The sequence below is a fragment of the Conexibacter sp. DBS9H8 genome, assembly GCF_023330685.1.
Classification (GTDB): Bacteria; Actinomycetota; Thermoleophilia; order Solirubrobacterales; family Solirubrobacteraceae; genus Palsa-465.
The window spans coordinates 282,342-338,202 of record NZ_CP097128.1 but is presented as its reverse complement, the minus strand read 5'-3'; the positions used below and the strand labels follow the sequence as shown (position 1 = coordinate 338,202).

Below are 55,861 nucleotides of genomic sequence, written 5' to 3'. Positions count from 1 at the left end.
GCGAGAGCGCTCGCCTGAGAAGATCGCCGGCGATGCCTGCGCCCTACACCTCCGAGCTCGCGGCGACCCTCGCGCCCGACCTCCTCGCCCGCTTTGACCGTTACGTGCGGATCGACACCCAATCGGCTGACGACGCGTCCGGGACGCCGAGCACCGCCGGCCAGCTCGAGCTCGGCCGCCAGCTCGCCGAGGAGCTGCGCGCCCTCGGGGTCACCGACGTCGACCAGGACGCCCACGGGTACGTGACCGCGACCGTCCCAGGCACCGTCCCCGGCGCGCCGGTGATCGGGGTGATCGCCCACCTCGACACGACCCCGGAGGCGCCCGGCCGCGGGGTCGAGCCGATCGTCCACCGCGACTACGACGGCGGCGTCATCGAACTGCCCCGCGGCGGCACCCGGCTCGATCCGGCGACGGTGCCCGAGCTGGCGAGCAAGCGCGGGCACGACATCATCACCGCCTCCGGGGATACCCTGCTCGGCGCTGACGACAAGGCGGGGGTGGCGGCGATCATGGCCGCCGTCGCCCACCTCGCCGCCGACAGCACCCGGCCGCGGGCGATGCTGCGAGTCGCCTTCACCCCGGACGAGGAGATCGGCAGCCTCGCCGCCGCCCTCGACCTCAACCGGTTCGGGGCACGCTGCGCCTACACCCTCGACGGCTCCGAGATCGGAGAGCTCGCCTATGAGTCCTTCTGCGCCAAGGAGGTGCGCCTGCACATCACCGGGGTCGACGTCCATCCCGGGTCGGCCAAGGGGATCATGGTCTCCGCGCTCGTCCTGATGGCCGCGATCGTCGCGGCTCTCCCGCGCGACCGGCTCACCCCGGCGACGACGGAGGGGCGCGACGGGTTCATCCACCCGCTCTCCCTCACGGGCACCCCCTCGGCCGCCGACTGCCGTCTCATCCTCCGCGACTTTGACCCCGACCAGCTCGACGCTCACGTCGCGCTCCTGCGGGCCACCGCCACCGAGGTCCTCGCCACCGCACCGCGGGCGCAGCTGACCATCACCGTCAAGGACCAGTACGCGAACATGCGGGCGGCGATCGAGGCCGATCCCGACGTGCTCCGGGCCGCCGAGGAGGCCTACCGCGCCGAGGGGATCGAACCGGTGCACACGCCGATCCGGGGCGGCACCGACGGGGCGAGCCTCTCCCTCCGCGGGCTGCCGACCCCGAACCTGTTCACCGGCGGCCACGAATACCACTCGGTGCGCGAGTGGGCCTCCCTGCAGGACATGGCCGCCGCCAGCGCCGTCGTCGTCCACCTCGCCGAGGCGTGGGGGCGGCGATGAGCGCCACCGAGGGGTCTCTCGCCAGCCTCGACGGCACGATCGCCCCGGCGGCGGAGACGCTCATCCCCGTCACCGACGAGGGGCTCATCCGCGGCGACGGCATCTTCGAGGTGATCCGCCTCTACGACGGCCGGCCCTTCCGGCTCGAGGCTCACCTCGACCGGCTCGAGCGCAGTGGGGCGGGGATCCGCCTCCCGGTCGACCGGGCCACGATCACCAGCGAGGTCACGGAGCTGCTCGCGGCCGCCGGGAGCGGACCCGCCCATCAGGCGGTCCGAATCATGCTCACCCGCGGGGGCCGGCGGATCATCCTGACGGAGGCGATGCATCACATTCCTCCGGTGACCCGGCTCGCGACCGTCACCTACGCCCCGACCCGGGTGCTCGACAACATCAAATCGCTCTCCTACGCGGCGAACATGCTGATGGGCCGCCTCGCCCGCGAGCAGGGGGCTGATGAGGCGCTCGCGGTCACCCCGCACGGGCGCGTGCTCGAGGCGCCGACGAGCTCGATCTTCTGGGTGACCGACGGGGCCGTCCACACCCCGCCGTTGAGCGAGCACATCCTCGCGTCGATCACCCGCGCGTTCGTGATCGAGGTGATCGCCGCGACCGGCATCGCCGGCGGTCAGGTGACCGAGGCACCGGTCGGGCTCGCGGAGCTGCTCGGTGCCGATGAGACGTTCCTCACCTCCACCCTGCGCGAGGTCCAGCCGGTGAGCGCGATCGACACGACGACGTTCCCTGCCCCGGGACCGGTGACCGCCGAGGTTGCCGCCGCGGTGCGTGCGGAGATCGACCGCTGGCGCTCGGCGGCGGACCCGGCCGCCTGACCGCTTCCGTGCGCGTCCTCACCGTCATCGGTAACCGCCCCCAGTTCATCAAGGCCGCGGCGGTCTCCCCGCTGCTGCGGGCCGCCCACCAGGAACGGCTCGTCCACACCGGTCAGCACCACGACGAACGGCTGTCGGCGGTGTTCTTCGACGAGCTCGGACTCCCGGCCCCCGACGTCAGCCTCCAGATCACCGGCGGCTCCAACAGCTCCCAGACCGCCCGTCAGCTCGCCGCCCTGGAACCGGTGATCGCCGCCGATTCGCCCGACTGCGTGCTCGTCTACGGAGACACGAACTCCACCCTCGCGGGCACGCTCGCCGCCGTCCAGGCCGGCGTCCCGGTCGCTCACGTCGAGGCGGGCATGCGCTGCTTCGACCGGCGGATGCCCGAGGAGATTAACCGGGTCACCGTCGACCATCTCTGCGCCCTCGCGCTCTGCTCGACCCCGTCGGCCGTGGTCAACCTCGAGGCCGAGGGGATCGGACCCGACCATCGCCCGCCGGTCCCCGTCGAGCTCGTCGGTGACGTGATGGTCGACGTCGCCCTGATGGCCCAGCCGCTCGCGCGGGAGCGCACCGAGCTGGTCGCCGCCCACGGGCTCACCCCCGGCGCCTACGTGCTCGCCACCGCCCACCGCGCTCACAACGTCGACACGCCCGAGCGGCTGACCGCGCTGCTGGGGTTGCTCGGCGCCGTCGCCGCCGAGATGCCGGTGCTGTGGGCCCTGCACCCGCGGACCCGGGCGCGCCTCGAGGGCTTCGGGCTGTCGGCTGCGGCGGTACCCGGGCTCACCGTCTGTGACCCGCTCGGCTACTTCGAGATGACGACGTTGCTGACGAACGCCCGCGCGGTCCTCACCGACTCCGGTGGGCTCCAGAAGGAGGCCTACCTCGCCGGCGTCCCGTGTCTCACCCTCCGGTCGAGCACCGAGTGGGTCGAGACCGTCCAGGCGGGGTGGAACACCCTCGTCGACCTCGACGCGGTGGCGGCGGTGGCGGCGTTGGGCACGCCCCCGCCGAGCGAGCGCCCGGCTCTCTACGGGGACGGCCACGCCGGGGCGGCGGTTCTCGCCGCGCTCGAGCGGCACTTCGGGGCCGGCTGAGGGGCGGCCGTCTGCATCGCGCCCACTTCAGGGGCGCGAGGGCGCGCTCGGAGGGCCGGAGGGGCGCCGGGCGGCCTCGTGCCCGCAAGGTCGGGGGGGGTTGAGTGCCCTGAGGGCACGAAAGTCCCCCCGTGCTGGGGGCGGGACCAACGAGGGGGGACAAATGTGTTCCCACGACGCCTTTCTCCCCCGTCGTGGGGGAGAAAGGCGTCGGGGCGGGCGCGGCGGCGGCTCAGACTCCGGCGCGGGCGCGGATCTCCGCCGCAGTGATCCAGCCGGGTCGCCGGCCGGCTCGGCTCGCCTCGTCGATCAGCGCGAGCAGCCGCGTGTTGAGCGGGGCGGGGTGGCCGATGAGGCGCGCCTGGAGGACGATCTCCCCGGTGAGGTAGTCGCTCTCCAGGGAGCGGCCGCGCATCAGCGACTGCCACGTCGAGCCGCCCGCCCGTGGCCGCCCGGCGATCTCCCCGATCCCCTGCCACATGAACCGCTGGGGCTGCAGCTCGGGCTCACGGGGGAGGAAGTCGATGCCGGCGGCACCCAGGACGGACTCCCCCTCCGCGCGGGCGAGGGCGATCAGCTCGCTGAGGCCGTCCGCCCCGACGCCGCACAGCGCCTGGGGAACGTTGGCGAGGTTGTCGATCAGCTTGGCGTACTTGGCGGCCATGATCTGCGGGTTCGGGAGGGAGGCAAAACCGCTGGCGGCGAGCGCATCGGTGACCGCGGAGACCGTCGCGTCCACACCCGTCGGGAAGCGACCGACGTCGATCTTGCCGGTGAGCGGCCCGAGCCCGAAGGCCTGAACGGTGCCGGGCGCGAGGTGGGCGGCCGGAATGAGCACGACCGCCCCGTACACGTCGGCGCAGCGGCGCAGGGCGACCCGTTCGTTCTCGACTCCGTTCTGGAGCAGGACGAGCGGCCCGCCGCCCGGGCGCGCCTCCGCGAGCGCCCCCAGCGCGGCGACGGTGTCCTGGCTCTTGACCGCCAGCAGCACGACGTCAGCGGCGTCGAGTCCGAGCTCGGCTGGGGTTGCGGCGGCGGTGAGCCGGTGCGTGCTGCTCCCCTCGGGCGTCTCGAGCGTCAGCCCCGAGCTGAGCATCGCCTCGAGGTGCGCGCCGCGGGCGATCAGGGCGACGTCATGGCCGCTCTGCTGGAGGCGCACGCCGACGACCCCGCCGACCGCTCCGGCTCCGAAGATGACGAACCGCACCCGCGACAGGGTACCGGCGGCCGCTGCTCAGCTCAGCGCAGAACGACGGTGCGCACGCCGTTGAGGACGACCCGGTTCTCGGTGTGATGGCGCACCGCCCGGGCGAGGGCGCGCGCCTCCACCTCACGGCCGCGGGCGGCGAACTCCTCCGCGCTCATCGCGTGGTCGACCCGTTCGATCTCCTGCTCGATGATCGGACCCTCGTCGAGTTCGGCGGTGACGTAGTGGGCGGTCGCGCCGATCAGCTTGACCCCGCGGGCGTGAGCCTGGTGGTAGGGGCGCGCCCCCTTGAAGCTCGGCAGCATCGAGTGGTGGATGTTGATGACCTGCCCGCTGAGGCGCGCACACAGGTGCGGGGAGAGGATCTGCATGTACCGGGCGAGGACGACGAGCTCGACCGACTCGGCGTCGATCAGGCCCAGCAGGGCCGCCTCCGCCTCCGTCCGGGTCTCCGGGGTGATCGGCAGGTGGTGGAAGGGGATCGTGTGCGAGTCGGCGATCCAGCGCAGGTCCTCGTGGTTGGAGACGACGGCGACGACCTCAAGGTTGAGTTCGCCGACGCTGTTGCGATAGAGGAGGTCGTTGAGGCAGTGCCCCTCCCGGGAGACCATGATCAGCACGCGGCGGCGCTGGGCGGCGTCGAGCAGACGCCAGGTCATCTCATAGCGGGCGGCGATCGTGCCGAACGCCGCGGCGAGGTGCGCAAGGGCGAGCGGGCCGCCCGCGGCGGCACCGAAGCGGACGCGCATGAAGAACGTGCCGGTGTCAGGGTCGTTGAACTGCTGGGCCTCGACGATCGTGCCGCCGTGTTCGAGGATGAACCCGGAGACGGCGTGGACGATCCCGACCGTGTCCGGACAGGAGAGGGTGAGCACGCCGTGGGTGCCGGTGCTGATCGTGTCCATCGCCGGTCCAAGCATGCCAGGGTCGCCCCGCCCTAGGAGTTTGGTGTTTTTCGGGCTTGGGACAGGGGGAGAGCTGAAGCTCTCCTGAAGGTTGTCTCCGACGAAGACGGCCGCTGCGCGGCCTCCTGCTGTGCCTGAGAACTGGGTCGTTGGGCGGCCTTGGGTCTGTCCGAGCCTCAAGTCAAACTTGAGGGTATGAGTCTTGGTGTTTCTCCTCGCCAGCCGGACCTGTTCGCGACGACCACCAGCTTCTGTGAGAGCCGGATCGCGGCGGACTCGATCTACGGGCTGTTGCACCGTGAGTGCTTTGAGCTGTTCCCGGATGAGATGTTCGCGGACCTGTTCACCAAGGTTGGGCGCAGGTCGGTGCCGCCGATGATCGTCGCGGTCGTGATGGTCCTCCAGCGACTGGAGGGCTGTTCAGATCGTGAAGCGGTTGACCGGTTCGCTTATGACTTGCGGTGGAAGTACGCGGCGGGCGGCCTGGATTTCGACTATCCGGGGTTCGTGCACACGGTGCTGGTCGATATGCGCGCCAGGCTCGCAGCGTCTGAGAAGCCGGATCGGGTGTTCGAGGTCACGCTCGCTGCGGCGAAGCAGGCGGGGTTGGTCGGGCGCCGGCGGGTGTTGGACTCAACCGCTCTGTTTGATGCGGTCGCGACGATGGACACCGTCACTTTGATCCGCTCCGCGATCCGCGGAGTGCTCGCAGCCGCCGATCCGTCGTTGGAGGCCGGGTTGCGGGCGGTGCTGACGCGTGATGATGAGTACCGGTCTGCCGGCAAGCCGGTGTGTGATTGGGACGATCGCTCGGCACGCGAGGAACTCGTCGACGCGCTCGCCCGGGACGCGCGGGCGTTGCTGGCTGTGTTGGACGGACTGGAGCTTGAGCCGGTCTTGGAGAAGGCTGGTGAGTTGCTCGCGACGGTCGTTGGCCAGGACCTCGAGACCGATCAGGACGGCCGGTTCCGGATCGCCCGCAAGGTAGCGAAAGACCGGGTGATCTCAACGGTCGATCCGGACGCCCGGCATGGGCACAAGACCGCCGCGCGCGGGTTTGACGGTTACAAAGGCCATGTCGCGATCGACCCCGACTCAGAAGTAATCGTCGCTACGCACGTGAGCGCCGGGAACGTTGGAGACGCTTCGGCGGTCGCTGACCTACTCGCCCAAGACCTCCCCGCCGAGACCGCCGAGACCGCCGAGACTGCCGAGACCGCCGAGACCGCCGAGACCGCCGAGACCGCCGAGACCGCCGAGACCGCCGAGACCGCCGAGACCGCCGAGACCGCCGAGACCGCCGAGACCGCCGAGACCGCCGAGACCGCCGAGACCGCCGAGACCGCCGAGACCGCCGAGATGGTCGAGCCGTTGACTGTCTATGGCGACAGTGCTTATGGGACCGGCGCGGTGCTGGACACGCTGGAGCAGGCCGGCGTCCAGACGTTCTGCAAGACCCAGCCGCCCAGAGCGCCTGGCGGCCGGTTCCCGAAGACCGTGTTCCAGGTCGATCTGGACGCCGGCACGGTCACCTGCCCGGCCGATCACACCGTCGTCCTGCGGAAGCTCAAGAGCGGGCAAGTCGCCCGGTTCGGGAAGTTCTGTGCCGGCTGTCCGCTCGCCGCCCAGTGCACTGCCAGCCGGAAAGGACGCAGCATCCACCTCGGCCACCACGAACACCAACTCGCCGCCGCTCGCGCCCAGCAAACCGATCCGGCGTGGCGGGCTGATTACAGGCAGACCCGCCCGAAGGTCGAACGCAAGATCGCGCATCTGATGCGCCGCAAGCACGGCGGTCGTCGCGCCCGGGTGCGTGGCAGCACCAAGGTCGCCGCGGACTTCTCACTCCTCGCCGCCGCTGTGAACCTCGCCCGCCTCAGCGTGCTCGGACTTGACCGCCAACCCGGCGGATGGATACTCAGCACAACCTGAAACACGATCCGCAGACGCCCAGGACTGCCCAACCGGCCCAGGACGGCGCCTACGGCCAGTTAAAGCCGGCGTCCCGTCTCCGACGCGCAGCAAAAGGCCGCGCAGCGGCCGGCCTTCGTCAGAGACAACATCAGGGAGAGCTCCGCTCTCCCTCCTTCAAAAGCCCAGTTCGACACCAGCCTTCTAGACTGGCCCGCGAATGCCGACCGACACGCCCGTACGCATCGGAGTCGCCGGACTGGGCTACTGGGGCCCGAACCTCGCTCGCAACTTCGCCGGCCTTCCCGATGCGGAGCTCGTCTGGCTCTGTGACGGCTCCGAGGCGGCGCGCGCCCGCGCCGCCCTCGCCCACCCCGGTGTCGCGGTCACCGCGAACCTCGAGGATCTGCTCGCCGACGACAGCCTCGACGCGATCGCGCTCGCCACCCCGGTACCCAGTCACGCCGAGCTCGCCATCGCGGTCCTGGAGGCGGGTAAACACTGCTTTGTCGAGAAGCCGATCGCCCAGTCGGTCGCCGACGCCGAGCGGGTACTCGCGGCCGCGCAGCGGTCGGGCCGGACCGTGATGGTCGGACACCTGCTCGAATATCACCCGGGGGTGACCCGGCTCAAGGAGCTCGCCGACGCCGGTGAGCTCGGTGACCTCTACTACATCTACGGTAACCGGCTCAACCTCGGCAAGCTGCGAGCGGACGAGAACGCGCTGTGGTCTCTCGGCGCCCATGACGTCTCGGTCGTGCTGTCCCTCGTCGGCGAGGAGCCGGCCGAGGTCGTCGCCCACGGCGAATCCTATGTCCGGCCCGGGGTCGAGGACGTCGTCTTCTGCTTCCTGCGCTTCCCGTCGGGACTCTCGGCGCACCTGCACCTCTCCTGGCTCGACCCGCACAAGGAACGGCGCTTCACCGTTGTCGGCTCGCGGCGGATGGCGACCTTCGACGACATGGCTCTGGAGGGCAAGCTCACCCTCTATGACAAGGGCTTTGACGAGAACGCCCAGGGCTACGGCGAATACATCACGCGCTCGGGCGACATCTTCGCCCCGCGGCTGCCGGCCGCTGAGCCGCTGCGCCTCGAGTGCCGGCACTTCATCGAGTCGATTCGCAACGGCACGGTCCCCCGCTCTGACGGCCGGTCCGGCCTGCGGGTCGTGCGCGTGCTCGAGGCGCTGCAGGCCTCCCTCGACCGCTCCCGGCGTGGCCAGGCCTGAGATCGCCGCCGGGGCGGTCGTCGATCCGACGGCGGTCCTCGGCGCCGGCGTCCAAGTCGGGCCGGGTGCGGTGATCGGAGCCGGGGTGGTCCTTGCCGACGGCGTCGAGATCGGCGCCCGTGTTGTCCTCGACACCGGGGTGGCGGTCGGGGCGGGGGCGATCGTCGATCCCGGCGCGGTGATCCTCGCGGGCGTGTCGCTCGGGACGGCGGTACGTGTCGAGCCGACGGCGGTCCTCGGCAAGCGCCCGCGGCTGCGCGGGGGCTCCTCAGCGGCGGGTCTCCAACTCGGGGAGCTGATCGTCGAGGCGGAGGCGACGATCTGTGCCGGCGCGGTCGTCTACGCGGGTGCTCACATCGGCGTCGGGGCGATCATCGGCGACCAGGCCCAGGTGCGGGAGCAGGCCCGGGTTGGTTCCGCCGCAGTGATCGGCCGCGGGTCATGTGTCGACTTCGGCGCCCAGGTCGGGGCGCGGGTGTCGATCCAGACGGGGGTGTACGTGACGAGCGGCGCGGTCCTCGAGGAGGACGTCTTCCTCGGTCCTGGAGTGCTGATGACCAACGATGACAGCATGGGCCGGCACCCGCGCGGGATCGGTCTCGTCGCCCCGGTCGTGCGCCGGGCCGCCCGGGTCGGTGGCGGCGTCGTCCTCGTGCCCGGGGTCGAGGTCGGCGCGGAAGCGTTCATCGGTGCTGGGGCGGTGATCACCCGGGACGTGCCGGCGCGCGCACGGGTGGTGGGGATCCCCGGCCGGGTCGTCGGTGAGGTTGCTGACGGCGAGCTGATCGAGCACTGGCGACGCTGAGCGGACTCCGCGTTCACGCACGGACGACCCTCCAGCCACTCGGCGCCAGAGGGCTCTGGCGCGGACCCGGTGTCGGGTGGTTCCGTGAGGCGGGGTGAGCCCTGTCAGCCCGCGAGGGCGGCGGTGCTGCCCGCGTGGGTGGCGGCGCCCGCCTTGGTCCAGATCACCTCGTCCCGCCCGGGGCCGACGCCGATCAGGGCGATCGGCACCTTGACGAACTCCTCAATGAAGCGCAGGTAGTCGCGGGCGGCTTGGGGCAGTTCGTCCTCGGAGCGACAGGCGGAGATGTCCTCCTCCCAGCCGGGCAGCTCCTGGTAGATGCCGGAGGCGTGGTGCAGAACGGTCTGGTGGTAGGGGAAGTGGTCGAACTCGGCGTCCTCGGGGCCGCGGTAGGCGGTGGCGACGAGGAGACGCTCCTGCCCGGAGAGGACGTCGAGCTTGGTCAGGGCGAGCGCGGTCAGCGAGTTGATCCGGGCCGCGTAGCGGAGGGCGACCAGGTCGAGCCAGCCGACCCTCCGTTCCCGTCCGGTCGTCGTCCCGTACTCGTGGCCCCGCTCGCGCAGGTCGGCGGCCATCGGCCCGTCGAGCTCGGTCGGGAACGGGCCGGCCCCGACACGGGTCGAGTACGCCTTGGTGATGCCCCAGATCTCATCGATGTCCTTGGGGCCGACCCCGGCGCCGATGCAGGCCGAGCCGGCGATCGGGTTCGAGGAGGTGACGAAGGGATAGGTGCCGTGGTCGATGTCGAGCAGGGTGCCCTGGGCTCCCTCGAAGAGCACCATCTCACCGCGGTCGAGGTGGTCACAGACGAGCTTGGAGGTGTCGGTGATGTACTGCTTGATCCGGTGGCCGTAGGTGAGGTACTCCTCGGTCATCGTCTGCAGGTCCAGCTGGGGATCCTTGGCGAAGTCCCGCAGCCCGAGCCGCTTGGGCTCGAGGGCGGCGACGATCTTCTTCTTGAGGATCTTCTCGTCGAGGAGGTCCTGGACCCGGATCCCGAGGCGCGCGGCCTTGTCCGCGTAACAGGGGCCGATCCCGCGGCGGGTCGTCCCGATCTCGAGCTTGCCGAGGCGCATCTCCCCGGCGTGGTCGAGGAGCATGTGGTAGGGCATGATCAGATGGGCGTTGGCGGAGATCCGCAGCGCGCCCGTGTCGACGCCGCGCCGGCGCAGTTCGTCGAGCTCGTCGGTGAGCACCTTCGGGTCGATCACCACGCCGTTGCCGATCACGCACAGCTTGTTCGGGTGAAGGATCCCCGAGGGCATCAGGTGGAGCTTCCAGGTCTCCCCGTTGCGAACGATCGTGTGGCCGGCGTTGTTGCCGCCCTGGAAGCGGACGACGACGTCCGCCCCCTCGGCGAGGAGGTCGGTGATCTTGCCCTTACCCTCGTCACCCCACTGGGCGCCGATGATGACCAGTCCTGGCATGCCCCTCAGTGTATGCGGCGCGTCCGCGTGAGCGCGGGACGGGGTCGGCTCAGCGGAGAAACCCCGGACGGGCGACCGGTTCGGCGTCCTGCCGGTCGGGCAGGCCGACGTCGAGGCGGTGATCCTCGCCCATCAGCGGCAGCTCGTCACACATCTCCGTCAGTCGCGACACGGTCCGCTCGGTGATCTGCTCACAGAGGGTCTCCCGGTCGAGGATGTTCGTCGTGATCACGATCGACTTGCGTTCCTCATAGCGGGCGTTGACGATCGAGTAGAGCTCCTCGAGCACCCACGGCGTCGTCTGCTCGGCGCCGATGTCATCGATGTGGAGGAGGTCGACGGCGGTGAGGCGTTCGAGGAGATCGTTGTGGTCGCCGGTGTCGAAGGTCTTGCGGATCTGGGAGAGCAGCCCGGGCAGCGAGTAGCGAGCCGCCGACCGCCCGGCCGTCAGCGCCGCCTGGGTGACGAGCATCGCCAGCGTCGTCTTGCCGGTCCCGACCGGGCCCATGAACCAGAGCCCGCGTCCCTGGGTGAGGTTGTCCTCGATTCGGTCACAGAAGCGGCGGGTGGCCGTGACGATCGCCGAGTCGATCTCCGTCACCGGGTAGCGGTCAAAGCCGATGTCCCGGTAGCGAGCGGGGATCACCGCCGACAGCGAGCGGGCCTTGACCCGGGCGATCACCTGGGGTCGGCAGCGGCAGTCATACACGGTGCGGGTGGCCTCATCGACGATCAGACCCGACCCGTCACAGGCGTCGAAGGGGCAGCGGGCCATCAGCCCTCGAACCGGGGTCCGGCGTAGTTCATGAACCGCGGATAGTCCCCCTGGAAGGTGAGGGTGAGCTCACCGACGGATCCGTTGCGGTGCTTGGCGATGATGATGTCGGCCTCTCCTGCCCGGGTGGAGGTCTCGCGGTTGTAGTACTCGTCCCGGTAGATGAACATGACGAGGTCTGCGTCCTGCTCGATCTGACCGGATTCCCGCAGGTCCGAGAGGATCGGCTTCTTGTCTCCCGCACGCTGCTCGACCCCGCGGGAGAGCTGGGAGAGGGCGATGACCGGCACCTTCAGCTCGCGGGCGAGCGACTTCAGTCCGCGGGAGATCTGGCCGACCTGCTCGACTCGGCTCTCGATCCGTCCTTCGTGGCGCATCAGCTGCAGGTAGTCGATCACGATCAGCCCGAGGCCGCCCTTGTCCTGGAGCTGCTGGTGCAGCCGCCGGCACTTGGAGCGGATCTCGAGCATCCCGGTGTCGGATGAGTCGTCGACGAACAGGTCGGTGGCCCCGAGGCGCTGGCAGGCCTCAAGGATCTTCGGCCAGCGGCTGTCGGGCACCTTGCCGCGGCGGAGGTCGTCCCCCTTGGTCGAGGACTGCGAGGCGACGAAGCGCTGGGCGAGCTCGGACTCGGACATCTCGAGTGAGAACAGCGCGACCGGGTAGCCGGCGAGGGCGGCGTTCTCGGCAATGTTGCAGACGAGTGCGGACTTGCCCATCGACGGTCGCGCGGCGAGGATGATCAGATTGCCGGGCTGGAACCCGCCGGTGCGCTCGTCGAGGTCGCGGAAGCCGGATGGGGTGCCGGTGAGCGCGCTCTTCTGGGTCGTCCGTTCGTGCAGCCGCTCGGTCTCCTCGTCGAGGATCGCCTCGACCCGGCGGATCGACCGCTGACGCTCGTCCCCGACGATGTCGAGGATCCGCCGTTCGGTCTGGGCGATCAGCTCCGCGGCGGAGGCCTCGCGGTTCTGGACGGCGGCGATCGACTGGTGGCTCGCCTCGAGCAACGCACGCATCTGGGCCTGCTCGCGGACGATCCGGCCGTACTCGGCGGCGTGGCCGCTTGCGGGCACCCAGGCGGCGAGCTCCTCGACCATCTGGGTGCCGCCGAGCTCGGACAGCTGGCCGTTCTGCTCGAGCAGCTCCGACACCGTGAGATGGTCGATCTTGCCGTCCCGGTTGTACAGGCTCAGCATCGCGCCGTAGACGGCCCGGTGCTCGGGGAGGTAGAAGTGCTCAGGTTTGAGCTGGAGATCGACGAGCGCGAACATGTGGCGGTCATCGAGCAGGATCGCCCCGAGCACCGACTTCTCGGCGGTGAGATTGTGGGGCGGGAGACTGCTCGGGATCGTCGCGCTCATGCCAGGCACGTCAACATAGCTCGCTCCCAGGCGGACCCGCCGGGGCTTGCCGCAAGCTCCGGGGTTTGCCTCTCGGCCGGCGGGGAGGCGGTGGCGCCGCGCGGGTGGGGAGCCTCGACCGGCAGCGCGTGTCCGGCCGATCGAGGACCGTTGCTGTCCGCATTGAATGGGAGAGTGTGGATGTGATCGAGACGTCGGCTCGCCTGCTTGCACTGCTCGCCCTCCTGCAGCTGCGGCGAGAGTGGACCGGCGCCGAGCTCGCCGCCCGTCTCGAGGTCGGACCGCGGACGATCCGGCGCGACATCGACAAGCTGCGCCGGCTCGGCTATCCGGTGGAGGCCGCCCCGGGAGTGGCCGGCGGTTACCGGCTCGGAGCCGGAGCGGACCTGCCGCCGCTCCTGCTCGACGATCAGGAGGCGATCGCCGTTGCCGTCGGACTGCGGACTGCCGCGGCCGGCCAGGTGGCCGGCATCGAGGAGACGTCGGTCCGCGCGCTCGCCAAACTCGAACAGCTGATGCCCGACCGCCTCCGCCGACGGGTCAGCGCGCTCAGCCAGTCGACCTCGGCCTTCAGCCTCGACGGTCCGCGGATCGATCCGGACGTGCTCGTCGGGCTCGCGGCCGCCTGCCGGGACGGGATGCGGGTGCGCTTCGGCTATCTCAGCCGGTCTGAGCGGGCGACCGTCCGGCTCGTCGACCCGGCCGCCGTCGTCTTCAGCGGTCACCGCTGGTATCTGCTCGCCTTTGACCTCGACCGCGACGACTGGCGAACCTTCCGCCTGGACCGGATCACCTCCCAGCTCCGCCACGACGGCCGGGCCGTGCGCCGCACCCCTCCGGGTGGGGATGCGGCCGCCTTTGTCCAACGTCAGCTGCGCCGCCACCGGGAGGGGGAGGAGGCGCCCGCGGGCCGGATCCGCCTCCATGCGCCCGTGGCGGAGATCCGTCCCCGGCTCCCCGCAGGGGCGGTCACCGTCGAGGCCGACGGAGAGGACACCTGCATCGTCACCACCGTCGGCCCCTGGAGCGGTCGCTTCCTTGTCTGGGCCGCACTGCTGGACGTCGAGCTCGAGCTGCTCGGACCGCCCGGGCTGCTCGCCGCCGCCGCGCGGGTCCACGCCGGGCTGGCGCCGCGTCACGGTCCGGCTGGCCCCCCGGCTGACGGTGGCCCCCTGCGCTGGTGATGAGGGGGCCGGCCTGCAGGGGTCGGTCGGGCTGACCCCCGCCCCACGCCGGACCGCTCTGGCCCCGCGCGCTCGTGTCGCGGCGCCAGAGTGGATCGGTGAGGCGGCCCGCGCCTGGCCCGACCGCCTCAACCGGCTCGAGCGCGCCGTCGAGGCCGGTCCGTCGTCATGACGGTGCTCGGTCGTTGGCGAGCGGGTCCGCGGAGCCGCTCGACCGCCGGAGGACGGTGACGTGGCCCGGACGGACCACGTCACCCCGACCGGCGGCCGTCGCTAGGCGGCGACGACCATCGTCTTGACAGACGCCTGGACGTTCTCGGCAACCTCAACGGTCACCTGGTAGGTGCCGACGCTCTTGATCGGGTCAGAGAGCTGCACGCGGCGACGGTCGACCCGCAGGCCCCGCGCCTCACGGATCGCGTCCGCAATGTCCTGGGTCGTGACCGAGCCGAAGAGCCGACCGTCGTCGCCGGCCTGTTGGGGGATCGTCAGCACCGTCTTGGAGAGCGTGTTGGCGATCTCCCGGGCCTTCTCGATCGCCTCACGGGCGGCACGCTCAGCCGCCTCGCGGCGTAGGGCCGCCTGTGCGATCGCCGCCTTCGTCGCGGTCTCGGCCAGCTTCCGCGGTGCGAGGTAGTTGCGCATGTAGCCGTCGGAGACCTCGACGACGGCTCCCTTCTCACCGAGGTCCTTGATGTCCTGGAGCAGGATTGCCTGGGGCATCTCGAGGCTACCGGTCGCGGTCGCGGTCGCGGTCGCGGTCGCGATCGCCCCGGCCGCCACGGTGGTCAGAGCCGCCCTCAGCGACGTAGGGCAGAAGAGCGAGCTCGCGAGCCCGCTTGACCGCCCGGGCGACCTGGCTCTGGTGGCGCCGGCAGGCGCCGGTCATCCGCCGGGAGCGGATCTTGCCGCGGTCGGAGATGAAGCGGCGCAGGGCCGAGACGTCCTTGTAGTCGACCTGGTCGACCTTGTCGCGGCAGTAGGGGCACGGCTTGCGCCGGGTGGAGGTCAGTCCGCCCTTCCTGTCGCGCCGGCGAACCGGCCTTCTACGTTGCTTTGCCACTTGGCCTCACCTGTTGGGGGTCAATCTCAGTTGTCTTCGCGGCCTAGAACGGAATGTCGTCCTCGGCTGCCGAGCCGGAGCCGACGGAGGCAGAGACGAAGTCAGCGGTGTCGACGGGAATGTCGCTCTCCACCGCGCGGACGCTGGAGGAGAAGCCGTTCCCGTTGCCGCCGGAGGCGTCGTCACGCCCGCCGAGGAACTGCACGGTCTCAGCGATGATATCCACTGTCTGGCGCTTGTTCCCCTCTTTGTCGGTCCACTCGCGCCATTGCAGGCGTCCGTCGACGGCGACGGGCCGTCCCTTGGTGAGGTATCGGGCGCAGTTCTCGCCCTGAGCGCCGAACACGCTGACGTCGAAGTAGTTGGGCACGTCGACCCACTGACCGTCGCCGGTCTTGCGCCGCCCGTTGACCGCCAGCCGCAGCCCGCAGACCGGCGTGTTGCCGGCCGCGCGCAGTTCGGGGTCGCGGGTGAGGTTGCCGGTGAGGATCACCCGATTGATGTTGGAGCCTGCCATCTGTCCTGTCCTTTCGATCGCCTGTCAGCGACTATAAGTGCGCATCAGGCGGCCTCAGGGGGTCGGCTGGGAAACTGACGCACGATCGTGAAAAAGTCGTTTCAGGTCCGTCACGATCGACACGATCTGGCGCGTCGATCCGGTCCTCGGACAAGCCGGCGGGCCCTGCGACCGGGTGACGGCGACCGCGGGCGGGCGACCGCGGGCGGGACGACGAGAAGCCGGTACGCGAGGGCCACAACGCGGGAGACGCCGATCTGCCGAGGACACGGGGGCGCCGCCGCTCTGAGCGACCGGCGCGAGCGGGCTACTCGTTGTCGTCGGAGACGCCGGCGGCGCCGACGATGACCGGCGGAGCGGCGTCGGGTGCCGGGGGGGTGCCGCGCAGCACCTTGATGATCCGAAACCGCAGGACGTCGTCAGAGATGCTGAGGTTGTGCTGGAGGTCTTCGAGCAGGGCAGTCGGACCGGTGAACTGGAGGAGGTGGTACTCGGCCTCGGACTGGTGGTCGATCGGGAACGCGGTGGGCCGCTGTCCCCACTCCTGGTTGCGTTCGACGCTGCCGCCGGCCGTCGTGATCGCAGCCTCGACATCAGCGAGCACCTTGGCCCGGGCGGCTTGATCGCTCTTGGCCGAGAGCAGCAGGACGAGGTCGTAGAGAGTTGGTTCTGAAGGCATGTGAAGAGGGCCGGTCACGCACGGGAAGGCGGGAGGCCGGGCGGGGAGCGAATATAGCAACGGTGCTCCGGTGCTCCGGTGCGCCCGTGACTCGGCGCGGAGCGGATCAGGGCCGGCTGGCCCCGGCGCGCTTGCGCTCGATGTCGGCGAGCTGCTCGTCGATCCACTGCCCGGGATGGCGGGAGCGGATGTTCGCCTGCAGGCCGGCGAGGCGGTTGGCCCGCTCGGCCTGGGGCATCGTCAGGGCGGCGTGGATGCTGTCGGCGAGCTCCTGGATGTCGAAGGGGTTGACCGACAGCGCATGCTCGCCGAGCTCCTCGTGGGCTCCCGTGTTCTCGGACAGGATCGAGACGCCGTTGCGTTCGTTGACCATCGGGCCCTCCTTGGCGACGAGGTTCATCCCGTCGAACATGGCGTTGACCATCAGGACGTCGTAATGCTTGTAGGCGGCGACGGCCTCCTCGAGGTCGTCCCGGAGCTTGAGCTGGATCGGCATCCAGTCCGGCGAGCCGTGGCGGTGGTTGACGATCGCGACGACCGCCTCGATCCGCTCGAGGTACTCCGCGTACTCGGGGACGTCGGTGCGCGACGGCATCAGCTGGGCGATGAAGGTGATCTTCTCGCGGAACTCCGGGTGCTGCTCGAGGAAGACGTCGAAGGCGGAGAAGCCGCGCAGGATGTTCTTGGAGAGGTCGGCACGGTCGACGCGCAGAATGAGATGTTCGCGACGACGGCGCAGCAGTTCGGCCTCGAACTCGGCGACCCGGGGGCGGGCGGCGACGGCGACGATCGCGTCGGGGTCGATCGGGAGGGGGTAGTGGCGCACCCACACCTCCCGGTCGTCGACGCGGACGACCCCGCCGTCGTGGTCGACGTCGAGTCCGAGCAGGTCCTCGCAGCATTGGAGGAAGTTGCGGCGGTAGGACCAGGTGTGGAAGCCGATGATGTCGTTGGAGAGGATGCCGCGGTAGATCTCCTCGCGGATGAAGGAGGGGAGCACGCGCCAGGAGTCCGACTGGCTCCAGGGGATGTGGACGAAGTGGTGGAGGAAGACGTCGGGGCGGGCGCGGCGGATGAGCCCCGGGAGGGTGTAGAGGTGGTAGTCGTGCACCATCACGATCGGGTGATCGGTGTCCTGCACCTCCGCGAGGGCGGCGCGGGCGAGGTCCTCGTTGACGACGTTGTAGCCGAACTCGAAGGCCTCGGTCTCGTGGCGGCGGATGTCCGGCGCGTTAGAGAGGTCCCACAGATAGTGCTGGATGAACCACAGCATCGGGTTGGCGATGATGTTGTAGAAGTGGTCGTAGGCGTCGGGATCGGAGGCGACGAGCTTGACGAGGTACTGGTGTCCCTCCGCCGTCGTGACGGGGAACGGCCGCCCGCCGTGGCGATCGGCCATCGCAAGGTCCCCGTCGGTCATCGCGGAGGCGATCCAGGCGATCTCGCGGTGGGTTGCGAGCCCGATCAGCGCGGTGACGAGCCCGCCGGTGCCGCGGCGAAAGGTGCCGTCGTCGGCGAAGGTGACCGGGCCACGGTTGGAGACGAGGACGAGCGGGGCGGGCACCTCAGGCACCTTATTTGATTCCGTCCGGTACGTGTTCGAACATGCGTTCGTGAGTGAGATGAACGTTTTCTCCAGTTCCTTTCCCTTGGACCCAGATGGCCCGCCGGGGTGGGCGGCCGCGGCATTGGAGGTCGGCCGGAGCGCCGGGGGGCGTGAGCTCGTGGTGCGGGCCTTCGAGATCATGCCCGGAGCTCATCTCTGCCCCTACCACTACGAATACGTCGAGGAGTGGTTGCTCGTGCTCACCGGCGAGGTGAGTGTGCGTCGCCCCGCCGGCATCGTCGCGCTCGTTGCGGGTGCAGTGATGTGCTTTCCCGCCGGGCCGTCCGGCGCCCACCAGGTGTCCAACACGCACGGTGAGGTCCCTGCGCGGGTCCTTATGTTCTCGCGGGACGGGGATCCGGTGGTCTGCGTCTATCCCGACAGTGACAAGCTCGCAGTGTTCAATCGCGCCGTGAAGGAGGACGAGCTGATGGTGCGGCGCTCGGACCCCGGCAGCCACCTCGATTACTTCGACGGGGAGGTGATGGGGTGAGGGTCGATCGCGGCCATGTGTCTGGGTGAGAGTGGCGGGCGGGACGGCAGGCGGCGGGGGCTCAGTCCTCAAGCACCAGCTCGAAGGTGGTCGAGCCCGGTTCGGAGGCCACCGTGAGGTGGCCATGCATCCGCTCGGCGAGCTCGCTGGCGATCGCGAGCCCGAGCCCGGATCCGTGCACCGCATCGCCGGTGTAGAAGGGCTCGAAGATGCGGTTGAGCTGCTCGGTCGGGATGCCGGCCCCGTCGTCGTGAACGGCGACGTGGACCCGCCCCTCCGAGCGCCCGGTGGAGACGAGGATCCGCGTTCCCGCGGCGGTGTGGCCGAGGGCGTTGTCGATGAGGATCCGAAGGATCTGGGCAACCCGCACGGGGTCGCAGACGATCTCCATGTGACGGCGGAGATGCAGCTCGAGACGGGCGTCACGGGCGGCGAGCGCCGGTTCGAACTCGGCCGCGACGCTGCGGGTGAGTTCGCCGAGATCGACCTCCTCGGGTCGCAGCTCCAGCGCCCCCGCCTCGAGCCGGCTGAGGTCGAGCAGATCGACGGACAGCTTGCGCAGGCGTTCGAGCTGCTCGCTCACATGGCCGAGGAAGCGCCGTCGCGTCGCCGGGTCGAGGTCATCGTCCTCCAGCAGCTCGACAAAGCCGCCGAGGGAGAAGATCGGTGTCCGCAGCTCGTGAGAGGCGGTTGCGATGAACTGCTTGCGGGCCGTATCGAGCTGGGCGATGCGTTCGGACCCCTCTTCGAGCCGGCGGATGCGGGGAAGCAGGCGCCGGGCGGTCAGCCAGCCCCCGCAGACGCCTCCGAGCCCGAGGCCGAGCGCAAGCCACAGCCCGGCGGTGAGGCTCACCCCGCCTCCGCGTCATCCCGGAAGCGGTAGCCGACGCCGCGCACCGTGAACAGGTAGGCGGGCGCCTTCGGGTCGCGCTCGAGCTTCTCGCGAAGATGCCGGATGTGTACGTCGATCGTGCGGGGATCGCGGTAGGCGGAGTCCCCCCAGATCTTTGCCAGGAGCATGTCCCGGGTGAATACGCGGCCGGGAGATTGGGCGAGGATCGCGAGGATCTCGAACTCGACGAAGGTGAGCGGCACGTCGGTCCCGGCGAGTCGCGCGGTCCGCTTGAGCAGATCGACGCGCAGCTCGCCGATCGACAGTCGCTCGGGACTCGCGCCGCTGTCGGCGGCGCGGACCATCTCGGCCCGGCGCAGGACGGCCCGCACCCGGCTGGAGAACTCCCGCAGGCTGAAGGGCTTGGTGATGTAGTCGTCGGCGCCGAGTTCGAGGCCGACGACCTTGTCGATCTCCTCGGCTCGTGCGGTCAGCATGATGATCGGCACCGCGCTGCGTGAGCGCAGGCGCCGGCACACCTCGAGCCCATCGACCCGGGGCAGCATCACGTCGAGGACGACGAGGTCGAAGTTCTCGGCCCCGAACCGCTCGAGCGCCTCCTGCCCGTCGGCAGCGGCGACGACCTCATACCCGTCGCGCTGGAGCGGGAAGGCGAGCAGGGTCTGGATCGACTGCTCATCATCCACGAGCAGGATGCGGGCCGGACGCTCTCCGTGCACCATCGACAGGGTAGAGCGAGGGCCCTTCGCGGTGCCGTCTGACCCGCCGCGACGGGCCGGGGGCGGCACCCTCTCACGGTCCACTAGCCTCCGTCGGCGATGGTGGAGACGCGCATCTACCGGGCGGGCTGGCTGATCGTCCTCGTCGCCGTGGTCATCTTCGGCTTCTCCCTCCGTGACCGGCCCCCCGGGCTCCCGACCGCCGTCAGCCCGGGAACGGATTTCACCTCGGTGGCCGGGGAGGCGACGGCGCTGGCGGACCGGTTCGGTGTCGTCGCCCCGGGCACACTCGCGGACTCGGATATGGCCGCCGCGGTCGCTGCCCAGCTCCGCTCCGCGGGAGGGTTCTCGGTCACGGACCGGTCGGTCACGGCGGCCACCGCCGCGGGAACGCAGGCGGTGGCCACCGTCGAGGCGGAGCGCCCCGGTCTCGGCCAGGGCACAGTCGTCGTGATCGCCAACCGGGACGGAGTCGTTCCCGGGCCGGCCGGTTTCGGCCGGCCCGGCCCCGCAGCGGTCGCCGCGACCGCTCCGAGCGCGATGCTCGTCGCTCTCGCCCGAGCCCTGTCGGGGTCGACGCTCAACCGCTCCGTGCTGCTCGTTTCCACGAGCGGAGCGGTCGGCGCCGCCGGCGCGACCCGCCTCGCCGAGCGGCTCGGCGGGGCGAACGTTGACGCGGCGCTCGTCCTCGGGGATCTCAGTGCCGCCCGGATCCGTGGACCGGTGCTCGCACCGTGGACGGGAGGGGAGCGGCTCGCTCCCCCGTTGTTGGGCTCGACCGTCACGACCTACCTCCGTCCGGTCGTCGGGGCGATGGCCACGGATCCGAGCTTCGGGTCAGAGGTCGTCCAGCTTGCGCTTCCCTTCGTCACCGGCAGCCAGGCCCCGTTCCGTGCGGTGGGGATTCCCGCCGTGGGGATCTCTCTCACCGGAGATCGACTCGGACGGGCCGGTGAGCGGGTAGACCTGCGCCGTCTCAGCAGCCTCGGCGCTGCGCTCGACGAGATCGTCAATGCGCTTGACGCCGGGCCGGCGGTGCCCGCCGCCTCGGCCTATCTCACCGTCAGCTCCAAGCTCATCCCGCTGTGGGCGATCCGGATACTCGTCCTCGGCCTGATCGCTCCGGTCGCGCTCACCCTCGTCGACGCGGTCGCGCGCGTCCGTCGCCGCGGCCACTCGGTGCTGAGCTGGGCCGTGTGGGTGCTGAGCGGCATGCTTCCGTTCCTGATCGGGCTCGCCGTCCTCGAGTTCGCTCGGGTCACCCACCTCCTCACGGCACCGCCGGGTGCGGTCGGGGTCGGTGCGCCGGTCACGGCCGCCGGAGCCGCGGTGACCGGTGTCGCCCTGCTTGCAGCGATCCTCGCGTTTCCGTTGCTGCGGCCCGCCGGCGTCCAGCTCGCCTCCGGGATCGGCTGGCGCCGGACCCCGACGACACCGGTGATCGAGGGCGCCGCCGTCGGGCTGTCGATCGTCCTCTGCGGCCTCAGCCTGCTCGTGTGGGCGGTCAATCCGTTTGCCGCGTTCCTGCTCGTCCCGGCCCTCCACCTGTCGCTCTGGCTCGGGGTGCCGGCGACGGTCCGCTCGCCTCTTCGGGCGGCGGCGATCGTCGCCGGTGGGCTGCTGGTCCCGGCCCTCGCCCTGCTCTACTACCTCGTCGACCTCGGGCTCACGCCCTGGCGCCTCGCCTGGGATCTCACCCTCGCGGTGGTCGGAGGCGCGATCGCCCCGGGCACTGCCGCCGCTCTCTGTGTCGCCCTCGGCATCCTCGCGAGCGCCGTCGTCCTGCTGCTCCGGGCCGTTCGCGCCGCCGACCCCGCGCCGGAACCATCGGTGAGTGTGCGTGGCCCCGTCAGCTACGCGGGCCCCGGTTCGCTCGGCGGCACCCGGTCGGCACTGCGCCGGTGACCGCTCGTTCCCACCGCGGCTGGCGGCTGCTCTCCCTTGCGCTGATCCTCGCCGGCGGCGCCCTCGGCGCCGACGTCCTTGCCACCGCCCTCTGGCAGGAGCCCGTGACGGCGGTCATCGCCACGATCCGGCGAGCCGGGTTGAACGAGCGCTTCAGCGGCACGCTCTCCCTCAGCCGGGTCAGCATGGCGACGCTCGCGACGATCCACTCGATGGACAGCCGGATCGCCTTCCTTGCCGCCCGGGAGGCCCGCACCGCCCCGGACGGGGCTGTCATCGGGCGGCTGGTGATTCCCCGCATCGGCGCGGCGGACGATCTCATCCAGGGGGCGGACGCCGCCAGCCTCGAGCTCGGCCCCGGGCACTACGGGCAGACCCCGCTTCCGGGTGAGGGCGGGACGGTCGCGATCGCCGGTCACCGCACCACCTACCTCGCCCCGTTTCGCGACATCAACGAGCTCTCCCCGGGAGACCCGGTCGTCCTCTACATGGGCTACGGAACCTTCACCTACACGGTCACCCACAGCGCGGTCGTCGCGCCGAACGCATGGTGGATCACCCGGCCGGTCGGACATGAGCAGCTCGTCCTCTCCAGCTGCAACCCGCTCTTCTCCGCCGCCCAGCGGCTCGTCGTGTTCGCCCGGCTCGTCGCGATCGCCCCGGCCGGGCCGGCTCGTCTCCCCAGTCCGGATCCCGTCCAGTCGATCGGCCGAGGAGTTCAGCTCCCCCCCGTTGACGCCGATAGACACATCTGACGGGGCCGCGTGGATGTCCATCTGGCTGGAGGGGATGATGACTGTGATGATCAAGGAGGACGAACGCGACATGCATGCCGTGGTCGCCGCGATGCTGGCCAGAGGATTTGCACAGCTGCTCGCGCCCGAGGCGCTCGATGACGGCCCGGTGAGGCTGCCCGGGTCAATCTCGGCTCAGAACACGTGCTCGAAGCCGACGCTGCCGGGATCCTCTCCCGCCCAGCGCAGGCCGGGGCTGCCCCGGCCCGGCTGGACCTGACCGATCCAGGAAACCCCGCCGGCCGTGGGTTCCCGCCCGAGGACGGCCTCGATGCGAGAGACCGCGTCGGCGCCGGCACAGAACAGCAGCTCGTAGTCCTCGCCGCCCCCGGCGGCCCACCGGCGCGGATCGACACCGGCTGCCGCCGCGACCGCGTCGATACCGGCGGGACGGGGAATCGTCTCGGGGTCGAGCTCGAGGATGACGCCGCCTGCGTCGGCAAGCTGCCGGGCGTCGGCAGCGAGCCCGTCGGAGAGGTCCATCATCGCGCTCACGCCCGCGCGAGCGAGTGCCTCGCCGGCGCCCAGCCGCGGCAGCGGCCGGGCGTAGCGGCCCTCCAGCCGCGACCGGGTCGCGGGATCGAGGTCGGCCGGGGTGGCCCCGTCGAGCAGCGCGAGCCCGGCGGCGGAACCTCCGAGCGTTCCGGTCACCCCGACGCGGTCTCCGGGGCGCGCTCCACTTCGGCTGACGATCAGGCCGGGATCGTCAGCCCAGCCGACGACGGTGACGGCGACCGTCACGATCGCCGAAGTGCTGAGATCACCGCCGGCGATCACCGCCCCGCAGCCCCGGGCGAGCGCGGCCGCGCCGGCGAACAGGTCCCGGATCCACGCGTCTTGGAGGTCCGCGGTGAGCCCGACCGCGAGATAGACCTCACCGGCGGGGACGCCCATCGCGGCGAGGTCCGACAACGCCCCCGCGACCGCCCGGTGACCGATCGCCTCCGCCGTCAGCTGGCCGCGGCGAAAGTGGACGCCATCGACCATCATGTCGACGGAGGTGACCGCATAGCCGCGCGCCCGCACGACGGCGGCGTCATCTCCGATCCCGCGCAGCAGTCGCGCCCCGGTCCTCCCCGGGCCGTCCGGGTCGGCGGCGGACCCCGGAGCCGCGTCTGGCCGGGGCCGAGCCGGTAAGCCGGCCCCGGCGCCGGGCGCAAGATGACGCGCCAATTCGCGGATCAGTGCGCGCTCACGCACCGAAACGGGGCTCAGCGGTGGCGGTAGACGATTCGGGCGCGGTCGAGGTCGTAGGGCGACAGCTCGACGCGGACCCGATCGCCGGGGAGGATGCGGATCCGGAAGCGGCGCATCTTGCCGGCGACGTGCCCAAGCACGATCCGATCCATGTTGTCGAGCTTGACGCGGAACATCGCGTTGGGGAGCGCCTCGACGACCTCTCCCTCCAGCTCTACTTTTTCTTCCTTCGGCATCGGCGGCCATTCTAGGACGCCGCGGCCCCTAGCCGATCCCCGAGCCCCCGGTGGTCGGATTCGTGGCGGTCTGGCCGGGGGGTGTCCCGCCCCCTCCGGGCCCCGTGCCGGCACCGGGCGCCGGGGTGGTGGGCGCCGTCACGGGCGCCGTCTGGACCGGGGTCGTCGTCGCCCCGACGGTTGTCGCCTGGGCGTTCGTCCCCGTCCCCGTCCCCGTCCCTGTCCCCGTGGCGGTTCCCGTTGTCGTGCCGGTCCCCGTCGTCGCGCCGGTCCCGCTCGCCGTCGCCGGCGTGAACGGCGTCGTGATCACCGGGGCGGCGCTCACGCTGTGGGCACCCTTGAACGGCTTGCCGACGAACGGCTGGGCCGGAACGGGGAAGGCGCTGCAGTTGCCCGCCGTCGCCTTCTCCATGAAGTCCTTCCAGATCGGGGCCGCGAGGGTGCCGCCGTAGCCGGGGCCGAGCCCGTTGACGTCCTCCATGTACTGCCCCTCATCGGTGTAGCCGACCCAGACGGCGGTCGACAGCTGCGGGGTGTAGCCGACGAACCACGCGTCGGTGTAGTTGTTCGTCGTCCCCGTCTTGCCGGCCGCGGGACAGCCGTAGTAGGCGCCATAGCCGGTACCGGACGGGGTGAGGACCGTCTCGAGCGCCTGGGTGCCGGCGTACGCCTCCGCGGGAGAGAACACCCGGGTCGGTGAGGTGTCCTGAAGGTTCTCGAACCGGCCCGAGGGGAGACGGACGCCGGTGATGATCGTCGCGCGGTAGTGCGAGCCGCCGTTGGCGATCGTCGCGTAGGCGTCGGCCATCTGCAGCGGGGTGACCCCCGGGTTGAGTCCGCCGATGATCGCCGGGTAGTAGGGCTTCTGGGGCGTGGTGATCCCCATCGCGTAGGCCATCGAGAGGACCTTCGGCAGCCCGAGGTCAACCCCGAGCTGGGCATAGACGGTGTTGTCGGACACCGTCGTCGCCTGCGTGACGTCGATCGTGCCCGCGTAGGTGCGCTCCGCCGTCGCCACCGACCAGGTCGGGTCCGCGGGCAGCCAGCCGGGATTGAGCTTCTTGGAGACGTAGTAGGTGGTGTTCGGGTTGCCCTGATAGTCGTGGATGAGCGCCATCAGCGAGAACGCCTTGAACGCCGACCCGGTCTGGCGCAGTGCCTGGGTCGCGAAGTTGAGCATCGTGTGCGGGGCCTTGAGACCGTAGGTCGTGTTCTGGGCCATCGCGACGATGTCCCCCGTGCTCGGGTCGACGCTGACGACGACCGCGTCGGGGTCGCCGGGCTGGCCCTCGTTGGCGGCGAGCGCCGCCTGGGCGTACTGCTGATCCTGAAGGTTGAGCGACGTGTACACCCGCAGACCGCCCTCGTCGACGGTCTTGACCCCGAGCCGGTTGATCAGCTGCTGGCGGATGTAGGCAAACACGTAGGGCTGGCGGACCGTGTCGTAGGCGTTGTTGGCGTGCACCTGCAGGGAGGAGACGTTTGCGACGTTCGCCTGAGCGGGCGTGATGTAGTGCGAGCGCACCATCGCCGCGAGCACCTCGCTGCGGCGCTCACGCGCAAAGGTCGGGTTGAGGAACGGGTTGTAGGACGTCGGCGCCTGGGGCAGCCCGGCGAGGAGGGCGATCTGGGCGAGGTCGAGGCGGGTCACCGGCTTGTCGAAGAACATCTGCGAGGCGGCGGCGACCCCGTAGGCGGACTGGCCGCCGACCGTGCCGTACGGGACGTCATTGAGGTACTGGGTGAGGATCCACCGCTTGGAGTGACGGGCATAGAGCTCGTCGGCGAGCTTGATCTCGACGATCTTGTACTTGAAGGAGCGGGCGTCAACGAGGCTGAGCGGGAGATAGACGTTCTTGACGAGCTGCATCGTCAGCGTCGACGCGCCCTGGACCCCGCCGCCGCTGCCGAACACGTCCGCGACGGCGGCGCGGAGGATCCCCTGGTAGTCGACCGCTCCGTGATGGAAGAAGCGGCGATCCTCGATCGCGACTGTCGCGTTGCGCAACAGCGTCGGCTCCTGGTTGGCGGTGAGCGCCTTGCGCAGGACATCACTGGACAGGTAGCCCAGGAGGGTGCCGTCGGAGGCGAACACCTCCGAGAGCTGACCCTGGACGCGCGGGGCGAGCGCGCTGAGGTTCGGCGCTGAGTCGGCGGTCGAGATCACCCAGCCGGCGGCAGCGATCCCACCGCCGACAAGGGCGACGAGCACCGCGACCGCGCCAAGAGCGAGCACCCGCTTGAGCGGGTGAGAGGCTCTGCGGCTGCGCCGCTGTCGCTGATGTCGGCTCATGTCTGGTCCAGCCCCGCCGTCTGCTCAGCAGGTTAGCTGCCTGAGACGGTCGGCCCGGGGTGCGTCGGCGTCCGGAGCACACCGGCTTTCCGATGAGTTCGTGCTGTGGGTGCGGGCTCCTGCCCGCTCTCCCCTAAGCTCGCGCCCATGGACGAGCCGCGCCCGCACCCGGTCTCCCTGCTGCTGGCCCCCGCCGCCGTCGTGATCGGGCTCGCCGCCGGCTTCCTCGTCACCGTCATCGTCGAGGTCGTCGGGCACGCCTTCGGTTCCTCGCTGACGAGCCCGAGCCCGGCGGTGAGTCTCGTCTCCGACTACCTCTTCGACCTCTGCTTCGTCGCCGCCGCGCTCTACCTCGTCGTGCTCCGCCGTGGGCTGACGGGGCGGCCGGTGATGGGCGCGGCGACGTTCGGATATCGCCGGATCCCGTGGCGGGTCGGGGTGACGGCGGTCGTCCTCGCGGGCGCCGCCTACTACGGCATCAGTTTCCTCTACAGCCTGCTTGTGACGGTCAAGGGGACCGACAAGCTGCCGAGCGAACTCGGCGTGACCCACTCGACGGTGGCGGCGCTGTTCACCGCGATCTTCGTCTGCGTCGTCGCGCCGATCTGTGAGGAGTTCTTCTTTCGCGGGTTCCTGTTCGGGGTGCTCCGTGGAATCCGGGCGCGCATCTTCGGCCAGGAGTTCGGGACCCTGATCGCGGCGATCATCGTCGCGATCCTGTTCGGGCTCGCCCACTCCGGTTCGGCCAAGCCCGAGTACCTGATCCCGCTCGGCCTGCTCGGCTTCGTGCTCTGTCTCGTTCGCTGGTTCACCGGCTCGCTGTACCCGTGCATGGCGATCCACGCGATCAACAACGCGGTCGCCCTCGGCGTCAACGAGATGCACTGGGGGGCGGGACCGATCGTCGCCGTCGCCGTCAGTGCCCTCGCCGCGATCGGGCTGATCACCGGTCGGCTGTCGGGACCGGCGCCCTGGCGCCCCCGCCGTGAGCTAGCCTCCGGCGGATGAGAACTCGAGCGCTCGGGCTCGCCTGCGTCGCCGCGGCAGCCCTCACCGCGCCGGCGGCCGCGTTCGCCGGCGGTCACTCCTCCGGCACCGGACCGACGCCGGCGGTCGCGAATCCGACGAGCCCGACGACGACCAGCCCGACGACGACCGCCCCGACGAGCCCGACGACGACCAGCCCGACCCCGCCGAGCCCGGTGCGCCGGGCCAGTGGACGGGCGCGGCTGTTCCTCGCCGGAGTCACCACGATCGACCACGCGAACGTCAGCGTCCCCAGCCGGCCGGTCACCGTCACCGGGGTCGTCACGCCGTATGTCCCCGGTCAACAGGTCACCGTCACCGCGTTCGTCGGTCGACGGGCGATCGGCCGGCGGGTGCTCGCGCTCGTCCCTTCACCCCGGCGGGTCGACGGGCGCTTCCGGGCGGCCTTCTCGAGCCCCCTCCCGGGCACGGTCACCGTCACCGTCAGCCACGCCGCCACCGCGACCCAGGCGGCCTTCGGGGCCCAGCGCCACTACAACGTCCTGTCCGAGGCCGTCCGGCCCGGCATGCGAGGCCGGTTCATCGACCTCCTGCAGGCCCGGCTCGCCGCCCTCCACATCTTCCTGCCCCGCACCGGGGTGTTCGACAACGGCACCCTGCTCGCGCTCAACACCTACCACCGGATGCTCGGCCAGGGGGAGGGCGACACCGCGGTGACCCCCGCCCTCGTCAGCGACCTGCTCGCCGGCCGTGGCGCCTTCCACGTGCGGTTCCCCCGTCAGGGCCGCCACGCCGAGGGTGACCTGTCCGACCAGGTCCTCGCGCTCGTCGACGGCGGGAGGGTCGTCAACCTGTTCCCGATCAGCTCCGGCAAGCCGTCGACGCCGACCGTCCTCGGCTCCTGGCGGATCTGGCTGCGCACCCCCGGCTACCTGCCCGACGGGATGTACTACTCGGACTTCTTCATCAGCGGGTACGCGATCCACGGCTATGATCCCGCGCCGAACTATCCGGCGAGCCACGGCTGCATGCGCCTGCCGATCCCGGATGCGATCACCGTCTTTGACTGGCTCGCCCTCGGCGACTGGGTCGACACCTACTACACCTGATCGTCACCACGGGTGGGTGGTGTGGCGGCTGACTGCCCGGTCAGCCGCCACCCTCGGGCGTGTCCAGGTCCCACTCGCGACCGGGTCGGCGTCAGAACGCCCGGGCGCTGGCCCAGCGGGCGATGAAACCGAGCAGGAAGCCGTAGAGGAGCAGTGACAGCCCGGTCTCGATGAGGTGGCGCATCCACCGCGAGTCGGTGCTGACGATCGAGCGGAACGGCGATTCGAGCTGCGCGGTGACCTGATCGATGAACCGCCGTGGCTGGGCTTCGCGGCTGATGGGCACCGACTTCCGGTTCGGGCCGGAGATCGTGCCGTTGGCGATCGCCTCGGCTTGGCCCGCGGAGGCATGCGAGGTCTGAGAGACCGCGAACAGGAGGAAGGAGGCGACCACGAAGGCGCAGCAGAGGAGCGAGAGGAGACGGAGCAGGCGAGCCATCTAGAGAGGAGTGTCGGCTTCCGACGCCTCTAGCATGAGCCCCGTGACGCCCACCTCCCGCTCGCCGGTCAGCCCTGACAACGACGACGAACCCGCCCGTCAGGCACTGCTGGCGGCCGTGCGCGACCATGCCCTCATCCTCGGTGAGGTGACGCTCACCAGCGGCGCGCTCGCCCACTACTACGTCGACGTCAAGCGGGCGATTCTGCTTCCGGAGGGCTTTGTGCCACTCGCCCGCCTCGTCGCCGCCCAGGCGCGGGCGTGGCGGGCGACCGCGGTCGGTGGCATGACGATGGGGGCCGACCCGATCGCCTGTGCCGCCCTCGCGGGTGGGGCCGACGTGAAGGCGTTCTTCGTCCGCAAGGAGGTCAAGGCCCACGGCCTCTCCCGCCGGATCGAGGGCCCCCTGCTCGACGACGGCGACCGCTGCATGCTCGTCGAGGACACGGTCACCACCGGCGGTTCGACGCTCAAGGCGATCGATGCGCTGCGCGCCGAGGGACGCCACGTCTGCGGGGTGCTCGCGGTCTGTGACCGGCTCGCCGGTGGGGCGGAGGCGATCCGGGCGGCGATCGGCGACGCGCCCTACCGGGCGCTGGCGACGATCGACGAGATCTATCCGGGCCGTCCCGACCGCTGAGTGAGACCGGCTCGGTGCGGCGGTCTCAGCGGGCGTCCGCGGCGGCGCTCGTGCTCGTGGCGATCAACCTGCGCCTCGCAATCGCGGCCGTGCCTCCGGTGCTGGGCGAGATCCGTCGCAGCACCGGTCTCGGCGCGGCCGCCAGCGGCCTGCTCACCGCGATCCCGGTGTTCTGCTTCGGCGTTTGCGCGCTCGCAAGCCCGCGCCTGATCCGCCGGCTTGGACGCGGCCCGACCCTCTCGCTCGTCCTCGGTGGCCTCGCCGCCGGGTGTCTGGTGCGCCTGCTCACCCCGACGGCGGCGCTGTTCGCCGGCACGGCGATCATCGGCGCGGCGATCGCGGTCGGCAACGTCGTCGTCCCGAGCGTGATCAAGGCCGACTTTCCTGACGCCCGGGTGCTGATGACCGCGTTCTACTCGGTGGCGCTGTTCATCGGCGGTGGTGTGGCCGCCGGGTTGACGGTCCCCCTCCAGCATCTCCTGGACGTCGGCTGGCGGGTGGCGGTGGCGCTGTGGGTGCTCGTCGCGCTCGTCGGGTTGGCGCTGTGGCTCCCCCATGCCGCCGACGGACGGGGGGAGCCCGACGGCGCCCCGGCCCCAGCGGCCGGAGGGCTTGGGATCGGCGGACTCTGGCGCGACCTGACCGCCTGGGCGGTCACCGCCTTCATGGGTCTGCAGTCCCTCGGCTACTACGCGACCCTCAGCTGGATCCCGACGATCCTCGAGAGCCACGGGGTGAGTGCCACCACCGCCGGCTGGTTGCTGTCCTTCTCGACCCTCCCGGGCATGCTCACCGCGCTGGCGACCCCGCTGGTCGAGCGGCGGATGCGCCGGCCGGGGCGCCTTGTGCTGGTGGCCACCGGACTGCTCGGCGCCGGGTACGTCGGTCTCCTCACCGGGCCAACCGGGCCGGCTGCGTATCTGGTGATGACCCTGCTCGGGCTCGGGCAGGGGGTGTCACTCAGTCTCGCCCTCGGCTACATCGTCGCCCGCGCCCCCGACGCACGTCGAGCGGCCGGTCTCTCGACGATGGCCCAGAGCGTCGGGTACATGCTCGCAGGGACCGGGCCGTTCCTGCTCGGAGCTCTCCACGGCATCACCGGCGCCTGGCCGGTGCCGATCGCACTGCTCATCGTGCTGCTCGTCCCCTTCACGCTCGCCGGCCGGTTCGCCGCCGCACCGCGTTTCGTTGGCGCTCCCTGAGCGGCTCTCCGGCGTCGGCGCGGGTGGCTCGCCGTCGGGTCCGCCTCCGAGTTGGGCCCGCAGTTCGCTGCGGTAGGTCCCGAGGACATCGCCGACGCTGAGCGTGCCGATCACCCGCCGGTCCTCGTCGAGGACCGGCAGGAACCGGCGCGCGTTCGCGCTGAGCGCGTCCATCGCCTCCACGAGGGTCGCCGACCCCGAGACGGTCGGGGCGCCCGCGTCGATCGCCTCCCGCAGCGATCCGTCCCCCGCCGACCGCTCGGCGAGGGCGGCGGTGCTCGTCGTGCCCTCGAAGCGGCCGTCCGCGTCGACGACCGGCGCGGCCCGCAGTCCGGCCTCGCGGAGGCGGGCGAGCGCCTCCGCGCCGGTCAGCGCGTCGGGGACGAGCAGTCGCGGCCGGGCCATCGCGTCGGCGACGGTGACCGTCTTCGGGAGGGCGGTGGCGTCAAGCGCCTGGCGGCCCGGGCGGTCGGCGCGGCTGCGCAACTGGGCTCGGTACATCGTCTGGTCGGTTCGGGTGACGATCAGCCAGGCGACCCCGACGGCGACCATGCCCGGCTCGAGGGCGGAGAGGCTGCCGGTCATCTCCGCGACCATGATGGTCACGGCGACCGGCGCGCGGGCCACGCTGCCGAAGCAGCACATCATCCCGGCGATCACGTACGGCGCCGGGTCAGCCCCCATCCCCGGGAAGATCGGCTCGAGCAGGCGCCAGACCGCGGCGCCGACGAACGCGCCGATGACCATCCCCGGCCCGAAGATCCCCCCGGCACCCCCTGAGCCGATCGACAGGCCGGTGGCGACGATCCGCGCGAACGGGACGACGAGGACGATCCACAGAGGGAGGCCGAGCAGTTCCCGTCCGAGCCCGTGCTGGATCCAGCCGTACCCGGTGCCGAGGACCTGGGGGATGGCGATCCCGATGCCTCCGACGAGCACGCCCGCGAGGGCCGGGTTGGCCCAGCGCGGCAGCGGAGAGCGTCCGAACAGACCGGTCAACCCATAGAACCCCTTCGCGTAGAGGAGGCCGATGAGACCGCCGGCGATCCCGACCACGGCGAAGAAGATCAACGTCACCGGGTGGGTGAAGTGGAAGCTCGCGAATCCGAACAGCGGCGTGAATCCCTCGGCGGCGCCGAAGATGCCGTACCCGACCCCGGAGGCGATGAACGACGGCAGCAGGGCGGAGGGTTCGAAGTCGTCGCGGTAGAGGATCTCGGCGGCGAGGATCGCTCCGCCGAGTGGCGCGCCGAAGATCGAGCCGATCCCGGACCCGATCCCCGTCGCCACGACGATCCGGGCGTCCGTCGGGCTGAGGTCGAGGACCCGGGCGAGCAGCGATCCGAAGCCGGCCGAGATCTGCCCGGTCGGCCCCTCACGACCGCCGGAGCCCCCGGAGCCGATCGTCAGCGCGGAGGCGACGATCTTCACCACCACGGTGCGCAGGCGCACCCCGCGCGGGTTGTGGTGGACGGCGGAGATCGCGGCGTCGGTGCCGTGCCCCTCGGCGTCGGGGGCGAAGCGGAAGACGAGGATCGCTCCGAGCAGCGCGCCGAGGCCGGTGATCAGCGGCAGCGCCCACTCCCGGGCGGCGGGAGAGTTCCCGACGACGTTCCCCTCTCCGAACGGCGTCGGGACCCGGTAGCCGGCGAGGACGCCAAGGAACACGTGGGTCCCGAGTTGCAGCGCGGCGTAGAAGAGAACCGCCCCCGACCCGGCGATCACTCCGACCGCGACCCCGAGGACGAGCCACTTCTGCACATAGGTCGCCTTCGCCACCCAGGCTGAGGCGGCCGTGGCGAGCGCGCGCAGGGAGCGTAACCGCGTCGGGCGGGGCGGCGGTCCCGGGTCGTGGTGGGAGACCGGCGCGGCCGGAGTCGGCGCGGGGCCGCTCACAGATCCCATCCGCTGCTCCACTCCTGCTCGGGCACTTCACCCGCCGCCTCAGTGAGTTGTCGCAGGGCGTGGACGAGCGGCTCGCGGCCCTGCGGCGGGACCGCCTCGAGCAGTGCGGCGATTTCTCCGCGCCGGCGCTCGGTCACCGCATCGACGAGGTCTCGCCCCGCGGGTGTCAGGCCGAGCCGGACCGCCCGCCGGTCATGAGGCGCCGCGCGGCGGTCGATCAGCCCCTTCTGCACGAGCCGGTCCGACAGCCGTGACGCGGTCGGAGCGGTGACGCCGACCGCCTCAGCGAGGGTGGCGACGCTCTGGGGGCCGCGTGAGGCGAGGATGACGAGCGAGCGGTACTGGGTGAGTGTCACCTCCTCAGCGACGGCGGCGAGGGAGCGGGCGGCGACGGCGACGAGGACCCGGCTCGCGCTGAGCACCGCGTCGACGATCTCACCGGGGGCGGGGGCGGCCGTCGGGTGGGTCGCCGCGGTAGGGACCGGGGCGGCGGGGTCGGCGGAGGCCGCCGGCGAACCCTCCGTGCTTACGTGCATGTAGCAATCATTGCACAGGGCATCATTAGCCCGTCAGCACCGACGGGCGCTGAGGGTGTGCGTCGACGTTGTCCGAACGGGGTGACCCCGCCGTGAATCTCGGACTCCTGGCGCGGGCGTGCTTCGAGTGCCCCCGGCAGGAATCGAACCTGCATCCCGCGCTTAGGAGGCGCGTGCTCTATCCATTGAGCTACGAGGGCGGGTGCCCGCCGGGTCGGCCCGGACGCTACGGACGCGGCGGCGGCTGCGGCCGGTGGCGGTGGCGGTGGCGGTGGCGGTGGCGGTGGCGGTCACCGTGAGGGTATCTGGGCTCGCGGTCTCCGGCTCGGCCGAGCGGCGGGCACTCGGCGGGAGCGCGCGCCCGGCGACGGTTGGGAATGGGGAAGACCCCAAGCGGCGGCGACCGGTACAACCCGGGCAGTGAGCTCACTCGCCTCCGAGCCTGAATCGCCCGCCCCGCCGCGGCGGCACTGGCCCCGCCGGCGGCAACCGGGGAGCGGCCCTGGGAGCCGTCGGGGCTGGGCCTCGCGAGCGCGCGGGGTGACTCTCCCGCTCGCGGGGGCCGTCGTCGTGATCCTCGCACTCGCCGCCCCGGTGGTCATCTCGGTGCTCGGGCTGCCCGGCCCGCAGGCTCACGACGGGGCGGCGCTCATCCTGTTCGGCGACCCGACCGGGCCGAGCGGACCCCATCCGCTCGGGGTCGACGCCGCCGGCCGGGACGTTCTCAGCCGAATTCTCGACGGTCTCCGCTCGCTCGTGCTGCTCGCGGGTTCCGGAACCGCCCTCGCCGTCATCACCGGAGCGGCCATCACCGCGCTCGCCGTCAGGATCCGGGGTCTCGCGCGCGCCTGGACGCTGCTCTGCCGCGCGCTCGGGACCTTTCCGGCGTTGCTGCTCGGGCTCGCCCTCAGTGTCCGGCTCGGCCGGGGCGCGGGCGGGATGATCCTTGTGGTGGCCATCACCCAGGTCGGGGTCGGGCTCGCCCCGGCGAGTACCGCTGCCGCGGGGAGGGCGTTCCTGCGTCGGCTCCCGGGTGCCCTCTCCCTCGTCTTCACCCTCACCTTCCTCGGCGTCCGCGCCGGCGGGCGCACGCCCGAGCTCGGGGCGATGGTCGCCACCGCCGGACGCGGGATCCTCGCCGGGGTTCCCGCCTGGTGGGCGCTCGTCTTCCCGGGCCTGGCGATGCTGCTGGCCTCCGCGCTTGCCCTGGCGGCCCGCGCCCGCTGGGCCGGCGCCGACCGTCCCAGCGGCACCCCCGTGGGCCTGATCGGCGACCGGTGGGCCCTCCGCGGGCTCGATCTGGCCACGCGGGCTGGGGTCACCCTGCTGCTCGCGTTCGTCCTGCTGCCGCAGCTTGGCGGCAGCGAACCGGGCGGCGACGGCCCCCTCGCCGGAGCCGGCCGGGAGCTGGCGGCGACAGCGTCCCTCACCGTCGGGGCGCTGCTCGTCGCCGCCCTGACGGTCGAGTGCGCGATCCGCATCCTGGCGGGGGAGGGTGGGTGGCGGAGGCGGCTCCCGCTGCCGCCGGCGGCTCGGCTCGGAGGGCTTGTGCTCGCCGCCCCGCTTGGCTGGGCCGCCTACCTCGCGCTCGCTCTGCTCTCCGACAGCGTCGGTCCGATCCCGATCGCCCCGGCGCCGGGCAGCTACGCCACTCTCGCCGCCGGCCTCGGCGCCTGGGCCCAGCCGCTCATCCTCGCCTGGGTGCTGCTCGGGCTCGGGCTGGGCGCGGTGGCCGCGCCCGGGCTGGCCCGGGCGAGCGCGGAGGTCGCCGCCTCCGCTCAGCAGACTGTCGCCCGGGCGGCCGGAGTCGGCACCGGCGCGCTGATCCGCCAGCGGCGGCGCAGCCTGCGGACTGGGCTGCTCGCCCGCCTCCGGTCCCGGCTCGGCGCGGGAATCGGGGCGATCGTCGTGATCGAAGTCACCTTCTCGATCCCGGGGCTCGGACACGCCGCCGCCGCGGACGCACACGCCGGCCGGGCCGCCGGGATCAGCGACATCGCCCTGCTCGCCGCCGGTGCGCTCCTCCTGCTCGAGGTCGCCCTGACGGCGATCGTCGTGGGGCGAGACCCGCTCGGTCCGGCGCGGGACCCGCTCGGTCCGGGGCGCGACGACGGCCGGGTCCAAGCCGACGGCGGCCGGCCCGAAAACGATCACGGGCCGGCTCGTGGCGGCGACGGCCTGGCCCACGGTGACAGCCAGGTGGAGGCGCCGTAATGGCGGCGGACCGAGCTGCCTTGGAGCCCCTGCCGCTGCGGTGGGAAGACGGCGGTGTCGAGCTCGTCACGCCCGGCAGTGCCCTCGCGCTGATCGGCGCCGGCGCCGCGCCCATCCTCGCGCGTGCCTGCCCGCCCGGGCCCGGAATCGTCTGGCTGCTCGGTGACTCTGCCCGCCCGTTGCACCCCGGTGAGCGGGTCGGGACGCAGATCGCCGCCGCGCTCGGAGGGACCCGGAGGGCCGCCTGGGACCGAGCGATCGATCTGCTCGAGCTCACCGGGATGCCCGAGCCTCAGCGTCGCGTGGCGGCGCGGCCGCACCGACTCGGGGCGCTTGACCGCCAACGCGCCCAGCTCGCCCTCATCCTCGCCAACGGCCCGCACGTCCTGCTCGCCCACGATCCGACCGCAGGCCTGGATCCGGGGGAGGCGGTCACCTTCGCCGCGACCCTGCGCCGTCTCTGGGAACGGCTCGGGTTCACGCTCCTGCTGGCCGACAGCCCGCTGGAGGTGAGTGAGCGCGTGGCGGAGGAGATCCTCGTCCTCGAGGGCGGCGTGCCGGTGCAGCGCCGCCGCCGCGCCCCTCAGCCCTCGGGTGCCTCCGGCGGGCCGTCGTCCTCGTCGTCCTCGACGTAGAGGGACTCGACCGCGAGCTCGTTCCCGCGCCGGCCCCACAGCTTCACCTCGAGGAAGTCCCCCATGTAGTTGTCGGGGGCGATCAGGGTGAAGCGCTCGGCCTGCACCTCGCACTGGTCGACGGCGAGGTTGGCAAGCTCCGCGGTCACGAGCGCCCCACCGCGAATGAGCGGAACACCCCAGACGAGCGTGATCTCGGCCCGGGCACCCCCCTCGCCACGCCAGACGGCGATCACCTCATCTGAGAGGTCGAGCTTCCAGGCCGGGTTCTCCTCCGCCGTCTCGGCGGTGAAGTCGGCTTGGGCGCGGAAGTCCGACGGTTCCGCGCCGTCTCCGCCGGTGTAGGAGACAAAGCCGAACAGCTCAAAGCCCGTGCTCGTCCGGGCTGACGCGGGCACGTACGTACGCCCGGCGTAGGTGCGGTCCGGAAACCAGCGGATCTCACCGGGGCTGCCGAGATCCTCCCCGTCGGCGTCGATTCCGGACACTGCGGCGAGGAACTCGCTGGTGAGCGTCTCGGCCCAGCGGCCGGACGGGGTGGCCTCCTGAGGCGGCTCGGCGGCGAAGCTGGGGATGAAACGGTCGGTCGGCGGCATCGCCGGCGCAGTCTAAGGGGTGGCGGGATCGACAGCTGCGCGGGTACCCGCCGACGCGGAGATGCCGCGCGGGTCAGGCGGCGCCCCGACCGGTCAGTAGGCGCCCCGGCGCGAGAACACCGCCGGGATCGTCTTGAGCAGGATCGACAGGTCCAGGAACAGCGACCACTGCTCGAGGTAGAGGAAGTCGAGGCGCACGAGGTCGTCGAAGTCGAGGTCTGAGCGGCCCGACACCTGCCACAGCCCGGTGATGCCCGGCAGCACGAGGTAGCGCTTCTTGTGCCAGTTCTCGAGCAGTTCGTAATCGCGCATCGGGAGCGGACGCGGACCGACGAGGGACATCTCTCCACGGATCACGTTGAGCAGCTGGGGAAGCTCATCGAGGCTGAAGCGCCGCAGCCACGCGCCGATCGGCGTGAGCCGCGGGTCGTCCTTGATCTTGAACAGCGCCCCCGACTTCTCGTTCAGCGGCTCGAGATCGTCCTGGATCTGGTCGGCGTTGTTGAGCATCGTCCGGAACTTGAGGCAGTAGAAGGGCCGGCCGGCCAGCCCGGGCCGGACCGAGCGGTAGATGACCGGTCCACGGGAGGTGAGCTTCACGGCAAGGGCGATCATCAGCATCACCGGCGTGGCGATGAGCAGGGCACAGGAGGCGACGACCGCATCGAAGCCCCGCTTGAGCGCGTAGTCGACGCCGTCGAAGACCGGTGGCTTGACCCGGAAGAGCGGGACGGTGGCCCCGGGGACGAACTCGCCCCGGTCGATGAGGATCTCCATCGTCGACGGAGCGACCTGGACGTTTACCCCGAGCTGGTGGCAGGTGTCGATCAACTCGAGCGCGCGGTCCTGGGGAAAATCCGGGTCGGTGAGGATCACCTCCTGAATGCGGCTGTCGACGAGAATCTCAGACAGGTCCCCGAGCGCGCCGAGGGAACGCAGTCCATTGTCGGGGTGGGGGGTGACCGAAACGAACCCGACGACCTCGACGTTCGAGCGGGTCCGGCTCGACAGAGCGTGAGCGACGTCGGCGATCTGGCGCCCCGAGCCGACGAGGAGGGCCCGCCGCTCGTATCCGGCACGCGTGAGCAGCCAGCCGGTGACGGCCGTGTGGACGTAGCGCAGCAGGCCGATCGCGATCGTCGCGAACACGAGCGAGCCGTAGAAGATGTAGTAGCTGGAGAAGTGTTCGCCGTTGGCGAGCGCGAAGATGAGCGAGACGACGGTCGCCTGAAACAGGGCGGCGGCGATCTTCGCCGTCCCCGGCCGCCGCGCCCGCTCGGAGTAGAGGTCGGCGCGGGCGAACAGCAGGACGGTGACGAGGTAGGCGAACCGCGACCAGTGGTTCGCCTGGTTGATCGCACTCTCCAGGGTTCCGCCGCCGCTGAGGATGAGCTTGAGCCAGAGGGCGAGCGTCATCGCGCCGGTGATCCCGGCGAAGTCGAGGGCGAGCAGGGAGAGGACGCGAACGACTCGGCGCGTGATGTCCCAGCGCAGGATCGGGGACGGTGACCGCGGCCGGCTCACACTCGCCGGCGTGTCCGGTCCACCCCGGCCACCCGGGCGCAGGGCCCGCGGCGCCGGCAGGCGGTAGAAGCCGTCGGCCGGAGGGGAGGGCGGCGGTGCCTCGGTGTGCTGAACGCTGCTCACGTGGAACCTGCAGGACTCGCTGACCCTGCTCTCCCTCTGCTCATCGAGATGACGCGACCGCTAGCTGAGGGTCGCGCAGTTGCAACGGGACAGGGGCGAGAAGGTTGCGCAGGAAGTACCGGCGCGATCGGGCGCGGTCGGTGTTCCAACGCTCACCGGCTACCCATGAGCGCCTCAGCGCCGGCCCGCTCGATCGTCCGCGTCAACCCTTCACGCAGGGCTACGGTCGGCTCCCAGCCGAGCAGCTCCTTGGCGAGGCTGATGTCCGGCTGACGTACCTGCGGGTCGTCGGTCGGGAGCGGCTCGAAGACGATCTCGGACGCGGACCCGGTGATCTCGAGGACCGTCTGGGCGAGCTCGAGGAGGGTGAACTCGTTCGGGTTGCCGATGTTGACCGGGTCGTGGTGCCCGGAGTCCGACAGCGCGATGATCCCGCGGATGAGGTCGTCGACGTAACAGAACGAGCGGGTCTGTGACCCGTCGCCGAACACGGTGATCGGCTTGTCCTCGAGCGCCTGGCGGAGGAAGGTCGGGATCGCCCGCCCGTCGTGGGGGCGCATGCGTGGCCCGTAGGTGTTGAAGATCCGCACGATCGCGGTGTCGACCCCCTGCTGGCGGTGGTAGGCCATCGTCAGCGCCTCGGCGTAGCGCTTGGCCTCGTCATAGACCCCACGGGGGCCGATCGGGTTGACGTGGCCCCAGTAGGACTCCCGCTGGGGATGTTCCTTGGGGTCGCCGTACACCTCCGAGGTGGAGGCGGTGAGAAACCGTGCGCGGTGCCGCTTGGCGAGCCCAAGCGTGTGGTGGGTGCCGTAGGAGCCGACCTTGAGAGTGTGCAGCGGGAGGCGGAGGTAATCAATCGGGGAGGCGGGGGAGGCGAAGTGGTAGACGCAGTCGACCGGCTCCTCGACGTAGTACGGGTTCGTGATGTCGAGGTTGAGGTGGACGAAGTCGGGTGTCCGCAGGTGGGCGATGTTCACCAGCGATCCCGTCTCGAGGTTGTCGATGCAGATGACGCGATTTCCGCGGGCAAGCAGCTCCTCACAGAGGTGAGACCCCAGGAATCCTGCGCCACCGGTGACAAGACAGGTTGGCATCTGGCCAAATCTACCGCGGTGACGGGCAGAAGGTTTCACATTTGCCCGACACGGGCCACGCCGCCGCCCCCCGCCGGTCGGCCCAGCGCGGAAGGGTCCCGGGGGACTGCGGCGAATACCGGACCACAGCGGCGTGGACAACCGGCCGGCACGGTTTGGCCCCGTGGACCTTGTGCTCGGGGGTGCGGCGCGGGAAGGTTGCCGGCAGCCGAGGACCGCCGCCCCAGGGGGGGGGCGACCGGTCCGTCTCGCAGAAAAACTCGCACAAGCCGGGCGCGGCATGGGAGGGTCTCGCCCTTAACGCAGTCCCAACTCAGAGGAGGAAGTCGTACATGTCCACCACGGCACCGGCATCGCCGGTCGTCAACCTCGATTCCGAGGGCCTCGACCGGGGCATCGGGTTCCTCGGCCTGCTCTGGGCCTCGGAGACGTCGATCATCGGTTCAGGCTGGCTGTTCGGAGCTCTCGGGGCTGCCGCGCTCGCTGGTCCGTCGGCGATCCTCGGCTGGGTCCTCGGTTCGGTGATCATCCTCGTCCTCGCCCTCGTGCACGCTGAGCTGGGCGGCCTCTTCCCCGTCTCGGGCGGGACGAGCCGGTTCCCCCATTACGCGTTCGGTTCCTTCGCCGGTGCGACCTTCGGCTGGGCCTCCTATCTGCAGGCGGCGAGCGTGGCGCCGATCGAGGTGCTCGCGACGATCCAGTACACGTCGGGGGCGAGTTGGGCGCACTTCGCCCACGGCTGGTACAAGCCGGCGACCACGGGCCCGGGCACCCTCTCGGGCGTCGGGATCGTCGTCGCCCTGGCCCTGCTCGTGTTCTTCATCGGGCTCAACCTCGTCGGTATCCGGCTGCTCGCCCGGTTCAACGCCGGCATCACGACATGGAAGGTCGCCATCCCCGTCGTGACGATCTTCATCTTCATCATCGGCTACTTCCACAGCGGCAACTTCGGTCACGGCGTCGGCGGGTTTTTCAACTCCAACGGCGGTGCGGTCAAGAACATCTTCGAGACCCTCCCGGCCGGGATCATCTTCTCCCTCCTCGGCTTCGAGCAGGCGACCCAGCTCGGCGGCGAGGCCCGTGACCCCAAGGACCTGCCCAAGGCGATCATCCTCTCGATCCTCATCGGCGGGGCCGTCTACATCCTCGTCCAGCTCGCCTTCCTCGGCGGCGTGCCGACCCACATCCTCAAGGCGGCCGGCGGCTGGTCGGGCCTCGTCTCGACCTCCAAGGCCCCCCACGTCGCCGCGATCGTCGGCAGCCCGTTCTACACCGTCGCCTCGATCCTCGGGCTCTCCTGGTTCGCGACGATCCTCTCCATCGACGCGATCATCTCCCCGGGCGGTACCGGATTGATCTACGAGACCGCGAGCGCCCGGATCTCCTTCGGGCTGTCGCGCAACGGCTTCATCCCCGAGGCGTTCGAGCGCGTGACCGGCTCGACCCGGACGCCGGTGGTCGGGATCGTCGTCGCGGCGATCGTCGGCGCCCTGTTCCTGCTGCCGTTCCCGAGCTGGGCGGTACTTGTCAACGTCGTCACCTCGATGTCGGTGCTGATGTACGCGGGTGCACCGGTGTCGCTGGCGGCGCTGCGTAAGCAGAAGCCCGATCTGCACCGGCCCTACCGGCTCCCCGGCGCCTGGTTCTTCGCCCCCGCCGCGTTCGTCGGGGCGACCTGGGTGATCATGTTCTCAGGCTGGGAGACGATGACGACGGTCGCCGCGGCGATGCTCGTCGGCTATCTGCTGATCGCCCTCAACTACGCCTTCCGGCTCAACTCGAAGGCCCCGGCGATGGACTGGGTCGCGGCCCCGTGGATCATCGCCTACCTGATCGGGATGCTCCTCCTCTCCTATCTCGGGCCGTTCGGTCCCGGCGGGGCCTTCGGCGGCCTCACCTCAATCCTCTCCCAGGGCGGGACCGGGGACATCGGCCTGTACGCCTCCCTTGTCATCAACGCCGTCTTCGCGCTGATGATCTTCTACTGGGCGGTCGCCACCCGGCTGCCGGAGGCGCGGGTCGACCACTACGTCGCCGACGTCTACCCGCCGCCGCTCGAGGGCCACTGACCCGCTCTGGCGGGCCGCCGGTCCACCGGGACCGGCGGCCCGGTCCTGCGCCCCCGGGCCCGCCAACGCCACGCCCCCGCCGCCGCCGACCGCGTGCCGACGGGGGAGACGGGCGGGCAGGAAGGGGCGGGGCCGCGGCGAACCCCTCAGGTGATGGACGAACTCGAAGCGGTCAGGCGGCTCGTCAAATCTCCGCCCGAGCTGTGGGCCCAATGTCGCGACGCGGAGACGTTGGGCCGCCACCTCGACGCGATCGGGGGGCTGCGCATCACCGCGCTGGAGGAGGAGCACACCGTGGCCTGGGAGGGCGACTGCGTCAGCGGCACGGTGACCCTCGAACCGTCGGGGTGGGGGACGCGGGTCCGGATCCGCGCGATGTCGGCCCCCGGCCGGCGGACCGGAGCCCCTGAGACGCCGCCGGCGGCCGTCCGGCGGGCCGGAGCGCCCGAGCCGCCGCCGGCGGCCGTCCGGCCCTCGGCCGGGGGCCTGCTCGCGCGCACCGTTCGCCAGGCCGCTCAGGTGCTTGCGGGGTTGACCGGTCGCCCTTCGGGATCCGTCCCGGCGGCGGGTGCCCGTCGCCCGGCGGCGTCCACCCGGACGTGCCCGGCGGTGGCCGAACCCGCGATCGACCTCGCCGCCTGCCTCGAGGCCGCCCTCGACAGTCTCGGCCGGGCCCACCACCGCCCCTACTCCCGCGCCTGAGCCCGGCCCGGGCCGCCGTGACCGTCCGCCGGCGTCGGCGCCGGCGGTCCACCACGAGCGCGGGCCGTGCGGCCGCCCGGCCGCTCGGTGAGACGGCCTGACGGTTGGTGTCCGCGTTGCGTGCCGGAGTCGTCGCGATCGCCTCCACCCGCACCGGCACCGCGTTGAAGGCGGCGTTGCCGGTCAGGCCGTCGAGGACCGTTGCGTCGGTGATGTCGTTGAGGCTCGCCCCGGCATGTTCGGCGGCCCGGCGCCAGCTCACGCCGGCACGGGAGTGGCCGAAACCATGGGGCAACCAGACGACCCCGTGGCGGATCTCGTCGCTCACCGACACGGGCAGCTCGATCGAGCCGATCCGGGAGCTGATGCGCACCCGATCGCCGTCGGCGAGGCTCCGGGCGACGGCGTCTTCGGGATGGAGCAGCGCGGTGCCGCGGTCCTCACCCTTCATCAGCCGGGCGGCGTCGTGCATCCATGAGTTGTTCGAGCGCAGCTGCCGGCGACCGATCAGGGTCAGGTCGAAGCCCCGGGCTCGAGTGTCTGTCGGCTCGGCGGCGATCGTCTCCAACCGGGCCGCCTCAGCGAGCATCGCCTCCGGGGCGAGGCGGACGTGCGTCTCCGGGGTGGCGAGCAGGTCGGGCAGGCGAGGCGTCAGCGGCCCGAGGTCGATCCCGTGGCGTGCCCGTTTCACCGTCGCGAGGGTGAGTCCGCGGCGGGGACCGCGGGCAAGCAGGCCGTAGGGGCCGGCGCGGAGGCCGAGGTCGGCGAGCCGCTCCGGGGTCACCGCCGCGGTGACGAGCTTCAGCGCCGGGTGCTGCACTCGGCCGAGCGCGCCGCGGCCGATCCGCGCCACGAGCCCCAGAGGATCTCCCAGTCGGTCTTCCCGCCGGGCGGCGTCGGGAGCGCCGCCGGTTGGCGCGGATGTGGTTGTGCACCGAGACCGACGGGAAGACGAAGTCGACGTCGGCACGTTCGAGGTGGGAGACCGGGGGCAGGATGACGTGGGCATGGTGCGTCGTCTCGGTGACGTAGAAGTCGACGGCGATGTAGTGCTCGAGGCCCGCCAGGGCCTCGTCCAACCGCGCCCCCTGCGGCGTGGAGAGGACCGGGTGGCCCGCGTAGGTGACGAGTCCGCGCACCTGACCCTCTCCTGGGGTGAGGATCTCATCTGCCAGGCCGGCCATCGGCAGTTCGTCCGCGTATCCGGGCAGACCGCTCACCCGCTGGTGGCGGTGGCCCCAGCGCCGAGTGAGCGGGATCGTGCCCAGCACACCGAAGCCGTCGATCGCCGGGGTCGGGAACATCGCCCCGCCGGGGGAGTCGACGTTCGCCGTGAGGATGTTGAGGGCGTTGATCAGCCAGTGGGTGAGGGTGCCGGTGCGCTGGTGACACACCCCGACCCGGCCGTAGGCGACCGCGGAGGCGGCGGCGGCGAACTCGTGGGCCAGCCGGCTGATCGTGTCGGCTGCCACGCCTGCGCGGGCAGCCGTCCGCGCGGGCGGCCAGTTCGCGGCAAGGCCAGCCAGTTCGGGCACGCCGTCGACGCGGCCGGCGAGTCCGCCCAGGTCCTCCCGAAAGAGCGTGTGGAGCATGCCGAGCAGGAGAAAGACGTCTCCGCCGGGCCGGATCGAGATGTGCTCGCTGGCGTGGGCGACCGTCTCGGTCCGGCGCGGGTCGACGACGACTCGTCCGCCGCGCTCCCGGATCGCTGCAGGCGGTGCCGGGCGCCGGGGGCGGTCATCACCGACCCGTTGGAGACCGCCGGGTTGGCCCCCAACAGCAGCATGTGGTCGGTGCGATCGACGTCGGGGATCGGCAACAGGGCAAGGCTGCCGAACATCTCGTGGGAGCTGCGGTGCTGGGGCAGTTGGTCGACTGAGACCGCGGAATAGTTGTTCTCCGAGCCCAGCAGTGCGCGTAGCGCGACGGCGGGGAGGAGGGCGGCCGAGTGCGCGCCGGGGTTGCCGAGGTAGGTGGCGACCGTGTTTGCGCCGTGGCGGTCCTGGATCGCACGCAGGCCTGCGGCGGCGAAGTCGAGGGCCTCTGGCCAGGGGATCGCCACCCACTCATCCCCGACGTGCTTGACGGGGTGGCGCAGCCGGTCCGGGTCCTCGTGGAGGTCCACCAGCGCGGCCGCCTTGGGGCAGATGTAGCCCCCGGACATCACGTCGTCAGGATCGCCGGTGATCCGTAGGACCCGGGTGGTGCCCTCCACCTCCACACGGATGCCGCAGTGGGCCTCACACAGCGTGCACTGGCGATAGACCGTCTTCATGGTGTCCCGAGACCTCCCGGTCGGATTCAGTCCCGCATTCCGGTGTGTCCGAACAGCTCCTCATCAACCTCCTCGACAACGCGCTGTGTGTGTCCGCCCCACAGCGAGGTCGAGGTCGCGGGGGGGCGCATCCGCGACGGTGATCGGCTCAGATCAGGCTCCGGGGTGCCGGAGGGCGAGTTCGAGCGCATCTTCGATCGTCTCGCCGCCCGCTCGACCGCATCGGGGGCCGAACCGCCGTCTCGAGTGTCGGGATCGGGCTCGCGATCGCTCGCGGAAGCGCTCACGCCCACGGAGGCGACCTCCAGGTCGCCAACGGGGACCGGCAGGGTGCGGTCTTCGGCTTCAGGTTCCGGATGTCCGGCGGCGCGTCCGTGCCCATGCCGGGGACGGGGCGGAGCAGTCACGTCTGACGGCCGCGGGAGCCTACTACGGTGTCCGGGTGACCCCCCGGCGACGACTCGTGATCCTGTTCGTCGTGACCGCCATGTTCCGGTCGAGTCAGAACATGGCGCTCACCACGTTGTCGCTGCTCGCCCACGGTGACCTGCATCTCAGCTCCCAGACGATCGGGATCCTCGGTGCGCTCGCGGGACTGACCCTCGCCACAACGATGATCGGCGTCGCCGGTCGCGTGCCCGGTCGCCTGGCCGAGCGGTCCGCCGCAGTCGGGATGCTGCTGCTCGCCGTGGCGATCGCGATCTTCGCCGGGGCCACTTCGCTCGTGGAGATGGTCCTCGGGACGGTCGTGCTCGGGATCGGCGGTGGCCTGGCGATGCCGGGATTGCTCAACGCCGTCGAGCACGGCGACCATGCGAACGCCGAGCGGGTCATCGGGCTCTACACGATCACGCTCAGCGTGAGCCTGGCTGTCGGGCCCCTGCTGGAGACGATGATTCTCGCGGTGTCCGGTGAGGACCTGCGGGCTCCGTTCCTCGCCTTCCTCGCCCTGCCGCTGTGTGGTGCCGGTGTTCTGTTCCGGATCTCGACGCCCGCTGCCTCCGCAACCGCGGGCCCGTCCCTCGCCATCACGCGGGCCGCCCCGGTGACGGACGGGGTCGGCCCGTTACGGGGGCGTCGCTGCCGTGGTGGGCCGCTGGGGGCGCTGCTGAGGAGCGCGCCGGGGCGCCGGGCGCTCATCATCCAGCTGCTCTATGCCATCCCGTTCGCGGGACTCACCTCCTTTGGCGCGCTCGTCGGTCGGGAAGGGTTCGGGGTCAGCGCCGCCCACACCCAGCTCGCCTTCAGCGGGTTCTTCGCCGCGTCGCTCGCCGCGCGCGTGCTCGTGTCCTGGCGCTCACCGATCACGCGCAAGGTTCCGTTGCTGTGGGGTTCGGCGGGTCTCACCGTTGCTGGGCTGACCGCGCTCGGCACCGGTCATGGGCTCGTGGCACTGGTTTTCGCGATGGCGATCCTCGGGCTCCCGCACGGGCTGACCTTTCCCCTCGTGCTCGGACTTGTCGCCGGAGCGAGCCCGCCCGAGGATCTGCCCCGCGCAAACGCCGCTCTGCTGGGAACCACCAGCCTCACCGCCGTCCTGGTGCCGCCGATCCTCGGGGCGATCATCCCGCTTGTCGGGTACCACGACATGGTGCTCGTCCTGATTCTGCCCGTGCTTCTGCTCGCCGGGCTCTTCGCACTGCAACGGTCCACTGCCTCAGCGGCGATGCCGGGCTCGGGGCCGGCGGTCGCCTCCGAGGGGTGAGGGCGCAGGGTCCGCTCAGCCGACCGCCACGGCGGGAGTTTCCCGCAGCACGTCCACCTCACGCTGGAGGTGGACGATCAGGTCGGCGACGTCTGGCATCTGGTCGCGGTCGGCGACGATGCCGAAGTCCATCCTTCCGCAGTAGCTCATCACCGTGATGTTCAGGCCCATTCCGTCAGTGATCACCGACAGCGGGAAGTTCGCCTCCAGCCGCGCGCCGGCGAGGTAGATCGGAACCTGCGGACCGGGGACGTTGGAGATCACCAGATTCCAGGACGGACGGCCTCGCTTGGACGAGCTGATCGCGAGGCTCAGACGCGCCGCGCGGGAGAAGACGGCGGGCGGGATGAACTGATTCGCGTCCTGCAGCAGGTTCGCGGGCAGCGCCTGGTGGCGCTCCTTCATGAGCGCCAGCGCATCATGGGTGAGGGCGAGCCGCCGGACGGGGTCCGCCTCATTGGTGAACAGGGGCGCCGTCATCAGCAGGATCCGATTGCCGAAGGTGCCGCGCTGTTCCGGCGTGCGGACCGAGACCGGGATCTGGGCGACGAGCGGCTCGTCCGGCAGCTCGTCGTGGGTGAGGAGCCAGCGGCGGACCGCGCCGGCACAGATCGACACCACGACGTCATTGACCGTGCAACCCCAGGCTCCTTTGATCTGCTTGATCTCCGCGAGCGACAGCTGACCGAACACGAACCGCCGGTGCGCGGAGACCCGACCGTTGAAGGACGTTCGCGGAGGAACGAGCCCGGTGTCGCCGATCACCCGGCTGCGGCGGCCGAGGAGTCGCTGGGTGGTGCCCGCCACTCGCCCGGCGAGCCTGACCCCGGGGATTCCCGCCAGCGACGGCACCTCGGCGATGTCGGGCAGCGCTCGGCGGACGGACCCGAACATCCGCAGCGGATAGCGTGGAAGTCCCGCCATACCGTGCATGAGCATCTCCAGCTCGCCCGGCGCCCGTGCGGGCGCCGGCACCAGCGCCGGTGAGGGCTCCATCTGCCGGCCCGTGCGGTCGAGGTCGTAGAGCACGCCCATGATCTCGGCACCGGACATCCCGTCGATCATCGCGTGGTGGATCTTGGTCATCACCGCCACGCGGCCGTCGGGCAGCCCGTGGATCAGGTAGAGCTCCCACAGGGGGCGGGCGCGGTCCAGCGGGCGTGCGAAGATCCGGGCGACCTGCTCAGAGAGCTGTGCCTCCGTTCCGGGCGGCGCAAGGCCCAGTTCGCGCACGTGGAAATCGATGTCGAAGTCCGGGTCGTCGATCCAGTAGTCGTAGTCGAGATCAAAGGGCACCTCGGCGAGACGCCAGCGCAGGGGCGGAACCGTGTGCAGCCGCTCGGCGATCAACGACTGCAGCGAGCTCAGTGCCAGCTCGCCACCGGGCGCGGTGGAGGGATCCAGGATCGCCAAGCCGCCGACGTGCCCGACGTGCCGGGAGTCTTCCAGTGCGAGAAACTGCTGGTCCAGCGCGGTCAGTTGGCGCATCACCCTCCTCCGTGTCTCCGGTTCGGCTCCCCGCCGAACCCCCGGAATCGACCCTACATCAGTCCAAGAATCGCGGCCCCGATACGCCGCTCGGTCCGACCGGCGTCTCCGACGGCCGTCTGCCCGAACGCGAGCGTCTGCTGCGACCGGTTCCGCCTGATCAAGCTCTCCACTGACGCGCTGGACGAGATCGCCCGCGAGGTCTGGATCAGGCCAGGCGAGAGTCCGACCCAGGTCGCCAAGGTGCTCAAGGACGCCCGGTTCGCGTTCTGGAAGAACCCGGGCAACCTGACTCAACGAGAACCCGGGCAACCTGACTGAACGCCAACAGCTCACGTTCGCCCGCATCCAGAAGCTCAACCAGCGACTCTGGCGCGCCTACCACCTCGCCCAGCAACTCCGCGACAGCGGGCGCGTCGGCGTTGACGACGCCATCGCGCTGCTCGGCTCCTGGCTCGCGTGGGCCGGGCGCTGCCGGCTGGAGCCGTTCGTCAGGCGGCTAAGCCCACCCCTACCCGGCCGGTACCACAACCCACGGTTCATGCAGGAGATCCGTCCTGTGTCACGCGGCGGGTCCCGGTGGGGCGGAGCGTCGTCATCGTGTGTCGCCCTTTACACTCCTCGCCCTTGATGCGCGACAAGGCCCCCGAGACATACGAAGAGAAGCTCGCCCAGCTGCAGGAGCTGCGACATGAGGCGATCCACGCCGGATCCGAGGCCGCGGTGGAGAAGCAGCACGCCAAGGGCAAGTACACCGCGCGTGAGCGGATCGAGAAGCTGCTCGACCCCGGCTCCTTCCAGGAGCTCGACACCTTCATGCGTCATCGCACCACCGATTTCGACATGCAGAAGAACCGGCCCTACGGGGACGCTGTCGTCACCGGACACGGGACGATCGACGGGCGCCGGGTCTGCGTCTTCTCCCAGGACTTCACGGTCTTCGGCGGCAGCCTCGGTGAGGTGATGGCCGAGAAGATGTGCAAGGTGATGGACCTCGCCGAGAAGATCGGCTGTCCCGTGATCGGCATCAACGACTCGGGCGGGGCACGCATCCAGGAGGGTGTCGTCTCCCTCGGCGCCTACGGCAACGTGTTCGCCCGCAACGTCCGCTGTTCGGGCGTCATCCCCCAGATCAGCCTGATCATGGGACCGTGCGCGGGCGGGGCGGTCTACTCGCCGGCGATCACCGACTTCATCTTCATGGTCAAGGAGACCTCACACATGTTCATCACCGGCCCGGAGGTGATCAAGACGGTCACCGGTGAGGAGGTCGGTTTCGAGGAGCTCGGCGGGGCGATGTCACACGCCTCCAAGTCCGGGGTCGCCCACTTCGCATCCGAGGATGAGGACGCCTGCCTCGAGGACGCCCGCTACCTGTTCTCCTTCCTGCCCCAGAACAACCTCGAGGCGCCGCCGCGGACCGCGCCGACCGACGATCCCGAGCGGATGGACCCCGCGCTCGATTCGGTCGTCCCGGACAACCCGAACAAGCCCTACGACATGCGCAGCGTCGTGTCGCTGATCGTCGACGACGGTGAGTTCTTCGAGGTCCACGAGCACTACGCCAAGAACCTCATCTGCGGGTTCGCTCGCGTCGACGGGTACGCCGTCGGGATCGTCGGCAATCAGCCCGCCGCGCTCGCCGGGGTGCTCGACATCAACTCCTCCGAGAAGGCCGCGCGGTTCATCCGCACCCTCGACGCGTTCAACATTCCTCTGCTGATGTTCTGTGACGTGCCGGGCTTCCTCCCGGGAACCGCCCAGGAGTGGGAGGGGATCATCCGCCACGGCGCCAAGTTGCTGTATGCCTTCACCGAGGCGACGGTCCCCAAGATCACCGTGATCACCCGCAAGGCCTACGGGGGCGCCTATGACGTGATGGGCTCCAAACACCTCGGGGCGGACTTCAACTTCGCCTGGCCGACCGCAGAGGTGGCGGTGATGGGGGCCGACGGTGCGGTCAACATCATCTACCGCAAGGACATCACCAACTCGCCGACGCCGGACGAGCGTCGGGCCACCCTCATCTCCGACTACAAGGCCCACTTCGCCAACCCGTACGTCGCCGCCGAGCGCGGCTACATCGACGACGTGATCATCCCGCACGAGACGCGCCCCAAGCTCGTGACGGCGCTGCGGACCCTGGAGACCAAGCGCCAGCCCGGCCCGCGGCGCAAGCACGGCAACATTCCGCTCTAGGGGCCGAGGCGATGCCAGCGTCAGTGCAGATCGGTCAGGTGACCCCCACCCCGACGGCCGCCGAGGCCGCCGCGGTCGTTGCGGCGATCGCCCAGTTCCGGGCCGCCCATGCGGTCAGCGACCCCCCCGAGCCCGAGCCGGCGCCGTCGCCCTGGCAGCAGGCCGCCCTCCAAGAGGGCGTCATGTGTGCCCCGCGACTCACGCCGTTCTGGGCCTAGTGTCCTGAGTCGTTAATTCGGCTGCAGTAGGTGGTGATGGATTCGAGGATCTGGTCGGCGGTTTTGGTCCACACGTAGGGGCGGGGGTTCTCGTTCCAGGTGTCGATCCAGGCGCAGATGTGGTGGTTGAGCTGGCGGACGGAGGTGTGTGCGGATCGGCGTAGCTTCTTGTTCGTCAGCTCAGCGAACCAGCGCTCGACGAGGTTCATCCATGAGCTGGAAGTCGGGGTGAAGTGCAGCTTGAAGCGCGGGTGGGCCAGCAGCCAGCGTTTGATCTGCGGCGTCTTGTGCGTGGAGCTGTTGTCCAAGACGAGGTGAACGTCGAGATCGTCGGGGACCTCAGCGTCGATGGTCTGGAGGAACTTCTTGAACTCGATTGCGCGGTGGCGGCTGTGGAGCCGGCCGATCACCTTGCCGGTGGCGAGGTCCAAGGCGGCATAGAGGCTGGAGGTGCCATGGCGTTTGTAGTCATGGGTGGCCCGCTCGGGCACCCCGGGCAGCAGCGGCAGGATCGGCGCGGTCCGGTTCAACGCCTGGATCTGGGACTTCTCATCCACACACAGCACGACTGCGCGTTCGGGCGGGTTCATGTATAGGCCGACCACATCGCGGACCTTCTCGATGAACAACGGGTCCTTGGACAGCTTCCAGGACCCCTGACGGTGGGGCTGGAGCCCAAAGGCCCGCCAGATCTGGGAGATCGCAGTCTGAGAGAGCCCGACTTCTGCGGCCATCGCCCGGGTCGACCAGTGCGTCGCGTCCTTTGGCTTGGTCTCCAAAGTCTTGGTGATCACCTCCTCGACCTTCTCATCGGTGATCTTGCGGGGCTGCCCCGGCCGAGGTTCGTCACAGAGCCCGTCAAGGCGGTGCTCAGCAAAGCGCCCACGCCATTTTCGGACCATGTCGCGACCGATCCCGAGCCGCTCAGCGATCTCAGCGTTCTTAAGTCCCTCAGCCGCGGCCAGCACGATCCGGGAGCGCAACGCCAACGCTTGGGCGCTCGTCCTGGGGCGCTCCCACGCCTCTAATTGGGAACGTTCCTGCTCTGAGAGCGTGATCTCGACGGCGGTAGGTGAGGGCATGAACCACCCCATAACCTAACCGCCGACGATTTAAACACTCAGGACACTAGCTACTTCCAGCGACTTTATCCGAGGGAAGTGGCTAGCTGACGTGCCCGGGGACGTTCAGAACGTGAGGTAGGTGTCCGGGCCTGCCGAGAAGGTTGTGGGTGTTCGAAGCTCACACGCCTTCAAGGAGGCCCAGACGTGTCGCACCATAGAGCCAGGTTCACGCCGCGTGGTCGGGCAGAAGTTGTCGCTCGAGTTTCTCGTCGGCGTCAGGAGCGCCCCGCTGGGCGAGATGGAGTCTGACGTGCTCGCCGTCAGCCTCGATCTCACGGTCCAGGGCGCCCCGGCGGCCACCTGCGACTGGCTGTCGCGTCAGGGCGGCTGTGTGAGCGAGTGCGATTTTTCGTCATAGCGACGAATCTGTGACCCCGATGTCTGGGTGGAGATCCGCGTTGGCTCCTGGCGGGTTGACCAATGGGATGCCCGCACGGGTGCGGCGATCGGCTGGCAGGTCCCGCGCGGTCTCTCCGGGGTCGTCAGGCGTTAGGCCGTCTCCCCGGCCGCCTGCAGAACGACGTCATCACCGCCCATACGGCGCGGCTGATCGTGCCGCTCTGCCATGTGTCCCGCGGCCAACGGGATGGCCTTGTGATCCTCCAAGCGTCGCCACCGGTGCCAGAGGAGCCGCCGAACCCTCGAGCTCGGCTGCCCGCGCTGCGTGGAATCACCCAGCCTCCGCCTCCGTCGGGGGGCGCGCGAGCTCTGAGGATCGGGAGGGGCAAATCGCCCAGGCCCGTGCACTGACGTTCGGGCCGAGGGCGCGCTCGGCGACACGGCGTCCTCGCCACCCGGGCTGATCGGGGACGCCTTCGCGCTGACCAGGGCGAGGCTGCGCCGAGGAGGAGAGGGCCTTCTCCTTCGACAAAAATACCGTAAACCTAGTCAAGATTGTGTATATTCCCCGCCGATGACTGCTTCCACCAGCGGGACGCTCGAGAATCCCGAGGTCCTCTCCAACGTCCCCGGGCACGTGATCCCGATCCTCGCCGCCGAGTTCGACGACTTCGACACGGAGGCGCGACGCTTCCTCGACGGGCTCACCCCCGAGCCCGACTTCATCAAGTTCCGGCTCAAGCAGGGCGTCTACGGGCAGCGCCAGCCGGCCGTGCAGATGGTCCGGGTCAAGCTCCCCCTCGGCGGGGTCACCCCCGACCAGCTCGACGCCTTCGCGGCGGGGATCGAGCGCTACGTCCCCCTCGCCAAGGGGCACATCACGACACGCCAGAACGTTCAGATGCACCACGTCCCGCTCGGGGACGCGGCGAAGCTGATCCGCGAGCTCGCCGACGCCGGCCTGTCGAGCCGGGAGGGGTGCGGCAACACCGTCCGCAACGTCACCGGGGACCCGCGGGCGGGCACGCTCCCCGACGAGCCCTTTGACCCGACTCCGTATGCCGGCGCGTATGTGCGCTACTTCGTGCGCCACCCGCTCACCCAGGCGATGCCGCGCAAGATCAAGACCGCCTTCAGCGCAAGCGCCGCCGACAACGCGATCACCCAGATCCACGACATCGCCTTCACCCCCTGCCTGCGTGACGGGGTCCGCGGGTTCACCCTGCGGGTCGGCGGCGGCACGGCGATCATGCCCCGGCTCGCGCCGGTGATCGCCGACTTCGTCAGCGCCGACGACGGCGAGTACCTCGCCTACGCGGAGGCGGTCTTCCGCATCTTCGACCGCCAGGATTTCCTCCGCGTCAACCGGGCCCGTGCGCGGATCAAGGTGCTGATCGACCGGATCGGGGTGGAGGCCTTCCGGGACCTCCTCACCGAGGAACTCGCCGGCGCGTGGCGCGCTGAGCGCGACTTCTGCATCGACGCGCTCCGCTACGACATCGATGAGGCGGGCTCCCTGCCCCCGTGCCGGACCGCCGGATACCTCAGCCCGAACGGGGACGCCGCCACCTTTGCCCGGTTCGGCGCCTCCAACGTCACCGCACAGCGTCAGGCCGGGTTCAACACCGTCGAGGTCAAGGTCCGGCGCGGCGACCTCACGCCTGGCCAGTTGCGCGGCCTCGCGGCGATCATGCGCGAGCACTGCGGCGGCTTTGCCCGGACGACGATCGCCCAGAACCTCGTCCTGCGCTGGGTCCGGGATGAGGCCGTCTATGAGGTGTGGCGGGCACTGTGCGCCCTCGAGCTCGGAGACGCGGGGGCGAACGAGATCACCGACACGGTCTCCTGCCCGGGAACGGACTCCTGCAAGCTCGGGATCACGAGCTCGATGGGCCTCAACCAGGCGATCCAGGACCGGCTCGTCGCTCTCAACATCACCGATCCGCTCACCCGGGCGATCCACGTCAAGAACAGCGGCTGCCCGAACGGCTGCGGTCAGCACCACATCGCCGACATCGGTTTCTCCGGGGCGTCGATCAAGGTCGGCGAGCATACGATCCCCGCCTACATCCCGCACGTTGGCGGGAGCTTCGGGGACGGGGAGGTGCGCCTCGGCAGCCGGCTGAAGTCGCGGCTTCCGGCCAAGCGCGTCCCCGAGGCGGTCGCCCGCTGGGTCGCGCTGTATGAGCGCACCCGCGAGCCGGAGGAGCCGTTTGCGCGGTTCGTCGAACGGGTGGGAACGGGTGCCCTTGAGGCCGAGGTGGCCGACCTCGCCCTTCCGGTCGCCTTCTCCCTCGAGCAGTTGTCGCTGTTCATCGACTGGAACCGGGAGAGCCCGTTCCGGGTTCAGCGCGGGGAGGGCGAATGCGCCGTCTGACACGGCAGGCATCGCGCCGGACCCATTCTCAACTTGAACACTCCGCTAACTTGCCTTTGCGACCATGATCGACGTGCCCGACCTCGAAGCCGCCTCCGCCCAGGACGTTCTCGCCTACGCTGTCGACCGCTTCGGCGCGGGGCTGCGGACCGCCTGCTCGTTCCAGAAGGAGGAGTCGGTGCTCGCCCACATGCTCGCCGAGATCGCCCCCGGGGCCCGTCTGTTCACGATCGATACGGGGGTCCTGTTCCCCGAGACGGAGGCGACCGGGGCGCAGTTCCGGGCACGCTTCCCAACGCTCGTGATCGACACCGTCGACGCGCGGGATCCGACCGGCGCGGGATGGACGCGGGAGCGCTGCTGCGGGGGGGCGAAGGTCGCCGCCCTCGCGACCGCCCTGTCCGGGGCGGAGGCGTGGGTGACCGGCATCCGCCGCGAGCAGGGGCCGACCCGCGCGGGGGCGCGCAAGCTCGAGCGGGATACCGCTCGGGGCCTGTGGAAGGTCAACCCGCTCGCGGACTGGACGGACCGGGACGTGTGGGCCTACATCGCCGCCCACGAGCTTCCCTACCACCCTTTGCACGATCATGGCTACGAATCGATCGGCTGCGCGCCCTGCACCCTGCCTGGAAGCGGGCGGGAGGGGCGCTGGAGCGGAGAGGAGAAGACCGAATGCGGATTGCACCTCTGAGTCCGGCCGGTCGGCGTCCCGACCGCCGAGCGATCGCGGAGACGACCACCGTGAAATACGAGCTCACCCATCTGCAGGCCCTGGAGGCGGAGGCGATCTTCATCATGCGTGAGGTCGCCGCCGAGTTCGAGTCGCCGGTCCTGCTCTTCTCCGGCGGCAAGGACTCGATCGTCCTCATGCGCCTCGCCGAGAAGGCGTTCCGGCCCGGGCGGTTCCCGTTCCCGGTGATGCACATCGACACCGGGCACAACTTCCCGGAGGTGATCGCCTTCCGGGACCGGCTCGTGCAGCAGCTCGGGGAACGGCTGATCGTCGCCAGCGTCCAGGAGTCGATCGACCGCGGCCGGGTGCAGGAGGAGACCGGGCCGCGCGCCTCCCGCAACCGGCTCCAGACGACGACCCTGCTCGACGCGATCGCCGAACATGGCTTTGACGCCGCCTTCGGCGGCGCCCGCCGGGACGAGGAGCGCGCCCGCGCGAAGGAGCGCGTGTTCAGCTTTCGCGATGACTTCGGCCAGTGGGACCCCAAATCCCAGCGGCCCGAGCTGTGGGCGCTCTACAACGGCCGGATCCGGCGCGGCGAGCACGTCCGCGTGTTCCCGATCTCCAACTGGACCGAGCTCGACGTCTGGCAGTACATCGCCCAGGAGCGCCTCGCCCTCCCGGAGATCTACTTCGCCCACGAGCGCGAGGTGTTCGAGCGTGACGGCATGGTCTATGCGATGCATCCGGATGTCGCTCTGCTCGACGGCGAGGTCGCGTACCGGACCTCGGTCCGGTACCGCACCGTCGGGGACATGACCTGCACGGGCGCGGTCCGATCGCACGCCGCGACCGTCACCGACGTCGTCGCCGAGATCGCCGCGACCCGGGTCACCGAGCGCGGTGAGACCCGGGCCGATGACCGCGCGTCGGAGGCGGCGATGGAAGACCGCAAACGTGAGGGGTACTTCTAGACATGCGCACGCTCACCGGCCGCTCGGAGCTGCTGCGGATCGCCACCGCCGGCTCCGTCGATGACGGCAAGTCGACCCTGATCGGACGACTCCTGCACGACACCAAATCGATCCTCGAAGACCAGCTCGAGCACGTCACCCTCACCTCCGCTCGACGCGGGGACGGCTACCTCAACCTTGCGCTGCTCACCGACGGGCTCCGTGCCGAGCGTGAACAGGGCATCACCATCGACGTCGCCTACCGCTACTTCCAGACCGGGGCGGCGGCCGGGATCACCCGCGCCGACCCCGACGGTCGCGGGCGCAAGTTCATCATCGCCGA

52 protein-coding genes, 1 tRNA gene and 4 pseudogenes (2 of these 57 only partly in view) are annotated in these 55,861 nt (G+C 70.7%); 29 read left to right on the top strand and 28 right to left on the bottom strand.

Annotated elements, in window-relative coordinates; genetic code table 11:
- The 4 genes in view from M3M55_RS01580 to wecB are tightly spaced (at most 14 nt apart) and all read left to right on the top strand, a layout consistent with a single transcriptional unit that may run on beyond the window.
- Positions 1-18: the end of a protease pro-enzyme activation domain-containing protein gene (locus M3M55_RS01580; RefSeq protein ID WP_249011070.1), read on the top strand. It extends 2,631 nt beyond the left edge of the window; the window shows 18 of its 2,649 coding nt (coding positions 2,632-2,649); its start codon lies beyond the left edge, outside the window; it ends in the stop codon at positions 16-18.
- Between the two features lie 14 nt (positions 19-32).
- Positions 33-1,295, top strand: a complete 1,263-nt coding sequence (gene pepT, locus M3M55_RS01575) for a peptidase T (protein ID WP_249011069.1) — start codon at positions 33-35, stop codon at positions 1,293-1,295.
- On the top strand, positions 1,292-2,128 hold the full coding sequence (locus tag M3M55_RS01570; RefSeq protein WP_249011068.1) for an aminotransferase class IV: 837 nt from the start codon (positions 1,292-1,294) through the stop codon (positions 2,126-2,128). The genes pepT and M3M55_RS01570 overlap by 4 nt, the downstream gene beginning before the upstream one ends.
- 8 nt (positions 2,129-2,136) lie before the next feature.
- Complete coding sequence (gene wecB / locus M3M55_RS01565; protein WP_249011067.1) at positions 2,137-3,231, top strand: non-hydrolyzing UDP-N-acetylglucosamine 2-epimerase; 1,095 nt, start codon at positions 2,137-2,139, stop codon at positions 3,229-3,231.
- Positions 3,232-3,463: 232 nt separating this feature from the next.
- Here the strand turns inward: wecB and M3M55_RS01560 are convergent, their stop codons facing one another.
- Positions 3,464-4,438, bottom strand: a complete 975-nt coding sequence (locus tag M3M55_RS01560) for a ketopantoate reductase family protein (protein WP_249011066.1) — start codon at positions 4,436-4,438, stop codon at positions 3,464-3,466.
- Between the two features lie 32 nt (positions 4,439-4,470).
- Entirely contained in the window at positions 4,471-5,343 is an 873-nt protein-coding gene (gene purU / locus M3M55_RS01555; protein WP_249011065.1) for a formyltetrahydrofolate deformylase, read from the bottom strand.
- Positions 5,344-5,538: 195 nt separating this feature from the next.
- Here purU and M3M55_RS01550 point away from each other — a divergent pair, with 195 nt between their 5' ends.
- The 3 genes from M3M55_RS01550 (at position 5,539) to M3M55_RS01540 (ending at position 9,287) form a co-directional block, all read left to right on the top strand.
- Positions 5,539-7,275 (top strand): transposase, encoded by a 1,737-nt coding sequence (locus tag M3M55_RS01550; RefSeq protein ID WP_249011064.1) that lies wholly within the window; start codon positions 5,539-5,541, stop codon positions 7,273-7,275.
- Between the two features lie 199 nt (positions 7,276-7,474).
- Positions 7,475-8,482 (top strand): Gfo/Idh/MocA family protein, encoded by a 1,008-nt coding sequence (locus M3M55_RS01545; protein ID WP_249011063.1) that lies wholly within the window; start codon positions 7,475-7,477, stop codon positions 8,480-8,482.
- Complete coding sequence (locus M3M55_RS01540; protein ID WP_249011062.1) at positions 8,469-9,287, top strand: DapH/DapD/GlmU-related protein; 819 nt, start codon at positions 8,469-8,471, stop codon at positions 9,285-9,287. The genes M3M55_RS01545 and M3M55_RS01540 overlap by 14 nt, the downstream gene beginning before the upstream one ends.
- A 104-nt stretch (positions 9,288-9,391) precedes the next feature.
- Here the strand turns inward: M3M55_RS01540 and M3M55_RS01535 are convergent, their stop codons facing one another.
- Genes M3M55_RS01535 through dnaB form a run of 3 tightly spaced genes read right to left on the bottom strand, consistent with a single transcriptional unit; the run spans position 9,392 to position 12,850 of the window.
- Positions 9,392-10,714, bottom strand: a complete 1,323-nt coding sequence (locus M3M55_RS01535; RefSeq protein WP_249011061.1) for an adenylosuccinate synthase — start codon at positions 10,712-10,714, stop codon at positions 9,392-9,394.
- Positions 10,715-10,763: 49 nt separating this feature from the next.
- A complete protein-coding gene (locus tag M3M55_RS01530; protein WP_249011060.1) occupies positions 10,764-11,489 on the bottom strand; it encodes an ATP-binding protein in 726 nt (241 codons plus the stop codon).
- Entirely contained in the window at positions 11,489-12,850 is a 1,362-nt protein-coding gene (dnaB, locus tag M3M55_RS01525) for a replicative DNA helicase (RefSeq protein WP_249011059.1), read from the bottom strand. The genes M3M55_RS01530 and dnaB overlap by 1 nt, the downstream gene beginning before the upstream one ends.
- A gap of 182 nt (positions 12,851-13,032) precedes the next feature.
- Between dnaB and M3M55_RS01520 the strand changes: the two genes are divergently transcribed.
- Entirely contained in the window at positions 13,033-14,034 is a 1,002-nt protein-coding gene (locus M3M55_RS01520) for a YafY family protein (protein ID WP_249011058.1), read from the top strand.
- Between the two features lie 273 nt (positions 14,035-14,307).
- Here M3M55_RS01520 and rplI read toward each other — a convergent pair whose 3' ends face one another.
- From rplI to M3M55_RS01495, 5 genes are all read right to left on the bottom strand, one after another.
- Positions 14,308-14,757, bottom strand: a complete 450-nt coding sequence (gene rplI, locus M3M55_RS01515) for a 50S ribosomal protein L9 (protein WP_249011057.1) — start codon at positions 14,755-14,757, stop codon at positions 14,308-14,310.
- 7 nt (positions 14,758-14,764) lie between these two features.
- Entirely contained in the window at positions 14,765-15,046 is a 282-nt protein-coding gene (rpsR, locus tag M3M55_RS01510; protein WP_256469064.1) for a 30S ribosomal protein S18, read from the bottom strand.
- A 94-nt stretch (positions 15,047-15,140) separates the two neighbouring features.
- Positions 15,141-15,614 carry a single-stranded DNA-binding protein gene (locus M3M55_RS01505; protein WP_249011056.1) on the bottom strand — a complete coding sequence of 158 codons (474 nt, stop codon included), beginning with the start codon at positions 15,612-15,614 and terminating at the stop codon, positions 15,141-15,143.
- Positions 15,615-15,921: 307 nt separating this feature from the next.
- On the bottom strand, positions 15,922-16,293 hold the full coding sequence (gene rpsF / locus M3M55_RS01500; protein ID WP_249011055.1) for a 30S ribosomal protein S6: 372 nt from the start codon (positions 16,291-16,293) through the stop codon (positions 15,922-15,924).
- 106 nt (positions 16,294-16,399) lie between these two features.
- Positions 16,400-17,857: a trehalose-6-phosphate synthase gene (locus M3M55_RS01495; protein ID WP_249011054.1), complete on the bottom strand. Its 1,458-nt coding sequence runs from the start codon at positions 17,855-17,857 to the stop codon at positions 16,400-16,402.
- Positions 17,858-17,915: 58 nt separating this feature from the next.
- Here M3M55_RS01495 and M3M55_RS01490 point away from each other — a divergent pair, with 58 nt between their 5' ends.
- On the top strand, positions 17,916-18,392 hold the full coding sequence (locus tag M3M55_RS01490) for a cupin domain-containing protein (protein ID WP_249012435.1): 477 nt from the start codon (positions 17,916-17,918) through the stop codon (positions 18,390-18,392).
- A 61-nt stretch (positions 18,393-18,453) separates the two neighbouring features.
- Here the strand turns inward: M3M55_RS01490 and M3M55_RS01485 are convergent, their stop codons facing one another.
- Both M3M55_RS01485 and M3M55_RS01480 read right to left on the bottom strand, forming a co-directional pair.
- A complete protein-coding gene (locus M3M55_RS01485) occupies positions 18,454-19,245 on the bottom strand; it encodes a cell wall metabolism sensor histidine kinase WalK (RefSeq protein ID WP_249011053.1) in 792 nt (263 codons plus the stop codon).
- Positions 19,242-19,964, bottom strand: coding sequence for a response regulator transcription factor (locus M3M55_RS01480; protein WP_249011052.1), 723 nt, complete (start codon positions 19,962-19,964; stop codon positions 19,242-19,244). Before M3M55_RS01480 ends, M3M55_RS01485 begins: the two co-directional genes overlap by 4 nt.
- Positions 19,965-20,063: 99 nt before the next feature.
- Between M3M55_RS01480 and M3M55_RS01475 the strand changes: the two genes are divergently transcribed.
- Entirely contained in the window at positions 20,064-21,869 is a 1,806-nt protein-coding gene (locus tag M3M55_RS01475; protein WP_249011051.1) for a hypothetical protein, read from the top strand.
- A complete protein-coding gene (locus M3M55_RS01470; protein ID WP_249011050.1) occupies positions 21,866-22,624 on the top strand; it encodes a sortase in 759 nt (252 codons plus the stop codon). The genes M3M55_RS01475 and M3M55_RS01470 overlap by 4 nt, the downstream gene beginning before the upstream one ends.
- Before the next feature lie 174 nt (positions 22,625-22,798).
- Here the strand turns inward: M3M55_RS01470 and thiL are convergent, their stop codons facing one another.
- From thiL to M3M55_RS01455, 3 genes are read right to left on the bottom strand one after another with little or no spacing between them, the layout of a single operon-like run.
- Positions 22,799-23,863, bottom strand: a complete 1,065-nt coding sequence (gene thiL, locus M3M55_RS01465; RefSeq protein WP_249011049.1) for a thiamine-phosphate kinase — start codon at positions 23,861-23,863, stop codon at positions 22,799-22,801.
- Between the two features lie 11 nt (positions 23,864-23,874).
- Positions 23,875-24,096 (bottom strand): translation initiation factor IF-1, encoded by a 222-nt coding sequence (gene infA, locus M3M55_RS01460; RefSeq protein ID WP_249011048.1) that lies wholly within the window; start codon positions 24,094-24,096, stop codon positions 23,875-23,877.
- Between the two features lie 28 nt (positions 24,097-24,124).
- Positions 24,125-26,389, bottom strand: coding sequence for a transglycosylase domain-containing protein (locus M3M55_RS01455; RefSeq protein ID WP_249011047.1), 2,265 nt, complete (start codon positions 26,387-26,389; stop codon positions 24,125-24,127).
- Positions 26,390-26,536: 147 nt separating this feature from the next.
- Here M3M55_RS01455 and M3M55_RS01450 point away from each other — a divergent pair, with 147 nt between their 5' ends.
- Complete coding sequence (locus M3M55_RS01450; protein ID WP_249011046.1) at positions 26,537-27,397, top strand: type II CAAX endopeptidase family protein; 861 nt, start codon at positions 26,537-26,539, stop codon at positions 27,395-27,397.
- Positions 27,394-28,485 carry a L,D-transpeptidase gene (locus M3M55_RS01445; RefSeq protein WP_249011045.1) on the top strand — a complete coding sequence of 364 codons (1,092 nt, stop codon included), beginning with the start codon at positions 27,394-27,396 and terminating at the stop codon, positions 28,483-28,485. Before M3M55_RS01450 ends, M3M55_RS01445 begins: the two co-directional genes overlap by 4 nt.
- A gap of 91 nt (positions 28,486-28,576) precedes the next feature.
- Here the strand turns inward: M3M55_RS01445 and M3M55_RS01440 are convergent, their stop codons facing one another.
- On the bottom strand, positions 28,577-28,924 hold the full coding sequence (locus M3M55_RS01440; protein WP_249011044.1) for a hypothetical protein: 348 nt from the start codon (positions 28,922-28,924) through the stop codon (positions 28,577-28,579).
- A 43-nt stretch (positions 28,925-28,967) separates the two neighbouring features.
- Here M3M55_RS01440 and M3M55_RS01435 point away from each other — a divergent pair, with 43 nt between their 5' ends.
- Positions 28,968-29,564: an orotate phosphoribosyltransferase gene (locus M3M55_RS01435; protein WP_249011043.1), complete on the top strand. Its 597-nt coding sequence runs from the start codon at positions 28,968-28,970 to the stop codon at positions 29,562-29,564.
- Positions 29,565-29,578: 14 nt separating this feature from the next.
- Positions 29,579-30,766 (top strand): MFS transporter, encoded by a 1,188-nt coding sequence (locus M3M55_RS01430; protein WP_249011042.1) that lies wholly within the window; start codon positions 29,579-29,581, stop codon positions 30,764-30,766.
- Positions 30,767-30,856: 90 nt separating this feature from the next.
- On the opposite strand, the pseudogene M3M55_RS17490 reads toward M3M55_RS01430, so the two are convergent.
- The 4 genes and pseudogenes from M3M55_RS17490 to M3M55_RS01415 form a co-directional block, all read right to left on the bottom strand.
- A pseudogene (locus M3M55_RS17490) lies at positions 30,857-31,171 on the bottom strand (CBS domain-containing protein); the annotation flags it as partial.
- 63 nt (positions 31,172-31,234) lie between these two features.
- Positions 31,235-32,671, bottom strand: a pseudogene (locus M3M55_RS01425) (chloride channel protein); the annotation flags it as partial.
- On the bottom strand, positions 32,659-33,207 hold the full coding sequence (locus M3M55_RS01420; protein ID WP_249011041.1) for a MarR family winged helix-turn-helix transcriptional regulator: 549 nt from the start codon (positions 33,205-33,207) through the stop codon (positions 32,659-32,661). The pseudogene M3M55_RS01425 and the gene M3M55_RS01420, both read right to left, overlap by 13 nt.
- A 128-nt stretch (positions 33,208-33,335) precedes the next feature.
- Positions 33,336-33,407, bottom strand: a tRNA-Arg gene (locus M3M55_RS01415).
- 340 nt (positions 33,408-33,747) lie between these two features.
- Here M3M55_RS01415 and M3M55_RS01410 point away from each other — a divergent pair.
- Both M3M55_RS01410 and M3M55_RS01405 read left to right on the top strand, forming a co-directional pair.
- Entirely contained in the window at positions 33,748-35,421 is a 1,674-nt protein-coding gene (locus tag M3M55_RS01410) for a hypothetical protein (protein ID WP_249011040.1), read from the top strand.
- Complete coding sequence (locus tag M3M55_RS01405) at positions 35,421-36,056, top strand: hypothetical protein (protein ID WP_249011039.1); 636 nt, start codon at positions 35,421-35,423, stop codon at positions 36,054-36,056. Before M3M55_RS01410 ends, M3M55_RS01405 begins: the two co-directional genes overlap by 1 nt.
- Here the strand turns inward: M3M55_RS01405 and M3M55_RS01400 are convergent.
- The 3 genes from M3M55_RS01400 to M3M55_RS01390 form a co-directional block, all read right to left on the bottom strand.
- Positions 36,005-36,652: a hypothetical protein gene (locus M3M55_RS01400; protein ID WP_249011038.1), complete on the bottom strand. Its 648-nt coding sequence runs from the start codon at positions 36,650-36,652 to the stop codon at positions 36,005-36,007. The two genes, M3M55_RS01405 and M3M55_RS01400, sit on opposite strands and share 52 nt — an antisense overlap.
- 93 nt (positions 36,653-36,745) lie before the next feature.
- Entirely contained in the window at positions 36,746-38,299 is a 1,554-nt protein-coding gene (locus tag M3M55_RS01395; protein ID WP_249011037.1) for a sugar transferase, read from the bottom strand.
- Positions 38,300-38,451: 152 nt separating this feature from the next.
- A complete protein-coding gene (locus M3M55_RS01390; RefSeq protein ID WP_249011036.1) occupies positions 38,452-39,396 on the bottom strand; it encodes a UDP-glucuronic acid decarboxylase family protein in 945 nt (314 codons plus the stop codon).
- A 332-nt stretch (positions 39,397-39,728) separates the two neighbouring features.
- Between M3M55_RS01390 and M3M55_RS01385 the strand changes: the two genes are divergently transcribed.
- Positions 39,729-41,465 carry an APC family permease gene (locus M3M55_RS01385; RefSeq protein WP_249011035.1) on the top strand — a complete coding sequence of 579 codons (1,737 nt, stop codon included), beginning with the start codon at positions 39,729-39,731 and terminating at the stop codon, positions 41,463-41,465.
- Positions 41,466-41,618: 153 nt separating this feature from the next.
- A complete protein-coding gene (locus tag M3M55_RS01380; protein WP_249011034.1) occupies positions 41,619-42,167 on the top strand; it encodes a hypothetical protein in 549 nt (182 codons plus the stop codon).
- A gap of 214 nt (positions 42,168-42,381) precedes the next feature.
- Here M3M55_RS01380 and M3M55_RS17485 read toward each other — a convergent pair.
- The 3 genes and pseudogenes from M3M55_RS17485 to M3M55_RS17380 form a co-directional block, all read right to left on the bottom strand.
- Positions 42,382-42,639, bottom strand: a pseudogene (locus M3M55_RS17485) (molybdopterin dinucleotide binding domain-containing protein); the annotation flags it as partial.
- A gap of 106 nt (positions 42,640-42,745) precedes the next feature.
- Positions 42,746-43,795: a molybdopterin-dependent oxidoreductase gene (locus M3M55_RS17385; RefSeq protein ID WP_256469063.1), complete on the bottom strand. Its 1,050-nt coding sequence runs from the start codon at positions 43,793-43,795 to the stop codon at positions 42,746-42,748.
- Positions 43,796-43,932: 137 nt separating this feature from the next.
- Positions 43,933-44,442 (bottom strand): annotated as a pseudogene (locus tag M3M55_RS17380) (molybdopterin-dependent oxidoreductase); the annotation flags it as partial.
- A 442-nt stretch (positions 44,443-44,884) separates the two neighbouring features.
- Between M3M55_RS17380 and M3M55_RS01365 the strand changes: the two are divergent.
- Positions 44,885-46,147, top strand: a complete 1,263-nt coding sequence (locus tag M3M55_RS01365; protein ID WP_249011032.1) for an MFS transporter — start codon at positions 44,885-44,887, stop codon at positions 46,145-46,147.
- Positions 46,148-46,162: 15 nt separating this feature from the next.
- Here the strand turns inward: M3M55_RS01365 and M3M55_RS01360 are convergent, their stop codons facing one another.
- Complete coding sequence (locus tag M3M55_RS01360; RefSeq protein ID WP_249011031.1) at positions 46,163-47,635, bottom strand: wax ester/triacylglycerol synthase family O-acyltransferase; 1,473 nt, start codon at positions 47,633-47,635, stop codon at positions 46,163-46,165.
- Here M3M55_RS01360 and M3M55_RS17480 point away from each other — a divergent pair.
- Genes M3M55_RS17480 through M3M55_RS01350 form a run of 4 tightly spaced genes read left to right on the top strand, consistent with a single transcriptional unit; the run spans position 47,570 to position 50,052 of the window.
- Entirely contained in the window at positions 47,570-47,956 is a 387-nt protein-coding gene (locus M3M55_RS17480; RefSeq protein ID WP_371878718.1) for a transposase, read from the top strand. The genes M3M55_RS01360 and M3M55_RS17480 overlap by 66 nt on opposite strands.
- Positions 47,949-48,266 (top strand): transposase, encoded by a 318-nt coding sequence (locus M3M55_RS17475; RefSeq protein WP_371878789.1) that lies wholly within the window; start codon positions 47,949-47,951, stop codon positions 48,264-48,266. The genes M3M55_RS17480 and M3M55_RS17475 overlap by 8 nt, the downstream gene beginning before the upstream one ends.
- A complete protein-coding gene (locus M3M55_RS01355) occupies positions 48,266-49,834 on the top strand; it encodes an acyl-CoA carboxylase subunit beta (protein WP_249011030.1) in 1,569 nt (522 codons plus the stop codon). The genes M3M55_RS17475 and M3M55_RS01355 overlap by 1 nt, the downstream gene beginning before the upstream one ends.
- Before the next feature lie 11 nt (positions 49,835-49,845).
- Entirely contained in the window at positions 49,846-50,052 is a 207-nt protein-coding gene (locus tag M3M55_RS01350; RefSeq protein ID WP_249011029.1) for a hypothetical protein, read from the top strand.
- Here M3M55_RS01350 and M3M55_RS01345 read toward each other — a convergent pair.
- Positions 50,049-51,134 carry an IS630 family transposase gene (locus tag M3M55_RS01345; protein ID WP_249011028.1) on the bottom strand — a complete coding sequence of 362 codons (1,086 nt, stop codon included), beginning with the start codon at positions 51,132-51,134 and terminating at the stop codon, positions 50,049-50,051. The genes M3M55_RS01350 and M3M55_RS01345 overlap by 4 nt on opposite strands.
- A gap of 217 nt (positions 51,135-51,351) precedes the next feature.
- Here M3M55_RS01345 and M3M55_RS01340 point away from each other — a divergent pair, with 217 nt between their 5' ends.
- The 5 genes from M3M55_RS01340 to M3M55_RS01320 form a co-directional block, all read left to right on the top strand.
- Entirely contained in the window at positions 51,352-51,534 is a 183-nt protein-coding gene (locus M3M55_RS01340; protein WP_249011027.1) for a hypothetical protein, read from the top strand.
- 555 nt (positions 51,535-52,089) lie between these two features.
- The gene (locus M3M55_RS01335) at positions 52,090-53,892 is read left to right on the top strand and encodes a nitrite/sulfite reductase (RefSeq protein ID WP_249011026.1); all 1,803 of its coding nucleotides are present in this window, start codon (positions 52,090-52,092) and stop codon (positions 53,890-53,892) included.
- A gap of 64 nt (positions 53,893-53,956) precedes the next feature.
- The gene (locus tag M3M55_RS01330) at positions 53,957-54,583 is read left to right on the top strand and encodes a phosphoadenylyl-sulfate reductase (protein ID WP_249011025.1); all 627 of its coding nucleotides are present in this window, start codon (positions 53,957-53,959) and stop codon (positions 54,581-54,583) included.
- 104 nt (positions 54,584-54,687) lie between these two features.
- A complete protein-coding gene (gene cysD, locus M3M55_RS01325) occupies positions 54,688-55,539 on the top strand; it encodes a sulfate adenylyltransferase subunit CysD (protein WP_371878788.1) in 852 nt (283 codons plus the stop codon).
- Positions 55,540-55,541: 2 nt separating this feature from the next.
- Positions 55,542-55,861, top strand: partial view of a sulfate adenylyltransferase subunit 1 gene (locus M3M55_RS01320; RefSeq protein ID WP_249011023.1) — the 5' end (the start) only. 991 nt of this gene lie beyond the right edge of the window; 320 of the gene's 1,311 nt are visible here — the first part of the coding sequence; the start codon lies at positions 55,542-55,544; its stop codon lies beyond the right edge, outside the window.

Excerpts from the sequence above, each read along its gene's own strand:
- dnaB (WP_249011059.1), bottom strand. The coding sequence starts at position 12,850 with ATGAGCGCGACGATCCCGAGCAGTCTCCCGCCCCACAATCTCACCGCC.
- M3M55_RS01385 (WP_249011035.1), top strand. The coding sequence starts at position 39,729 with ATGTCCACCACGGCACCGGCATCGCCGGTCGTCAACCTCGATTCCGAG.
- M3M55_RS01530 (WP_249011060.1), bottom strand. The coding sequence starts at position 11,489 with ATGGCCCGCTGCCCCTTCGACGCCTGTGACGGGTCGGGTCTGATCGTC.
- M3M55_RS01390 (WP_249011036.1), bottom strand. The coding sequence starts at position 39,396 with ATGCCAACCTGTCTTGTCACCGGTGGCGCAGGATTCCTGGGGTCTCAC.
- M3M55_RS01420 (WP_249011041.1), bottom strand. The coding sequence starts at position 33,207 with ATGCACGTAAGCACGGAGGGTTCGCCGGCGGCCTCCGCCGACCCCGCC.
- rpsF (WP_249011055.1), bottom strand. The coding sequence starts at position 16,293 with ATGCCTTCAGAACCAACTCTCTACGACCTCGTCCTGCTGCTCTCGGCC.
- M3M55_RS01505 (WP_249011056.1), bottom strand. The coding sequence starts at position 15,614 with ATGGCAGGCTCCAACATCAATCGGGTGATCCTCACCGGCAACCTCACC.
- purU (WP_249011065.1), bottom strand. The coding sequence starts at position 5,343 with ATGGACACGATCAGCACCGGCACCCACGGCGTGCTCACCCTCTCCTGT.
- M3M55_RS01550 (WP_249011064.1), top strand. The coding sequence starts at position 5,539 with ATGAGTCTTGGTGTTTCTCCTCGCCAGCCGGACCTGTTCGCGACGACC.
- infA (WP_249011048.1), bottom strand. The coding sequence starts at position 24,096 with ATGCCGAAGGAAGAAAAAGTAGAGCTGGAGGGAGAGGTCGTCGAGGCG.
- pepT (WP_249011069.1), top strand. The coding sequence starts at position 33 with ATGCCTGCGCCCTACACCTCCGAGCTCGCGGCGACCCTCGCGCCCGAC.
- M3M55_RS01455 (WP_249011047.1), bottom strand. The coding sequence starts at position 26,389 with ATGAGCCGACATCAGCGACAGCGGCGCAGCCGCAGAGCCTCTCACCCG.
- cysD (WP_371878788.1), top strand. The coding sequence starts at position 54,688 with ATGCGTGAGGTCGCCGCCGAGTTCGAGTCGCCGGTCCTGCTCTTCTCC.
- M3M55_RS01360 (WP_249011031.1), bottom strand. The coding sequence starts at position 47,635 with ATGCGCCAACTGACCGCGCTGGACCAGCAGTTTCTCGCACTGGAAGAC.
- M3M55_RS01335 (WP_249011026.1), top strand. The coding sequence starts at position 52,090 with ATGACTGCTTCCACCAGCGGGACGCTCGAGAATCCCGAGGTCCTCTCC.
- rplI (WP_249011057.1), bottom strand. The coding sequence starts at position 14,757 with ATGCCCCAGGCAATCCTGCTCCAGGACATCAAGGACCTCGGTGAGAAG.
- M3M55_RS01440 (WP_249011044.1), bottom strand. The coding sequence starts at position 28,924 with ATGGCTCGCCTGCTCCGTCTCCTCTCGCTCCTCTGCTGCGCCTTCGTG.
- M3M55_RS01380 (WP_249011034.1), top strand. The coding sequence starts at position 41,619 with ATGGACGAACTCGAAGCGGTCAGGCGGCTCGTCAAATCTCCGCCCGAG.
- M3M55_RS01345 (WP_249011028.1), bottom strand. The coding sequence starts at position 51,134 with ATGCCCTCACCTACCGCCGTCGAGATCACGCTCTCAGAGCAGGAACGT.
- M3M55_RS01570 (WP_249011068.1), top strand. The coding sequence starts at position 1,292 with ATGAGCGCCACCGAGGGGTCTCTCGCCAGCCTCGACGGCACGATCGCC.
- M3M55_RS01450 (WP_249011046.1), top strand. The coding sequence starts at position 26,537 with ATGGACGAGCCGCGCCCGCACCCGGTCTCCCTGCTGCTGGCCCCCGCC.
- M3M55_RS01490 (WP_249012435.1), top strand. The coding sequence starts at position 17,916 with ATGAACGTTTTCTCCAGTTCCTTTCCCTTGGACCCAGATGGCCCGCCG.
- M3M55_RS01330 (WP_249011025.1), top strand. The coding sequence starts at position 53,957 with ATGATCGACGTGCCCGACCTCGAAGCCGCCTCCGCCCAGGACGTTCTC.
- M3M55_RS01400 (WP_249011038.1), bottom strand. The coding sequence starts at position 36,652 with ATGCCGCCGACCGACCGTTTCATCCCCAGCTTCGCCGCCGAGCCGCCT.
- M3M55_RS01535 (WP_249011061.1), bottom strand. The coding sequence starts at position 10,714 with ATGCCAGGACTGGTCATCATCGGCGCCCAGTGGGGTGACGAGGGTAAG.
- M3M55_RS01405 (WP_249011039.1), top strand. The coding sequence starts at position 35,421 with ATGGCGGCGGACCGAGCTGCCTTGGAGCCCCTGCCGCTGCGGTGGGAA.
- M3M55_RS01355 (WP_249011030.1), top strand. The coding sequence starts at position 48,266 with ATGCGCGACAAGGCCCCCGAGACATACGAAGAGAAGCTCGCCCAGCTG.
- M3M55_RS01445 (WP_249011045.1), top strand. The coding sequence starts at position 27,394 with ATGAGAACTCGAGCGCTCGGGCTCGCCTGCGTCGCCGCGGCAGCCCTC.
- M3M55_RS01475 (WP_249011051.1), top strand. The coding sequence starts at position 20,064 with ATGGTGGAGACGCGCATCTACCGGGCGGGCTGGCTGATCGTCCTCGTC.
- M3M55_RS01545 (WP_249011063.1), top strand. The coding sequence starts at position 7,475 with ATGCCGACCGACACGCCCGTACGCATCGGAGTCGCCGGACTGGGCTAC.
- M3M55_RS01350 (WP_249011029.1), top strand. The coding sequence starts at position 49,846 with ATGCCAGCGTCAGTGCAGATCGGTCAGGTGACCCCCACCCCGACGGCC.